This window comes from Pseudomonas sp. GW821-FHT02H09 (assembly GCF_059421425.1).
In genome coordinates this window covers 164,858-222,528 of record NZ_JBWKVA010000009.1, presented here as the reverse complement: position 1 = coordinate 222,528, position 57,671 = coordinate 164,858, and the positions used below count along the sequence as shown (strand labels likewise).

The window sequence follows — 57,671 nt, the reverse complement described above, 5'->3', positions numbered from 1 at the left end:
GATTCAAAACTCGTTCCAGTCCATCCATTTTTACTAGAAACCCATGCAGAATTGGATGGAGCACACCCTGCGAGAAAAAAAATCACTACGATAATTACACTACTTTTTCTCACGATTTTTCTCCGCGTCAATTAACGATCTATATTTGTCATGCAAGGCACCGTAATTAGTTATTAGCGCAGGCACCATACTTCCAATATTTTCAAAAATAGACATTGAACCACCTTTGTAGGTCTCCAGATCCACCATCCAGCCGTCGTGCAAAGTAGCAAAAGCATTAAATCCTGGAACTTTATTTAGCATATTACTTATAGGCGTACCATGACAAACCGAATAAAAGCTATCACACCCTATCACCTTGTTAAGCCCAATATTTTTACCTTCTCGCATCAGGGCATCTTTTAGCTCTAGCGGAACAAAGTCATTTTCTGCAGTATCAAACTGAGGCCCTGCTTGTCTATCCACCCCAGGCCGAACATCCGGCCCACGCCCAGCCGAATACTGATACAACTCCATCAATGCGCCCGTTGCCGCGATACTCATCCAAGCATCCTTATCTTTTCCACTCAACACCCCGTTCAGCGCAGTATTGGCGGCATAAGCTTTAAGTCGCTCGCCATAATCCACCACTTGATAATTCCCTTCCGGCGTTAAGGTTCGACCCCAACTATCGGTATAGGCCGCACCAAACCCGGCGATCACCGCGCCTGTGGCATATCCCTTCAAACTGTCTTCGCTGGTCACGTCTTTCACGACGTTGCCCAGGTTGCCTTTGTTGTTGATGGTACTGACTGCTGCCGTTCCCGCCATGGACGAGAGTGCTGTGGTGACCATGACATTCCCCCACCCAGCCGCCGCAGTCCCGACCGCCGTACCCGCCTGTACCATTGCAGTAGAGCCAGCAGCGGCCATTGCTGAGCCAGACCCGGCACTGGCCCCAGCCATAGTGCCCAAGGCTCCACTGGCGGCCCCTGCCGTCAGTGCGGTGACCACGATGATAATCGCCAACATTGCCCCCTGGCCGAGCCCGGAGTTGCTGTATTTGAAAGAATCATGCACCTCCTGCACTTGCCGCCAATCCACATCCCCACGCTTCTCGGCGTCTTTCAACCAGGCCAACTGCGGGTCGGCCTTGACCATCACATCAATGGTCTGGCTGATGGTGTGCTGGTCGAGATGCTTGATATCGACCTTCAGCCCATTGGCCGCCTGGATTGCCAATTTTCCCTGAGCTACCATTTCGGTCTGGCGCAACGTCTCATCGGTATTGCCTTTGCCCTTGGCGCTAGTCCATGCCAGGTCGCTTTTGCTCTTCTCGTGACTCTCCTGATGCAGGTCTTTAACCGCCTCAAACGTCACTGTCCCGCCGCTTTGTAGCCTCAGGTCGTTGCCGCTTTCCAGCTTGGCCACCTGGTAACGCTGATCCCCGCCACTTTTGAGTGACAGATCACTGCCCGCATTGATTTCACTGCCAACATGGGTGACCTGGGTCACCTCATCGCGCTGGGTCTTCTTGCTGCCCCAACTGCCTTTTTTCTTCATGTCGTACAGCGAGTAGTCGCTGTCTTGCGCGGCCAGCAGTTGGAGTGTGTCGCCTGCCACCAGGTACGCTTCGTTTCCAGCATTGACCCGGCTGGAGATCAGAGTCATGTCCTTGCCGGCACTCAGCGCAACGCTACCGCCCGCCGTCAGGTTGGTAGATACCTGGCTGACGTGGTCTTCCTGACTGGTGACCTTCTTGCTCTTGCTGTACGAGTGCTGTTCATCAGCGGCCAAGGCCAGGGTCAGGTTTTCGGTGGCGGCCATGGCGATGTCGCGTTTGGCGTCGATCTGGCTGGCGATGGCGATGAGGTCACGGCCGGCGTTGATCGTCAGGTCGCGGCCGGCTTCAACGCTGGAGCCGTTTTGGGTGATGGTTTGATCGCGGTGGTTGCTGCCGCGCGCGTTGCTAACGATCTGCTCGGCGGAGGTGATGTTGACGTCTCGACCGGCGTTGATCGTGGTGTCGGCGCCGCTTTTCAGGACACCGCCGCTGTTGTTGACGTCGCGGCCGGCGTTGAGGGTCAGGTTGTTGGCCGCTTCAATACGAGCGGCGTTGTCGACGAAGTCACGTTGCTCGCTTTTGTAGCCGGTGCTGCTTTGATGGGTGGTGACGGTACGCTCGTTGATCACATCGCCATTGATGGCGGTCAAGCTGACATCGCGACTGGCAATGATGCCCCCCGCCTTGTTGGTGAGGTTGTTACCCGCCAACAGATCCAGACGATTACCGGCCTCTACCGGGCCGCTGTTGACCAGGTCGTTACCGGCTGCAGCGGACAGGTTGTTGCTGGCGCGCAAGGTACCGACGTTGTTCAGGTCCTTGCCTGCGATCAGGGTGACATCGCTGCCCTGGATCAGGGCACCGTTGGCGGCCAGGCGGTTGTTGGCGTTGGCCAGGTACAGCACCGGCACCAGCACTTGCTCGCCATTGACCTCGGCATTTTCCATCCAGACGATGTCATGGGTCAGGGCCGCGACTTGTTCGGAGGTGAGAGTCACGCCGAGCGCCAGGTTAAGTTTGTCCTTGCTGGCGATGGCATTGTTCATCAGGGACTTGAACAGTGCTTCGTCCGAGGTCTGACCATCGATGAAGCGTTGGCCGGTGCGGGCGACCACCGCCTGCTGAATCAGTTTCTGTTCGTAGAAACCGTCACCCAGGCGTTTGGCGCTTTGATCCGGGTCGTAGCCGAGGTTCGCCAGCAGGTAATCCGAACTCATGAATTGCTTAAGGTCGGTGAGTACCGGGTTGGTTTCGATCAGGTATTTGTGTGGGTTGGACACAACAGTGCTGGCCGGTAAACCCTGGACACGATTGACCGTAAAGGCCATGGAGCGGCCGGGCAATACAGCACCCGATAGGTCTGCATCTGGCGCGCTGGCAATGATTGCGCGGGCATCAACACCAACGTTGACGACCTGACGATCAGTTGGACTCAGATCAACGGCGCTGGCAGAAACCTGAGCGATGCTGCCCAGCTGGATTTCCCGCGCCTGACTGGTAGGCAGTGGTTGCTGGCGCTGCGCCGGTGTGAGGCTCGCGCCGCCCATGGTCCAGCTTTGCGGGCCGCTGGCGACGGGTGTGCTGCTGTCTTGTCCGCTCAGGCGGAACAAACCATTCTGGCCGGTCGGTAGGCTGAAACCCGGCAGAGCCAGCGGATTGACTTGCTGCTGGGCAAGGTCTGGCGGCAATTGCTGGTTAAGCGTGATGCGGGTCGAGTACTGGCTCCCCGAGGAACCGGTGCCGGTTCTTGGACCACTGCCGACGTAGTTGTAGCCGGGCCGTACCACGCTGTTGTCGATGTTGTTCTGGGCACTGATGTTGACCGCATCGGCCGCCTGAATCACGGCGGCGTAGCTTTGGTCGCTGGAAGCGATTTTTTCGGTCTTGCGAAACTGGGTCAGTTCAGTTTCGGTCATGCCGATAAAGCGGCTCATCCCCGCCTCAAGCCCACTCAGGTCATTGACGTTGTAGCCACTGCTTTGATACCAGTACTTGTTGTTGAAGGCACCAGCCGCGCTATACCAGGGCCGTGCATTCCTAGTGCGCTCAGAGACAAATACCCGTGTGGCTTCGGTTTCACCCGTCTCGATACCGCTGTTTGTCAGGTTGGCGAGCATTGCCGTCAGACTGCCGCCGGTGGCGATGGTGCTGCTTTGGTTGAGCAAATCCCCGCCGTTGATGCTCAGGTTTCCGCCCGCCGTGATGCTGGAAGCGGCGCTGGCAGCGGTGACCTCAAATTTATCGCGCTGCACGATCTCCCAGACATGGTTTTGCTTGCCGCGGCAATCGCCGGCATTGACCCCTTCGATACACCCGACTTCGCCAATCCTGGCGGTGTAGATGCCCTGATTGTTGGTGGTCAGCACCGCACGGATATTCTGAATCGTGTTCGCCGCCAGGCTCATGCTGCCGTCGCTCTGAATCGATGCAGAACTGTTGACGATGCTGCCGGCCAGGCCGCCGCTCCCATCACGATCAATGTTGAGATTACCGAGGCTGTAGATGTTGGCGTAGCTGTTGTTCAGGGCATTGACCCGAAGGCTCATGTCGCCGCCGCTGAAGATCAGTCCGTGATCGTTGACCAGTGAGCCGGTGGTGACGGTCAGTTGCTGTCCGCTGCCCAGCGTCCCGAGGTTATTGATCGCGCCTGCGGTCAGATTCAGGTTAGCGGCCGAGGTCAGGCGACCAGCGTTGGTGAGCTGGCCACCGACGTTGATCGTGGTGTCACCACCACCGGCGATGCTGGAGGCCGCGTTAAGGCTCAGTTGCGCGGCACTCAGGCCGAGCGTACCCAGGCTGCTGACCCGACTATTGCCCCAGTAAGTGCCTCCCAGATTCAGACTCAAGCTGCCATCACTGGCGATCAAGCCGTCGTTGTACCAATTGCCGCCACTGCCGACGAAGCTGTTGGAGGCCAGTAGTTGGCCATCGGCGGTCTGGCTGAAGTTGTTGACGTTGACGTTCAGGCGCCCGGCCTGGATCACGCTGCTGTTGGCCCAGCTGTCGGCGTTGAGGGTCAGGCCGCCGCGGGTGACGATGCTGCCACCGGCGCCGGTGACGTTGGCCGTGGAGATGTCGAAGGTGCCGTTGCCGACGTGCAACAGACTGCCGCCGCCATTGAGAAATCCGCCGACACCCAGGCTCAGGTCGGTGTTGGCGCTTTCCAGGGTGCCGTTACGGTTGTCGAACAGGCCGCCGATCTGGAAACTGGTGTTGCCACTGGTGCCCAGGGCACGCAGTTGACCGTTCTGATTGTCGAGGCTGGCGGCCTTGATCGCGAGGGTGGTGTCGCTCTCGATGATGCCCAGGTGATTGTTCAGAGCCCCGGTGAGATTGAGGTCGATTTGGTTGCCGGCGATCTGGCCGTCGTTGTCGACGTTGTTGCCGGTGACGCTGACCCGACCTTTGGCGTAGAGGCTGCCGTTGCGGTTGTCGAAGTTCGTGGTAGTGACGATCGCATCGCCCGTTTGCGCCGAGATGCGCCCGCCATCGTTATCGATACCGCCTAGCGCGGTCAGGTTCAGACGATGGGCCTGAGTGATGCCACCCTGGCGGTTGTTGTTCAGGTCGTAACCGTTTTTCAGCACTCCGGTCAGGTGAGCTGTGAATGCACCTTGCAGGCTAGAGAGCACGCCCCCTCGATTGTCGAAGTTGCCGGCGCTGATGGCCAGGACACCCGCCTTGGCCAGGATCCTACCGCTCTGGTTGTCGATATCGTCGCCTACGGTGAGTCTCAGATTGCCCTGACTTTGTAGTGTGCCCTTGGCATTGGCGAAGCTGGCGGCGTGTACTTGCAGGCCACCGTTTTGACTGTAAATCAGACCGTCGCTGCTGTTCTGCACCGCGCCGCCGGTGGTGAGAGTCAGTTGATCGTTGGCCGCGACCGTGCCGCGATTGCGGTTATCCAGGCCGCCGGTGAGTAACGTCATCACTCCTTGGCTGCCGAGTTGGCCACCCTGGTTGTTGATCTGTGTCGAGCGCTGAACAACCAGAGGGCCCGCGCTGGAAAGCTTGCCGTTGGTGTTGTTCAAAGCACCGAGCAAGTCGAGGGTGACTGCGCCGTTGCCCACCAGAGTACCGTTGCTGTTGTCCAGCGTGGTGCCGGTGAAACTGAGCGTTTGTTGCGCGTTGACGGTGCCGCTGGCATTGCCCAGGGTCATTGCCTGCATGGCCAGGGTTGCACCGCTATCGATCAAACCGCCCTGGGTGTTGTTCAGCTGACCGTTGACCGTCAGGATCTGGTCGCCGCCGCTGGAAAGAATGCCGCCGTTGCTGTTATCAAGGCTCACCGCAGTGACAGTCAGGGCTTTCTGGCTGACCAGCGCGCCTGCGCCGCTGTTGAAAATGGCGCCGCTGACATTCACGTCCGCATCGCCGTCGCGACTGGACAGCGTGCCTTTGTTACGGTTGTCGAGGCTCGCGGCATTCACGCTCAGCCCCTGCCAGCCGGAGATCAGGCCGCCCTGGTTGAGCACATTGTCGGCATTCACTGTCAGCAGGTTATTGCTGATCAGTTTACCGGCGCTATTGTCCAGCGTGCGGGCGCTCAGGTTGACGCTCTGGCTGCTGGAGATTTCACCGCTGTGGTTATTCAGGTCACGCAGGTGGTTGATGCTTAGCCCGCCGGCGGTGGTGATCAGGCCGGCGCTGTTGTTCAGGTCGCCGGTGGCCACACCGAAGTCGATGGCAATGGCGCTGCCCAGCAGGGAACCATTCTGGTTGTTCAGACCGGCGCTGTTGATGTTCAGCGCGGTCGTGGCGTTGATCAGGCCCTGATTCTGGTTATTCAACTGACCGTCGATATTCAGGTCGAGGTTAGCGCGGCTGGTCAAGGTGCCGCCGCTGTTGTCCAGGCTGGAGGCCTGAGCGTCGAGGGCCGCAGCGGCGATCAGGCCTTTGACGTTGGTCAGTGCCTGATTGATGCGCAGGGTCAGACTTTGGTTGTTTAACAGCTTGCCGTTGCTGTTATCCAGGCTCTGGGCCGCCAGTGTGAAGGCTTGGGCACTGGAGATTTCACCGCTCTGGTTGTTGATGCCATTGAGGTTATTGAGCATCAACAACGGCGCGTTGATCAAACCGTTCTGGTTGTTCAATTGACCGTGGTTCAGGTTCAGGTTCAGCGAGGTCTTGCTGAACAACTTGCCGCCTTGCTGGTCAAGACCGGTAATGCTGGCGGTCAGGGCTTTGGCACTGCCGATGCTACCGGTTTCCTGGTTGGTCACTTGTGTGGCCGTGAGATCAAGGCTGTCGCCGCTGTTCAGACGTCCGCCGTGACTGTTGTCAAAAGCACCGGTGTTGACGACTACCGCACCTTTGCCGCTGATGCTGCCCTTGTTGCGGTTGTCGAGGCTGGCGCTCTTCAACTCGAGACTGGCCTCAGTGACTATCTCGCCCCCTTGGTTGGCGACCGAACCTGCGCTGGTGAGCGTCAGCGCACCCGCACTGGAAACGCGGCCCAAGGTGTTGGTCAGGCTGGCGGTCTTGATGCCGAGGATGCCTTCAGCACTGAGCAGGCCCTGGCTGTTATCCAGATCGCCCGTGAGATCGACATTGAGGTTTTTCTGGGTAATCAGCGAGCCGCCACTATTGTCCAGACTATTGCCCGTCAAACTCAGCCCGGCCTTGCCCGAGAGCAGGCCTTTGGTGCGGTTGATCACCTGGTCAACCGTCAACGCCAGCACGCCATCGGCAAACACCTGGCCGCCGTCGCTGTTGTCCAGCGTGTTGCCGATCAGGGCCAGGTCAGCCTTGCTCGATAGCTCGCCGCCACGGTTGTCGATAGAACCCACCTTCAGTTGCAGCGCGCGGGTCGCGCCGACCAGACCGCCCTTGCGGTTGTCGAGGCTGACGCCCGCCAGCTGGAGCCCGCCGGTTGCAATCAGTTGACCGCCCTGATTGCTCAGGGTGGTGACGTTGGCCGTGACCTGCGTTTTACCGGCGACTTGGCCGTTGCTGTTGTTGAGGTTAGCCGCGCTCAGTTGCACGTCGCCGTCGGCAATCAGCGTCCCGCCCTGATTGACCAGCTGGTTTTGTACCCTCATCCCCAGCGTGCCGTGGCTGCTGATCAGACCCTCGGTGTTATTCAGGCTGGCGCTGTGAATGTCGAGGGTCTGCGCTGAGATTCGGCCTTTGACGTTGGTCAGTGCCCGATCGATGTGCAGGGTCAGCCCTTGGATGCCGATCAGTTTGCCGTTGCTGTTGTCCAGGCTCTGGGCCGCCAGGGTGAAGACCTGCTCGCTGGAAATCTCACCGTACTGGTTGTTGACGTCCTTGAGGTTTTTCAACATCAACAGCGGCGCGTTGATCAGGCCTTTCTGGTTACTCAATTGGCCCTGATTCAGATCCAGGCTCAGCGAGGTCTTGCTGAATAGCTCACCGCCTTGCTGATCGAAACCGGTGACGCTGGCGGTCAGTGCCTTGTCGCTGGCAATCCGGCTGGTAACACCGTTACTGACCTGGGTCGCGGTCAGATCGAGGATGTCGCTGCTGATCAAGCGACCACCCTGGGTGTTGTCGAACGTGCCAGTGGTGACGCGAGTCGCACCCTTGCCGCTGAGCAAGCCGTTCTGGCTGTTGTTCAGGCTTTGACTGCTGAGGGTCAGGTTACTATCGGTGCTGATCGAACCGCTCTGGTTGATGAGCGCGGCGCGGGTGATCAGCGACAGCGCGTTGGCACTTGTCACACTACCCGCCGAGTTATCCAGGCTGGCGGCGCTGAGATTCAATGTGCCTTCACTGCTGATCAGGCCTTTGATATTGCTCAGAGCCTGGTCCAGACGAATGTCCAGACCTTGCTGGGTGACAAGGCTGCCACCGCTGTTGTCCAGGCTCGCGGCCTTCAAGGTCGTGTTCCCAGCGCTGGAGACTTCACCAGTGTGGTTATTCAAGTGGCCGAGGTCGGCGGTGAGATTGCCATTGCTGCCGATCAAGCCTTGGCTGTTGAGCACCTGATCAGCTTTCAAGTCCAGCGTGGCGTTGCTCAGCACCCGACCCTTGTTCTGATTGTTCAGCGTCGCGGCGGTAATTCTAGTGTTTTGCTGGGCACTCAAGGTCCCTGCCTGGTTGTTCAGGGTCTGCGCAGTGTTAACCGTCAGGTTGCGGCTGGCCACCACGCTTTTGCCGGCGTTGTTGAGGTTTTGTGCGCTAAGGCTGACGTCGCCGCTGGCGTTGCGACTGGTGTCGGCGTTGACCCCGGCTTCGATGAAGCCGTTGTTGGTCAACTGGCCGCCGCTGCTCAGCGTGATGCTGTCGCGAGCAGCGAGGGTTTGCTGGTTGGTCAATGCGCCTTGGGTTTGCACATTCAACGCGGTGCCGGCGTAAACCGGGCCTTGGGCATCGAGGCTGGCGGCTTTGACATTGACCGCGCCAGCGGCGGAAGTCTGGGCGATGCTCAGATGACCGTTGGCATCGATCTGAATATCACCACCACTGGCGGCCACACTGCCGGCGAGCCTGACGCCGACGCCCGCCTCGGTGCCGACCAGTTTGATCACCCCGGCGTACATGCCACCCAAGGCCGAAGAGTCGATGGCCAGTGCCGGCGCATCAGCGGGGCTGGCGGCGCGCAGTGTGGGGTTGAGGCTTTGCGCGTCGACGTCGTTACGACCGGCGACAATGGTCAGGTTTTTCGCCTGGATCTCGGCGTTGATTTTCGCCGAGCGAGTGATGATTTCGAAGCGGTCGACATTGTCCGCATTGAGCCCTGCGCCGTCGATGGAGACGCTGCCCTGGTCAACCTGGAAGCGGTCCAGACGACCGTTATCCAGCACCGGTTTGCCGGTACTCAAGGTCACCCGCGGCGTATTGATAAAGCCGCAACCGTTGCAGCTGATGCCGTAGGGGTTGGCGACGATCACCCGCGCCGACTGCCCCGCCACTTCAGTGTAACCGCGCAACTGGCTAGGGCTGCCACCATTGACTTCGTTGAGGATAGTGTTGGCGGCGGTGCCCTTGAGGTTCGGGTTGCCGAGGATGATCCCACCCAGTTGGGTGGTTTGCGTGCGGTTAGTGGCGTTGTTGAGAATCACCCCGTTGGCACCAACGTTGTAGTCATGGAACTGGTTGTGCGACAGACCGCTGGCATTCGGCGCGGCGATGTTGACGATCGGTACGCCATTGCCTGCTTGTCCAAGGTTGGTGCCCGGTGCGCTGACGACGATACCGTTAGCCTGAGCCAGCAGCGGTTGCCAGAACATGGCGTTGGCCAGGATGAATGCCAGACCGCGTTTGGGTATCCCGCAGAAACGCTCGCGGGAAATCAGGGCCGCAGAAGGCTGGCGGGCCAGGAAGGCCAGTTGACGAACATCCATATTCGAAGTCTCGGAAAAGCGAAAATTAAATGAACAGGTCCAGGCGGAAATAGATCGGCGCTTCGCGCTCGGTCAGGGTATCCGGGCGTTCCAGGGAGTGGGCGAAGGTCACGCTGGCGGCCAGGTGCTGACCGCGAGCGAACAGCTCGACGGCGTTACTGGACATCCGCCCGTGTTGCTCGCCGTTATAGCGATCGTGCTGGATCACGCCCTGGTCGTAACCCAGGCTGGTGCCGTACTCAGCGAACACCGGGCGCATCCACGCCCACTTCACCGGCCGGCTCCAGCGCAGGTCGTTGCGCCAGTAGCCGCCGCTGTCACCGGACAGCGACTGGTCCTTGTAACCGCGGATCGACGACAACCCGCCAAGGCTGGTGCGCTGCGGGCTGAATAGCACGTCCTCGCTGCGCTGGCCGGTCATCAAACTGCTGAAGCTCAATGACTCGCCCCAGAGTTTGAATGGCTGCAAGTAGCTCAGGGTGCCGGTGTATTTGCGGTACCGCGCATCCGGCTCGCCCGGGCCCGGGTGACCATTGCTCTGGGCATCGAAGGCACCGATCCCTTTCTGCATGCCGAGGTCGAGGTTGACGAACCCACTGCCGATCCGCCGCCCGTGGTTGATGCCGAACTGCGCTTCGCTGAGACGGTTACTGCTCAGCGCCAGCTTGCTGTCTTCGATGAAGTTGTTGGTGCGCAGGTAGGCCAGGCCAGCGCTGAGCGAAGTCTTGCTCAGGGCGTCGCGGTGGATCACCCGCTCAGCGCGCAACTGATGGTTTTCGCTGTCGCCGGTCTGCTTGAAGTTGAAACCGTTGGCCTGCGCTTGTGAGCGGTATTCACTCTGGCTGTAGGTGTAACTGAAATTCCACCACCCCCATGGCAGGTTGTAATAAAGCATGGCGTTGTTCGAGGTATGTTGATGATCGCTCACCGCATCGTGGCCACCGCGTAGCATCAACTGATCGGCCAGACCCAGCGGGCTGTCCCAATCCAATGTGGTGCCCCACTGCTGTTCGCCGGTGCTTTTCTGGCCATCGTTACTGCGCGACAAGCCTGCGCGCCAGGGCTTTTGCGGCGTGCTCTTGACTAGCACCTCGCTGCCGCCGACTGCTTTGCCGGGAGCCAACTCCATCTGTGCCTGATTGGAGGGCAGTCGATTCAATTGGTCGACCAATTGCTCGATCTCCCGAAGGTTGAGCAACGTCCCGGTTTTGCCTGGAAAGGCCATGGCCAATTCACGGTCCGACAGCTTGCTGTCCTGCGCACCCTTGAGACCTTCGAGCTTGCCCTCGACCACCGACACGCTCAGGTGACCGCTGGAAAGATCCTGTTGCGGCAGATAGGCACGGCTGGTGACCAGACCTTTCTCAATGTAGTGATCAGTGATGACCTTGAGCAGTTCGTTGAGCTGAGTGACGCCCAGGCACTGGCCGATATAGGGTTTGAGCAAATGATCGCGCTCAGCGGCAGACAGGCTGTCCGCGCCCTTGAGTTCGATGTCTTTGATGGGGAAGCAGCGGGTATCGACGGGTATGGTGGGGGTGGCGGTGGGTACGACCTCTTTGCCCGGCAGCTCTTTGAGTTCTTCGAGACGTCGGCGCTGCTCTTCGAGCAGTCGATCCTGGCGGTCGCGGATCAGCTCTTGCTCACCCGGGGTGGGTGCGGCGCTTGATGGATTTATCGTACTTAGGCAGAGTAAAACCAGGCACAACCTCGCCCTGAGCGCAGGTCTTAACATGTTCAATCCCTCGATACGATAAATTCAATCGAGAGACTAAACGGCCAAAGATTCACACTTCTATCAGGTGCTTCTGAAAGGACGCGAGGAAATTTCCTATCAAGTAAGCGCTGGCACTAGCAGGATAGTGTCAAATATTGATATCGGATCACGACCGACTTTAGCGCTGAAGGGCTTTCACCTATTGCGGCAAGCTTCGGCTGTAGGATTGGTCCATCGAGCGGCAGATGAGGGCGCAATGCTAAATTGTGTTCCACCTAAGACCCCATAGGACGCGTTCCTACAGACCAAGGAAAATTCTGCGTTCGCGATACGACAAACCGGGTCAGAACACCTTTTTCGTTCTGAGCAACCTGCCCGTCTGGACTTGTCCCCTGGAAGAAGCCACGGCCAAACGCGAACAACAGGCCAAGGAGCTGGCGCAGCTTGCGATCTTTTGATCAAAAAAAACCGGACAATGTCCGGTTTTTTTAATGAATCACCGCAGCTTTATTCAGCGGCCGGTGCTTCTGGCTTGCGGCGCTTGAGCGGCGCCATGCCGTCCTTGCTGACCAGCGACAGGGCGTCGGTTTTCGGTCGGTTGGCGATCTTGCGCTTGGTGGGTGCCTTGGCGCCGGTTTTCTTCTTCTCGCCTTTGGCGTCGGTCTTTTTCTTCTTCACGCCAACGGCTTTACCCGAAGCCTTGACCTTTTTCGGTCCGCCGTAGGTGCCTTTGACTTCCTTGATGGTACGGCGCTCGAAACTCTGCTTCAGGTAGCGCTCGATACTCGACATCAGGTTCCAGTCGCCGTGGCAGATCAGCGAAATGGCCAGGCCATCATTGCCGGCGCGACCGGTACGACCGATACGGTGAACGTATTCGTCGCCGCTGCGCGGCATGTCGAAGTTGATCACCATGTCCAGACCGTCGACGTCCAGGCCGCGAGCGGCGACGTCGGTGGCCACAAGAATTTTCACGCCGCCCTGCTTCAGACGGTCGATCGCCAGTTTGCGGTCTTTCTGGTCCTTTTCGCCGTGTAACACGAAGGCTTTGTATTCCTGTGCCACCAGTCGGCCATAGATACGGTCGGCCATGGCGCGGGTGTTGGTGAAGATGATCGCCTTCTGATACGTCTCGTTGGCCAGCAGCCAATTGACGATCTGTTCTTTGTGCTGGTTGTGGTCAGCGGTGATGATTTGTTGACGGGTGGTGTCGTTCAACTGGCTGACGGCATTGAGCTGCAAGTGCTCAGGGTTGTTCAGCACCTTGGCGATCATCTCGCGCAGGCCCGAACCGCCGGTGGTGGCGGAGAACAGCATGGTCTGCTGACGGTTGGTGCATTCGTCGACCAGACGCTGTACGTCTTCGGCAAAGCCCATGTCGAGCATGCGGTCGGCTTCGTCGAGCACCAGCACTTCGACTTCTTTCAAGTCGAGGTTGCCGGCGTTCAGCTGCTCGATCATCCGGCCCGGGGTGCCGATCAGGATGTCCGGCACCTTGCGCAACATGGCAGCCTGGACCTTGAAGTCTTCGCCGCCAGTGATCAGGCCGGATTTGATGAACGTGAACTGCGAAAAGCGTTCAACTTCCTTGATGGTCTGCTGGGCCAGCTCGCGGGTCGGCAGCAGGATCAGGGTTTTGATGCTGACGCGGACTTTGGCCGGGCCGATCAAACGGTTGAGGATTGGCAAAACGAATGCAGCGGTTTTGCCGCTACCGGTTTGAGCCGTCACCCGCAGGTCACGCCCTTGGAGCGCGAGCGGGATAGCCGCTGCCTGCACAGGCGTTGGCTCGACAAATTTAAGCTCGGCCACGGCTTTGAGCAGGCGTTCGTGCAGGGCGAATTCGGAAAACACGGGTGCTACCTCGAAGAAATACAAAAAAACAGCTGCATAGGGTAACGGTTTCGAGCGCCAAGGCCGAGTTTCTTTGTTCAAACGGCAGCAAACAGATGCTTTTTTGTTAGCGACTTTGTCCCGGAACGTAACTTTGGTGGTCTTAAATGCTCTAATCGACCCCTCTGGTCCTACACAAGAATCGTTTTGGCATATGGATATCAAACAGCTCTGGCTCAACGCCCAAGACCTTTGGGGGGCTCTCGATCAGCATCCACTCCTGCACTCCGGCCTGGCGCTGGCGTTGCTGTTAGTGATCGCGTTAGGCCTCGGACGAGTGGCACGCTATCTCATTTTGCATGCAGTCAAATTGCTCGGTCGACAACCGGCGTTGCATTGGCTCAACGATTTGCGGCACAAAAAAGTCTTTCATCGCCTGGCGCAGATGACGCCGTCGCTGGTGATCCAGTTCGGCCTGAACCTGGTGCCGGAGTTGAGCAAGGCCAGCCAGCATTTCCTCGGCAACGTGGCGCTGGCCTTCACCATACTGTTCCAGTTGTTGGTCTTGAGCGCCCTGCTCAACGCCTTGCTGGATATCTACGCACGCACCGATCACGCCAAGACCCGCTCGATAAAGGGTTACGTGCAATTGGCAAAGATGGTGCTGTTTGTCTGTGGCGCGATCATCATTATCGCGACGCTGATCGACCGCTCGCCGCTGCTCCTGTTATCCGGTCTGGGTGCAATGTCGGCGGTGATTTTGTTGGTCTACAAGGACACCTTGTTGTCGTTCGTCGCAGGCGTACAGCTGACCAGCAACGACATGCTGCGGGTCGGCGACTGGATCGAAATGCCGCAAGTCGGCGCCGACGGCGATGTAGTGGACATCACCCTGCATACCGTCAAAGTGCAGAACTTCGATAAGACCATCGTCTCGATTCCGACCTGGCGTTTGATGTCCGGGTCGTTCAAGAACTGGCGCGGCATGCAGCAGTCCGGCGGTCGGCGGATCAAGCGCAGCCTGTTCATCGACGCCAGTGGCGTGCGCTTTCTGCATGATGAGGAAGAACAGAAACTGACCCGGATCCGTTTGCTGACCGACTACATCGGCCGTAAACAGGCGGAGCTCAAAAGCTGGAACGAAGCCCAGGGCAATGTCGCGGCGATGTCGGCCAACCGTCGGCGCATGACCAACATTGGGACGTTCCGCGCTTATGCATTGGCTTATCTGAAGAGTCATCCGCAGATTCAACCCGGCATGACCTGCATGGTCCGGCAGATGCAAACCACCGCCCAAGGCGTTCCGCTGGAGATTTACTGCTTCACCCGCACCACCGTCTGGGCCGATTACGAGCGAATCCAGGGTGATATCTTCGATTACCTGTTGGCGGTTTTGCCGGAATTTGGTTTGAGCGTGTATCAGCAACCGAGCGGCAATGATTTGCGCGCCGGGTTGTTACCGGCGGTGTTGGGGGCGGGCTACATCCCCGAATCTGAAAAGCGTTCGATGTAATAACGCTGCCCTTGCAGGAGCAAGGCTTGCCCGCGATGAACGATGACGTGGTGTATCTGACAGTCCCACCTTCGAGCAATGACGATAAAGGTCGCGATGACCACGCAACCGCCCGGAGTGATCGACTTGGGAAAGCTAAAGTCGTACAGAGGAGACGCGTTATAGATTCGCCAACCACTGGTCACCATCAACAGCACGGCCAAAGCATTCAACCAATGAGTCAACCTTAGCCACCGGGGATGGCTGATCACCGGATGCGCAGAGGTAGCGCTGGTCGATGTAGGCAGCGCTGACATGATCGGCTCCAAGCGTTAGATTTGTAAGAATTATGTAGACCTACACATCCCTAAATCCTCACGTAAAGTTAAATTAAACGTGATAATGCAAAATTGCACTCCCTTGACCACCTGATTGCATCGGTACTGACCGCTCGTTTGCATTGCACTTGACCAGGCGTTTGCATTCGATCTGCCCACCGATTGCATCGGATTTGACCAGCACACTTCTTAACCATGATCGGCAAAGAGTTGTCCATTGCTGCCGATGGCGATAGGCGACAAACGGCCAGAACCAATCTTTGACGACATCCTCATCGCGTACTGCCCGCGCTAAAACCAGGGCCACCTGCGAACCATCCCGTTCTGCTTTATTCCTCAGCGGCATGAATCATATGCCCACCCCCCACGTTCCGCAGGCCCGCCTGGACCAGCAAGATAGCCCCAGCACTCTTGCTAACCCATTCAAGGAAACTGCGATGACCACTTTCACTCGTCACACCATCGACACCGCCCCTGCTGCCTCCAAGCCCGTTCTGGAAGCTGTGCAGAAAGCCTTCAGCTTCGTACCCAACCTGCAAGGTCATATGGCGGAGTCGCCTGAACTGCTGGCAGGCTATAGCCAACTCTGGGACCTGTTCGGTAAGAGCACACTGACGCCCCACGAACAGCAAGTGGTCTACCTGACCTCCAACTTTGAAAACAACTGCCACTACTGCATGGCAGGCCATACCACCCTGGCCAAGATGATCGAGATGTCCCCCGACGTCATTGCCGCCCTACGCGCTGGCAGCGTGATCCCCGATGCTCGGCTGGAAGCCCTGCATGTTTTCACCACCGCCGTTGTACGCAATCGCGGCTTCGTCGACGACGCAGGCATCGAAGCGTTCCTGGCGGCAGGATTTACCCGCCGTAACGTGCTGGAAGTGGTACTGGGTGTGGCCACCAAGGTGATGAGCAACTACACCAACCACCTGGTGCACACGCAACTGGACCCGTTCATGAAAGGCAACGAGTGGACCAAGCCAGTTTGAACCCTGCCCATTAGCAGCCATTCCACCAGCCCGCACGCGGGCTGGTCTCAAGGAGGCCTCATGAACGAGCGTACTTTTCTGATCACCGGCGCCAGCAAGGGTATTGGTCGTGCGTTAGCGCAAGCTTTGGCTGACGCAGGTCATCTGGTCGTGGGCATTGCCCGGCAGGCCGAGGGTGTCGATTTTCCAGGTGTATTGGTACCGGTAGACCTTGGCAATCGCAATGAAACCGAGCAGGCACTTGCCGCTCTGACTCGTCAATATGCGTTCGATGGCCTGGTGAACAACGTCGGCCTGGTCCGCCCGCAATTGCTGGGGGAGGTCGACCTCGACGATTTCGATGCCGTCATGCGGGTGAATCTGCATTCAGCTATCCAGGCCACTCAAGCGCTGCTGCCAGGCATGCGCGAGCGCGGCTGGGGACGAATCGTCAATATTTCGAGCCTGACCGTACTGGGCATCACCCACCGTACTGCGTATGCCGCCGCTAAGGCTGCGCTTATCAGCTTTACCCGATCGTGGGCACTTGAACTGGCCACGACTGGCATCACCGTCAACGCCGTTGCACCCGGCCCGACCGAAACAGAACTGTTTCGCGCCAACAATCCTCCCGGCAGTGAGGGCGAAACCCGATACCTTTCAGGGGTGCCAATGGGACGTTTCGGCCAGCCCGAAGAGATCGCGGCGGCCATCGGTTTCTTGCTATCCGAGAGCAGCGGATTCATCACGGGGCAAACGTTGTTCGTTGATGGCGGCGCTTCCATCGGCAAAGCTGCTTTCTAGACGGGGTTGATTTGTATAGACCTTGTTGAGATAAACCACTGCGCTGCGAGCGAAGCTATCTGCTTCGCTCGCGTTTTGTCGTGGCCTTTTTTATTTTCCTGTTCGCTTGGAGTACCGATGGATCGATTGGCAGCAATGGAAACGTTCGTGAGCGTACTTGAAGCAGGTTCTTTTTCAGCGGCGGCGCGGCGACTCAACCTGGGCCAACCTGCGGTATCGAAAACCATTGCACAACTCGAAGACCGCCTCGGCGTACGCCTGTTGCTGCGTTCTACCCGTGGTTTGACGCCGACCGAAGCGGGTACTGCTTTTTATGAGCGTGCCAAGCGTGCCATCGAGGAAGCCCACGAAGCCGACCTCGCGGCGCGTGGTGCGGGCAGCGACCTGCATGGCACGTTGCGAGTCTGTGCAGCGGTGACTTTTGCTCGGCTGCATGTGTTGCCTTATCTGGGCCAGTTCCTTACAGCTCATCCCGGCCTGAACATCGACATCGTGCTGGACGACCGCACCGTCAATCTGGTCGAAGAAGGGATCGATGTCGCGCTGCGTATGGGAGCGTTGGCCGACTCCAACTTGATAGCGCGCAAGATAGGCGAATGCCAGCGCCTGGTATTGGCCACCCCCGCCTATGTCCAAACCCATGGCATGCCCGCCAACCCTACCGAGCTGGCTCAGCATCAAGCGGTCATTTTCGCGCAGGCAGGCGGCGGCGAGCACTGGTCTTTCAAGCAAGGCAGTACCGTGCAATCGGTCACCGTCAGTGGGCGTGTGCGCGTCAGCGCAGCGGAGGGAATTCGCGCAGCCGTACTGGCGCATCTGGGTGTCGCCATGACGTCCCAGTGGATGTTTGCCGCCGAGTTGGCCAGCGGAGAAGTGCAGCCGTTATTGGAGCAATGGCAGCTGCCGCCGCTGGACCTGTGGGCGGTATTTCCCACGGGTCGCCTGGCCAGTGCCAAGGCGCGGGCTTTCGTCGATTTTGTCGAAGGGCTGATGGGTCGTCAGAATGCACCATGAGAAAGGCCGCCCGAAGGCGGCCTTGAAGGGATATCAACCGCGTAACGCGGGCAACAGCTCGGAAGGCTCAGGGCGCAGGGTGTAGTCGGGGTTGACCTCGGCATAACGAATGATCCCGTCCTGGCCGATGACGAAGCGGCCTGGCATCGGCAACGTCCAGCTTTGGTCGCCGTTGATGACCGGCAGATTGTTGCCCAGGCTCAGATAGAGTTCGGCCAGGTAGTCCGGCAGCTTGAAGCGCAAGCCGAATGCGGCCGCGACTTCATTGCCGCTGTCGCTGAGGATGGGAAAACCCAGTGCATTCTGGCGTTGCGATTTGCGGCTGTTGGCCTGGCTCTGCGGCGAGATCGCGACCAGGCTGGCACCCTGCTCCTTGAAGGCAGGCAGTGCCGCCTCCAAGGCTTGAAGTTCCATGTTGCAATACGGGCACCACACACCGCGATAGAAGCTGATCACCAGCGGGCCTTGGGCGAGCAGCTCCGTCGACGAGACCAGATTGCCCTCGGCGTCCGGCAGGCTGAACACCGGCGCGGTATCCCCGGCCTTCAGCGCTCGTTCGGCCTGGCCGCTGGCAATCAGCTCGGCCGTGGCCCGGTGCATCACGGCGTGCACTGGAGCGGGAGCATTGTAGGGAGGCTTGCCGGCAACGAAGTCGGCCTTGAACGCATCCAGTTTGGCTTGAAGGGTCATGAGTGTTTCCTCGGTAGGTTGATGTGTCGAGGCTCATGATCGCTAGAGGACGGTTGCGCCAGTAGAGAGCTGCCCGGCATAGCAAATATGCCCGGCCGGAATGCCCTCCCCCTATTCCCTCCCGGAATGATTCATATCGCCACTGGCTGTCTGCCCGACCTTCCACGACCTCAGCACAATGGCCTCCATCGTAGCCACTGGCACGAGGCCTGTGACGCTCAAGTCACAGCGCCTGTATTCACTTTCCAGCGAGGAATCCATCATGTTGATCGTTCATGCGTTCGCCACCCCCAACAGCGTCAAGGTGCCTATCGCCCTCGAAGAATTAGGGCTCGACTATCAACTGCTGCCGGTGAACATCCGCCAGGGCGAGCAAAAGCACGAGGCCTTCGTTGCGCTGAATGCCAACACCAAAGTGCCGGTGTTGGTCGACACCGACGCTAGCAATGGCCAAGGCCTGGTGCTGACTGAATCCGCCGCCATCCTGCTCTACCTGGCCGAGCACTACGGCAAGCTCTTGCCCACCGACGGCGTGAAGCGCGCCAAGGTCTTTGAACAAATGTTCTTCCATGCCAGCGCCCTGAGCCCGGCTTTCGGTCAGTCCGGCTACTTCCAGAAACTGGCCAGCGAGCCGAATCCGGCCGCTGTTGCCCGGTTTCACGGCGAGGCCAAGCGTACGTTGGCGGTACTGGATGGGGTACTGGCGGACAACACATTCGTCGCAGGCAACGAGTTTTCCATCGCCGACATCGCGCACTTCGGCTGGCTATGGCGCAAGGATTTTGCCGGCGTGGACTTCTCGGCAAGCCCCCACGTCGAGCGCTGGTACAACGCCGTGAGCCAACGACCGGCCGTACTGCGCGGCATCCAACGTACCAACGCCCTCATTCCCCAGGCTTGATCGACACAGGACTGCACACCATGAGCAATCAACCGCTGTTCACTGCTACTACCGTTGGCCCTTTCACACTGGAACATCGCGTCGTCATGGCCCCATTGACGAGAATGCGCTCCAGCGCCGGCAATGTGCCCAATGATTTGATGGCCGAGTACTATGCCCAGCGCTCGACGCGGGGCGGCCTGATCATCGCGGAAGCCACGCCCGTCTCGCCCTACGGTTTTGGCTATGCCGGTTCACCCGGCATTTTCACCCAGGCGCAGGTCGATGGCTGGCGCAAGGTGGTCAACGCCGTGCACGTCAAGGGCGGGGTGATATTCCTCCAACTGTGGCACGTGGGGCGCCAATCGCACTCGCTGCTGCAACCGGGCGGCGTCGATCCGGTGGCGCCCTCGGCGATTCAGGCAGAAGGCGATGCCTACACGCCAACAGGTCCCGTGCCGTTCGGCATGCCCCGAGCGCTCGAACTTGACGAGATACCGGCGATCATCGAGTCGTTCCGACTTGGCGCAGAGCTTGCCAAGGAAGCAGGATTTGATGGTGTTGAAATCCATGGAGCCAACGGTTATCTGCCTGACCAGTTTTTGCAAGATGGCACCAACAAACGAACCGATGCCTATGGCGGTCCGATTGCGAACCGCGCTCGCCTGATGCTGGAAATTACGCGGGCAGCGATCTCAGTCTGGGGTCATGGTCGAGTCGGGGTGCGACTGAGCCCGTCAAGCAGCTACGGCTCGATGCATGACAGCAACCCCAAGGCCACATTTGGCTACCTGGCCGAACAGCTCGATAGCCTGGCACTGGCGTATCTTCATGTCGTCGAGCCACGCATCAAAGGCAATGAAACGATCGATGAGCATGCAGAACCTATCGCGGTTCAATACCTGCGTACTTTATTCAACGGTCCGATCATCGCAGCAGGAGGATTTCACCTGCAAAGCGCCGAGACGCTCCTGTCCCAAGGCGATGCCGACCTCGTCGCCTTTGGTCGCGCATTCATCTCCAACCCTGACTTGCCTAAGCGACTGCGTGACGGTATCCCGCTGAACACCTATGACCGGGACACGTTTTACGGTGGCGATGCGGGTGGCTATACAGACTATCCATTCATTGATGAGCGGATCGTCAGGGCATAGAGACAACGTCGGCGGATTATGCGGTAATCCTGTACTGATAATTTCTACGCAGCTAAGCGTTGGGTCGCCATCAGTTTCAGCTTTGGGCAGTTCTCTGCAGGTCCTCATTACGGCGTGCGCTGGTCAAGTCGAATGCAAGTGGTTGGTCAGCACGGATGCAATTGACTGGTCAGTGGCAATGCAAATGAGTGGTCAAGTCCATGCAATTACGCATGATAACTCCCAAGCCAATTGCAGACGTCATAAGTCAGCCGAATCAGAGGGTGCAGAGGCGTACTCGCCACGCGCATGGGGTTGAACGCGAAAGTCGGCGAACAGACTGTGATGCCAGATTACCAGGCCAAAGCTGACGCCTTGACTGGATTGCACAACCGGTGCTGCATGTACGGGGAATTTGAAAGCGCGATCAACAAGGCACAACGTGAGCAGTACCAACCGTGGAGAGCAGGCGCGTGCCCCTCTCTATTTCGCAAAAACAGCCCAGAGAAACAACTATGCAATCCAAGGATCACTGGGAAAACGTCTACATGACCAAAGCCGCCGATGAGGTTAGTTGGTTTCAAGAGCATGCCGCACTCTCACTCAAGTTGATTCGAGAGGCAGGCGTACCGCTTACGGCTTCGATCATTGATGTTGGCGGCGGCGCATCAACGCTGGTTGATGATCTCTTGGCTAACGGCTATGAAAACGTCACGGTGCTTGACCTCTCCGGGGCAGCGCTTGCCACGGCAAAAACCAGGCTCGGCGTCCAGGCTTCGAAGGTACAGTGGCTAGAAGCCAATATCATCGAAACCAGGCTTGATTCGAACGCCTACGATGTGTGGCATGACCGGGCCGTATTTCATTTTTTAACCACGGCACAAGAGCGACATGCATATGTCCAGGTGGTGCTAAGGGCGGTTAAACCTGGCGGTCTGGTCATCGTGGCAACCTTCGCAGAAGATGGGCCAAGCAAATGCAGCGGCTTGCCGGTAATGCGTTACGATGCCGATGAGCTTCATGCCGAATTTGGTGAGCCGTTTGTCATGCTTGGGCATGAAAAAGAGTCTCACCATACACCAGGGGGCAATGAGCAGAAGTTCGTTTACTGTTTTTGCCGCAAGGTAATCTGAGAGGCCTTGCTGAGTACGATGTGCCAGCCTGCGAACTTCATCAGCAACCACTGCAAAGCAGCGTCCCGCCTCCCCTGCCCTTGCTGCCTCAATGGCGGCATTCAATGCCAAGAGATTCGTTTGCTCGGAAATACTGCAAATGACTGCCAGAATCTGTCCGATATCCGCTTCGCGTAACGCCTCGGTAGTCAGTTCGAGCATCCGCTTGTCTTGCCGCAGGCAAGAGCCTGATCCCTGTTGGCATGAGTGTCGAAGTCTTGACTCTGCACCTATCCCGTCAATGCCATAAGAGCACCTGAACCACACGCAGGTCTCGACACCATCACGACTGACACAATCCAATCGCCGTGATAACGAGCATTAAGGGCTTTTCAATCGTGCGGCACAAGAATAATGTAGAGAAACAAACTATTTTTGAATGTATCTCTACATGAAAAATTGGCTCACTTTGATCCTTGGCCTACCGACCGCAAACGCCACCGAGCGTATGCGCGCCTGGCGTGCCCTGAAAGCTTTCGGAGCTGCGGTGTTACGCGATGGTGCCTATCTGTTGCCGGACACCAGCGCCTGTCGTGAAGCGCTGGCCTCTGTCGAGCGCGATATCCTGGCCATCAATGGCACCGCTTACGTCCTGCCTGTCGTCGACCCCAATGGCGAACGCTTCGTAGAGTTGTTCGACCGCAGTGATGAGTACAGCAAGCTAGGCGCTGAGATCGAAGCCTGCCGGGCACAGCTCAATACCGAGAATGCACTGGCGTCCACCAGGCAGATTCGCAAGCTACGCAAAGCCTACGAACAACTGACCACTATTGATTACTTTCCTGGCAAGCCGAAGCAGCAGACCGACTCGGCGTTGCAGGAGCTTGAGAGCGCTGTCAGCAGAGCGTTGTCTGCAGACGAACCCCACAGCCGCGACCAGCCAATAGTGCCGCTGAGTCCAGGTGACTTTCAGGGACGCGTATGGGCAACTCGTCAGCGGCCCTGGGTCGACCGACTGGCTTGCGCCTGGCTGATTCGACGCTTCATTGACCCACACGCTCGGATCCTCTGGCTGAATAGCCCACAAGACTGCCCAGCCGATGCGCTGGGTTTCGACTTCGATGGCGCAACTTTCAGTCATGTCGGCAACCGAGTGACCTTCGAAACCCTGCAAGCCAGTTTTGAAATCCAGGAGCCCGGTCTGAGGCGCATTGCTGCCCTGGTGCACTACCTCGATGTCGGGGGGATCCAGCCAGTGGAGGCTGCCGGCATCGAACGGGTGCTGGCAGGGCTACGCGAAACCATTCCCCATGACGACCATCTGCTGGCGGCTGCCAGCGCCATCTTCGACGGCCTGCTCGCAGCGTTTGTGAATGAGGAACAACCCAATGAATAAGGTTTCCCCATCAGTCGTTGAAGAGGATCTGCCAAGACCTGAGGCGGTCAGTTTGCGTGAGGCATTCTGGTTCTGGCTCAAGCTCGGTTTCATCAGTTTCGGCGGGCCCGCGGGACAGATTTCGATCATGCACCAGGAATTGGTCGAGCGGCGGCGCTGGATATCGGAACGGCGATTTCTGCATGCCCTCAACTACTGCATGTTGCTTCCTGGGCCGGAGGCTCAACAGCTGGCAACCTACATCGGTTGGCTGATGCATCGAAGCTGGGGTGGAGTGATCGCCGGGGGGCTGTTTGTACTGCCCTCGCTGTTCATCCTGATCGCGTTATCCTGGATGTACATCGCCTTCGGCGAAGTCCCGGTGGTGGCCGGACTCTTCTATGGCATCAAGCCCGCTGTAACGGCCATCGTGGTGCAGGCGGCGCATCGAATCGGCTCGCGCGCACTGAAGAACAATTGGCTGTGGGCCATAGCGGCGGCGTCGTTCGCGGCGATATTTGCATTTGATGTGCCCTTTCCGCTGATCGTGCTGAGTGCGGCATTGCTCGGCTACCTGGGTGGCCGTTTTGCTCCCGAGAAATTCAGGATCGGAGGCCATGGCACAGCCAAAAAATCCTATGGCCCGGCCTTGATCGATGACGACACTCCATCCCCCGACCATGCCCGATTCAGCTGGTCAAAACTGGCGCTGCTGGCACTCGTCGGCGCAGCGCTGTGGGCGCTGCCGATGGGGATCCTGACCACGCTGTTTGGCTGGGAGGGTACCTTGACCCAGATGGGTTGGTTCTTTACCAAGGCCGCGTTGCTGACCTTTGGTGGCGCCTATGCAGTGCTTCCTTATGTTTACCAGGGCGCAGTCGGGCACTATGGCTGGCTGACCCCGACACAGATGATCGATGGCCTGGCGCTGGGGGAAACCACGCCTGGGCCGCTGATCATGGTGGTGGCTTTCGTCGGTTTTGTCGGCGCCTATGTCTCGCAGGTGTTCGGTGCCGATCAGGTATTTCTGGCCGGTGCCCTCGCGGCCTCGCTGGTGACCTGGTTCACCTTCCTGCCTTCGTTCCTGTTCATTCTCGCCGGTGGCCCGCTGGTGGAGGCGACTCACAACGAACTCAAGTTCACCGCGCCGCTTACCGGGATTACTGCGGCGGTAGTGGGGGTAATTCTCAATCTGGCGGTGTTCTTCGGCTATCACGTGCTGTGGCCCAAAGGGTTCAGCGGCCCCCTCGACTGGCCCTCTGCGCTGATCGCCATTGCCGCCGCGATTGCCTTGTTTCGCTTCAAGCGTGGCGTGATTCAGGTACTGATGGCCTGTGCGCTCATTGGTTTGGCAGTGCATCTGCTGCGTTAGCGAGCGTGGGGTGATCAACAGTTCTCTGGCGGGCATCGGGCCCGCCAGATCACCCAGCCTACAGCGTTAGGCAGGAGGTGTTCCATGAGGTGGATTACTCGCGAACGACCCAAGATCGACCGTATTGCCTGTCCCTGGCTGATCACCCGTTTCATCGACCCCGAGGCCGAGTTTTTGTACGTGCCCAGCAGAGAGGTTCTGCAGATTGCCGCTGAGAAAGACGCAACGCCTTACGATATTCCGGGTGTTGAGCTTTCCCACGAAGGAGAGCTATGCAGCTTCGATGCGTTCCTGAAGAAGTATCAGCTCAGTGATCCCGCCTTGCAGCATTTGGCCAGAATCGTGCGCGGCGCAGATACCTCCCGCCTCGACCTGACGCCGCAATCGGCCGGGCTGTACGCGATTTCACTGGGGCTATCGCAGCGCTATGCCGATGACCACGAAATGCTGGCACAGGGTTTGATCATGTATGACGCGCTGTATGCCTGGTGCAAGGAGTGTCAGGGCGAGTCGCATAACTGGCCTGCGCAGATGTGAAGAGGCTTGTTCACACTGCAGCCCAGAGCTGGGCCAGGCTCATGATCAGCGGAACACTGAACGTTCTAATCCTGCATGACTGGGACAAAGGCAGGGCGATTGAACCCGCCCTGCCCGAGCAGAAGAGGGTCTCATGAACATACGGCACAATCGACGTTTCGCTCTGCCAGTCCTCGCCGCCCTGTTGACTGCGCTACCCGTTATGGATTTCGCAAGCCTTCGTTACTGTCAGGCGGCAAACGAGCCGCCGACTAGCGACTTGCCACTGAGGCACGTCACCGACATTCCATTGCCCGGTGGCGCCACTCGGCTCGACTACGAGAGCTACGATCCAGAGCGCAAGCTGTTGTTCATCGCACATCTTGGTGACGGCGAAGTTATCGCCTTTGACATACGTGAGTCCCGCGTCGTTGGGCGCATTGCGAACGTCTCGTCGGTACACGGTGTGCTCGCTATTGCTGAGTTGTCGCGCGTCTATGCGTCGGCGACAGGCACCAACGAAATCGTTGCGATTGACGAAGCGACCCTGGCTGTTGTCAGTCGCATACCGGGCGGCATCTATCCCGACGGCATGGCTTATGCGCCCGATGTTCACAAGCTTTACGTATCGAACGAAAACGGCGAGACCGAAACGGTGATCGACGTACGCACCAACATGCGTATTGCGACGATTCCGTTGGGAGGTGAAGTCGGCAACACACAATATGACCCGGTATCACGACACATCTTCGTCAATATCCAGACACGTCGGCAACTTATCGAGATAGATCCCGCGACCGACCAAATCGTGGCGCGCATTGATCTGCCGGGCGCGCGTGGCAACCATGGCTTGTTGATCGATCCGCGTGACCGGCTTGCCTTTATCGCGTGCGAAGGTAACGACAAGCTTCTCGTACTGGACATGCACACGATGCGGATTATCCAGGAGTTCGATACGGGGGGAACCCCTGATGTGCTTGCGTTCGATCCTGTGCTGAGCACACTTTATGTGGCCGCAGAGGCCGGCATTGTGTCGATGTTCCACGTCAAGGACACAGTCGTCACGAAAGTCGGCCATGGCAGCGTGGGCCCGCATGCGCACGTCGTTGCCGTCGATGCCGCGACGCACCGTTCGTATTTTCCGCTCAAGGATATCGACGGGCACCCGGTACTACGGATTATGGAGCCCCGGTAGCACATTCATGCAGCTGTCGACTCGTGAACCTGGCGAATCCATCCGGCTCGCCACCGAACCTATGGACATGCGTTCCGGCACCGACACCGCGCTGGCGCGGGTATCTCACTTTACTGGTTGTATACCGATTTTCGAGTAACCGTCCAAGGGCCTTGAGCTACAGTTGTACTGTCTCCTCTCCAGGGGTTTCAAGTCGTTCGCTTTGGCCAACGGCTTTGGGCCAGGCCTTGTCGAGGCCATGGCTGCTCACTCCGATAGTCGAGCACGACTGACTCTTGAGACATCCTTGAGGACAACCCGTGCGATGCATCAAGACGATTCACATCTGGCGTCGTTGATGGCTGCGGCCCAGCTTGGCGATCAGGCAAAATACACGCGACTACTGCGCGAGGTTACCCCGATCCTGCGTCGGCTGGCCCGCCAGGGATGGCCGATGGGCAGACCCGCCGATATTGAGGACGTAGTCCAGGACACGCTGCTGACGCTTCATTTGATCCGCCATACCTATGATCCGACTCGCCCTTTCATGCCGTGGCTGACGGCGATCCTGCGGCGGCGCCTCGTGGACGGCGTGAGGCGCCGCTCGCGGACAGACCGAAAAGAACTCGTGGTTGACGCGCTCGACGTAACCTTTGCGATCGAGCCGACGAATGATACTTACGAACCCCCGGTGGACACGGAAACGCTGGGAAAGGCTATCGCCTCGCTTCCTCAAGGCCAGCGGCAGGCGATCGAACTGCTCAAGCAGCGGGAAATGTCGCTCAAGGAGGCGTCGGCAGCGACCGGGATGAGCATTGCAGCGCTCAAGGTGGCCACTCATCGGGCGTTGAAAAGACTTCACGACCTGCTGCTGATTAAGTGACATGAAAACCGATGAACTCATTGATGTGCTCGCGGCGGATCTGAAACCGGTTCGACGCCTGCTGCCCCCCGCCTGGCGTTTGATCGGGTGGCTTGCCGTGTCGGTGCCAGTCATGGCGCTTATGGTCGCCGCAATGGGGATGCGTCCGGATATCGGGGTGAAGTTCGCCGAGCCGGTTTTCCTGACGCAGGAACTGGCGTCGCTGACCACGGCGTTAATAGCTGGCTGGGCCGCGCTCGTCACCTGTGTGCCGGGTGAGCCGGGCTGGAAGCTGTGGACTCCCATGGCTCCGCTGACCCTATGGATCGCGACCCTGGGCCATCAGTGCTGGGAGGAGTGGATGCGCGTGGGGTTGAGCGGGATGGCGTTTCATTCCGACCTCATGTGCCTGCCGGCCATCGCGATGACCGGCGCTGTCCCGGCACTGGCGATCGTGCTTGCGATCCGGCGTGGGGCACGCCTGCCCGCCCCCTGTGCGGTGTGGTGGGGCAGCCTGGCGTCTGCGGCGCTCGCCAACGTGGCATTGCGGCTTTTCCATCCGGAAGACGCCGCGTTGATGGTGATCGTCTGGCAATTTGGCAGCGTACTGCTATTCATGACCTTGCTTTCACTGTGCCGGCGCTATCTGGTGCCAGAACGGACGGTGTGCGCCCTTCGCTGATCGGGCTGTCTCGCGGCAGGCGATGCGTCCTTCGTGGTCGACCTGTAACCTTTTGCCGCCGCTGACGAAGTATTCGATACCGGTCTCGCATCGAGGCCGCTCACGTCAGGATCCTGAGCTATGAACCGTCGACTTTACGCCGCCACCACGTTGTCTGCCGCGATGGGGCTGGCGCTCGCCATGCAGGGTTTACCGGCCGGCGCGCAGGAGATGAAAGACATGTCGAATGCGCCACCGATGGTGAAAGAAAACATGATGAAAATGCAGAAAAATCACCTCGAAAAATGCTACGGGATCAATGCCGTCGCAAAAAACGACTGTGCCGAAGGCACCCATTCCTGCGCCGGCCAGGCCAGCCAGGCGCGCGACACGAAATCGTTCGTGCTATTGCCCGCCGGGGTGTGCGGCAAGATCGCGGGCGGGGCAATGAAATCCACCTGATCGACGGAGAGCGCGGCCATGAGTCTGTCTCAATCCGGCCGGTGCGCGACGTCCGGCCCGATCCCGCCTTCAGCGGGGGTCGGGCTGCGCTTCCCGCATCATCAGATCTTCGTCGATACGCATCCACCGGTCGGCTGGCTGGAAGTGCACGCAGAAAACTACATGGGGGGCGGCACGCCGCTACACTATCTGGAAACGCTGCGGCGCGACTATCCGGTCTCGTTTCACGGGATCGGCCTGTCACTGGGTAGCGCGGACGGACTCGACCCCATCCATCTCGAGCGCCTGCGCCGTGCAAGCGAGCGCATCGAACCCGGCCTGATCTCGGAACACCTGTCGTGGAGCGTAGTCGGACAGACGTATCTCGCCGATCTCCTGCCACTACCGATGACGGAAGAGGCGCTCGACGTCGTCTGTCAGCACGTCGAGCAGGCGCAGACGCGGCTGGGTCGGCAAATTCTGGTCGAGAACCCTTCAACCTACCTGCAGTTCAGTCATTCGACGATTCCGGAATGGGAGTTTCTGTCGACCGTCGCCGCACGTACGGGCTGCGGGATTCTGTGCGACGTCAACAACATCTATGTGAGCGCGCAGAACCATGGCTGGGATGCGTCGGCCTACCTGCGGGCACTACCACCGGCCGCGATCGGCGAGATACATCTGGCGGGCCACTCAGTCGTGGCGCTCGATTCCGGCGCCATGCTGCGCATCGACGACCATGGCTCGCGTGTCGCACCTGCCGTCTGGGCGCTCTATGAAGAAGCGCTGGCCCGCTTCGGCCCGGTTCCGACTTTAATCGAGTGGGACACCCATATCCCTTCGCTGGACGTGTTGATCGAAGAGGCCACACACGCCGAGTGCTACCTCGCGCATTCAGCGCCAAGGAACGATCATGCCGTCCTTGCGTGAGTTGCAGGATGCGGTGCGGCGCAGCATCGTCGATTGTGACAACGTCGATGCCGTGGCACACGTCGTTGCCAACGGGATCGCTGCGCAGGAGCGTCTGTCGGTCTACCGGAACACCTTCGCGCAAACCCTGATACGCGCGCTTCGCCTGTCTTACCCGGCTGTCGACCGGCTGGTGGGCACTGAATTTTTCGACGCGGCGGCACGCGAGTACATCACGCAGCGGCCGCCCCGCAGCAGCTACCTCAATGAGTTCGGCGGTGATTTTTCGGCCTTTCTCGGACGGTTTGCGCCGTGCGCTTCGGTGCCTTACCTGTCCGATGTGGCACAACTCGAATGGGCCGTCAGTTGCGCCCTTCACGCAGCCGATGCACCGGCGCTGACAATTGCGTCGCTGCGTGCAGTCGAGGCTACGCAATACGCTTGGCTCAGCTTTGTGCCTCACCCATCCGTCAGCATGATTCGAACCGGCTACCCTGCTGACACCATCTGGCATGCGGTACTCATGGATGATGACGCGGCGTTGACGGCGATCGACCTGTCGGGCTGTCCGACCTACCTGATGGTTCAGAGGGGGGGCTCTGGTGTTCGGGTTGACCGCGTCGACGGGATGGTCTGGCGCTTTAGCCGTGCGCTGTGTTCGGGATGCATGCTGGGCCTTGCCCTCGATGATCATCCCGGCATCGATGCCACTGCTGCACTGGCCAGTCTCCTGGCACAAGGCTGCTTTGCCGGGTTCAGCCAGGCTTCGCAGTCTGGGCCAACTCAATCGCTAACGGAGTTGCCATGAACCACCCGGCTGCGCCGCGCGGGCTAGCCCTCACGTTTTACGTGCGGGCCTTGCACTGGCTTGAGCGCATTCCCTATTGGTTCCTTGCCATTGCGTTGCGACTAGCGGTGGCTACGGTGTTCTGGAACTCGGGCATGACCAAGCTCGCCAGCTGGGACACGGCCGTTGCGTTGTTCACCGACGAGTACCAGTTGCCGCTTCTACCGCCGGAAGTGGCGGCGTATATCACGGTATCGATCGAACTCACGTCACCGGTGCTGTTGATCCTCGGTCTGCTCACCCGGCCCACAGCCGCCGTTCTGCTTGGCATGACCACGGTCATCGAGGTATTCGTCTTTCCACTGGCGTGGCCAACCCATATCCAGTGGGTCGCCATGCTGCTGGTACTGCTGGCGCGCGGCCCCGGCCGACTCTCGCTGGACGGGTTAATTCGCAAGCACCTGCTAGGCGACGCCTGATTGCCGCATTGTCACTAGGTGGAGAACTGCGCGTACCCGGTGATAGTTATGGATTGCTCTGTTTGATTGATCAGGTGACGGAGGTTGCGTGCGAAGCAATCAAGCCTCCACACGACCAGAGTGTCGCCTTCGCATAAAGCCTTTAAGCCGGACGATCCCCCTTCCGTGCCGAGGTCAGATCTTCATAAAAAGGTGTCGGAGCGACCCCGGCCGCAACGAAAGCATCATGTTGGTAAGCGTCTAACATCCCTCGTCACGTTGACGTCGACACAACCTGATGTGAATGCACCACGGAACACGCTAGCTTGCCGCCTTTGACGATGGGCGGCTTCTACCTCGAACCGACGGAACGGCAGATACAAATTGGGATGGCAAAGTCCTGTTGGCTCGCCACGGTAAGACACAGAAAACAATGTCCAATTGATCGCGGTTAGTGCTTGGCTATCAGGTATACCGCCAAGACGGGCGCCGCTTTTTATGCATCTACGCCGGTGTTCAGGGAAAACTTCGGCATGAGGGCTATGTGGTCAGTGCACTGGCGTGCAGCATTCACGCTGCTGCTGGATCGGCGGACACTTCACCGAGCCGAACGAACAGAACACACAGCAGTCGCCCGCATTAGGGCGCAACAGCGCCTTACAATTGCCGCATTCGTAGAAAAACTGGCAAGCGTTGGTAGGCATGGTTTCCAGCTTGGCAAAACCGCATTGCGGGCAGGTCAGCACGGACTCAAGAACGACGGTGTTCATTGAAACCTCACTTACGGACGGTCGAAGGATAACCAGCGTTTGTGGTTGCCCCGGTCAGTGCTTCGGGCTGGGACTGGTCAGCGTCGTAGGTGACGATGGCTGTCTTCTTGTCGAAATCGACCTTGACCGAGCTCACTCCGGGAACTTTTTCCAGCGACTTTTTGACCGTGATCGGGCACAGCTCACACGTCATGTTCTGTACATCGAGCGTGACCGTCTGGGGAGTTGCAGCCAGCACCGCGAAGGGGATGGCGGTCAGCATGGCCATGAGTAGTTTGCGCATGAGGGACTCCTAGTAGAACAGTGGGGCCAGTGACGGTACGGCGAGTAGACCGAGCAGCAATATGGCGACGATCCAGAACGTGAGCCGCTGCCGCTTGATGGTTCGAGTGTCGGCGCAGGGCGTACCCGGTGCGCAGACTTGTGGCACCACATAGAGCTTGCGCAAGGCCAGGCCAAGGAACAGCAGCGTCAACCCGATAAACAGGGGCCGGTATGGCTCCATGGCTGTCAGGTTTCCTACCCATGCTCCGCCGATGCCGAGTGCTAGCAATATGAGGGGGCCGACACAGCACACCGACGCGCCAATAGCAGCCAGTACGCCCGCAATCAACGAGCCTTTCCCAGTGAGTTGCATCCTGTTCACGCCTTAAATCCGATTGCCCATGTATCATTCTAGATCCCGTACTCAGGTACGGAGTCAAGGAGAATGCAATGGTGACCGAACTGACCATCGGCAAGCTGGCGGAGGCTGCCGACGTGAACATCGAGACGATCCGCTATTACCAGCGGCGCGGTCTGCTGGAAGAGCCCCCAAAGCCGCTTCGCGGTCATCGGCGTTACCCACCCGACACGGTAAAGCGCGTGCGCTTCATCAAGCGGGCGCAAGCCCTCGGTTTCACGCTGGCAGAAGTCAGCGGATTGCTTCGACTCGATGCTGTGCATGCATGTGCCGAGACACGAGCCTTGGCTGTCCGCAAGCTGACCTTGATCAATCAGAAGATGTCCGACCTCGCCGCCATGCGGCAGGCGTTGGGAGGACTGGTTCAGCAGTGTGATGTTGGCAACGACGGGGTGGCCTGCCCAATCATCGACATGTTGGAACGGGAGTAAGAAGTTCAACAAACCGCAGCAAGTGGGCTTACCTGCTTGATGCGCAAAGCACACAGTTATCAACAAGCGCCCTCCTCCCAGAGAAGAGTGAAGGATGCGCCTGTCTCGTTCTACCAAAAACACCCGAAAAGCAATGAAAAACTCTGCTACTTAATAGTGTTTGTAGGCTAACCAAACGCCCGCCAGGGCTACCAGCCAAACTAAAACGATGAGCACCGCCGCCACTTTACTCACCGGGCGCTTCACGTGACGTTCCTCCCACTCGCTAGCCTTTAGCTGACACGCCTCAAGCACAAGCGGCGGCATCAATCGGATAGCGAGCAGAATGCCGAGCGGCAGAATGATTACGTCGTCCAGATAGCCGAGTACAGGAATGAAATCGGGAATGAGATCGATTGGACTCAGTGCGTAAGCCACCACAAAAACTGAAATCCACTTGGGCAGCCATGGGGTTTGTGGATGCTGATAACAAAACCAGAGAACCATGGTTTGACGCTTGAGGTTTTTAGCCCAACGGCGTAGGTGTTCAAGGATGCCTTTCATTCAGTGCTCTTGCTTATGGTGGGGAGTGCAGGTCTTTTTCTGACGGATCAATCTGTATGCGTGCGGTGTGTCAATTTTGCGGTTGCCGGAAAACTACACAACATCGGGAAGCTGCAAGGTGAAACGGCTGCCGCCATTCGGGTCGGGTTCATGTCGAACTCCCCATCCAAGGTGATCTGCAACACGTTTGACGATAGGCCCAAGCCCGAACCGCCCGTGAAATCATCGTCACCGCGAACAAACCGATCAAAGAGGCGGGCTTGTACTGCATCGGGTAACCCCGTACCGCTGTCCTCCACAACAATTTGAGATGAGTTCAAGTAAATGGTGATGATGCCTTGCTCTGTGTGCTGACAAGCATTACGTAGCAAATTGCTGACCGCAATAGTGACCAGCACAGGTATCGCCGTGACCATCACGTCATCAGGGTGATATCTTCGATTACCTGTTGGCGGTTTTGCCGGAATTTGGTTTGAGCGTGTATCAGCAACCGAGCGGCAATGATTTGCGCGCCGGGTTGTTACCGGCGGTGTTGGGGGCGGGCTACATCCCCGAATCTGAAAAGCGTTCGATGTAATAACACTGCCCTTGCAGGAGCACGGCTTGCCCGCTTCTACGAAGGGCAACCTGCGGCACGCCTCGCACCGAATCGGCTAATCCACACCGCCCCCAGAATCACCAGCCCACCAAAGAATAACCGCCCCAACGTTTCGTGCTGATTCCATATCAGCAGGTTGATCAACAGCCCCACCGGCACATGCAGGTTGTTCATCACCGCCAGCGTCCCGCCATTGACCAGGCACGCGCCCTTGTTCCACCAGTACAGGCCCAATGCCGTACTCACCAGGCCAAGGAACACCAGCACGCCCCATTGCAACGGCGCCTCGGGCAGGAAATTCGCCTTGCCGAACAGCACAAACGCCGGCAACGCCACTGCCAGTGCTCCCAGATAGAAATAGCCAAAGCGCCGGTAATGCGGCAGATCGCTCGGGTAACGTGCTACCAGATGCTTATAAAGCACCTGCCCTGCGGCGTAGGTGAAATTAGCCAGTTGCAGCAACAAGAAGCCCATAAAGAAGTCCGGATTGATCCGGTCATAGCGGATCACCGCCGCGCCGAGCACCGCGACCAATGCCGCCACCAGTGCCCAGAGATTGAAGCGGCGATTCAGCGCATCTTCGATCAGCGTCACGTGCAGCGGTGTAAGAATGGTGAACAGCAACACCTCCGGCACCGTCAACACGCGAAAGCTCAGGTACAGGCAGACATAGGTCACCCCAAACTGCAACGCGCCGATCAACAGCATCCCGCGCATGAAGGCCGGTTCAACCTGCCGCCAGCGGGTCAAGGGAATGAACACCAGCCCGGCCAGCAGCACGCGCACCAGCACCGCAAAGTAACTGTCGACATGGCCGGCCAGGTATTCGCCGATCAAACTGAAGGAAAACGCCTGAATCAGCGTGACAAAAAGTAGATAGCCCATACGCGCCTCGTCTCGAATGGCGGCGACGATAGCGGTTTTGCGACTGGCAGTGAAATCACAGACAAAAAAAAACCCGATCTCGCATTGGCGTCGATCGGGCAGGAGCACTCAGGGGCAACAAGTGCAAAGGGAGGTTCGATGCGCGAACCGGCTTGAAGGGAGTGCACAATGGCGCTACTAAACCATCAGGCGATTATCCGGTGATTAACACCTCAGGCGACCTGGGCGAGCCTGGCGTTAGCCTGGTTCAGACCTTTTTCGTGGAAGTCTCCCCCCAGGTTCATGCCTTCGGCGTGAATGAACTCGACGTCGTGGATCCCGATGAATGCCATGACCTGACGCAGGTAGGGTTCCTGGTGATCGGCGGCGCTCCCGGCATAGATGCCGCCACGAGCGGTCAGCACATAGGCACGCTTGCCAGTGAGCAGGCCTTGCGGGCCGGTTTCGGTGTATTTGAAGGTCACGCCGGCACGCAGCACATGGTCCAGCCAGGCTTTCAGCGTGCTCGGGATGGCGAAGTTGTACATAGGCGCGGCCATCACCAACACGTCGGCGGCCAGCAGCTCATCGGTCAATTGGTTGGAGCGCTCAAGGGAGGCGTGTTCGATCTCGTTGCGCTGTTCGGCAGGTTTCATCCAGCCGCCCAACAGGTTGGCATCCAGGTGCGGAACCGGGTTGATCGCCAGATCACGGATGGTGATCTGGTCAGCTGGGTGAGCGGTTTTCCACTGGCTGATGAAGGTTTGGGTCAGTTGGCGTGAAACCGAATCTTGCTGGCGAGCGCTGCTTTCGATGATCAGTACGCGGGACATGGGTTGTAGCCTCCATCGGTGAATGCTGTAAGTCGATGGAGTGGAGATTAAACAGAGTCGTATCGATGAAAAAGCGCAAATAACTGCTATAACCCATCTATAAATTCGTTTATAAGCGGAGCATGCCCGGCAGACCTGCTCCGTGCTGCCTCACTTGGGCGGCGTACAGCTGAGTGCAATCCGCAGCTTGATGATCTTGCGGTTGAACCTGGCCGAGACATCACTGCGTTTACCGGCCTCCACAATGACCCGTCGTGTGCGCGGTGACTCCGGACCATTGCGAAACACCACCGAGCATTCCACCGGCACTGTGCCGTAGTTGTTCAGGGTGATGGCGCCCATGTCGTAGTCGGTTGCGTAAGTGGTGTAGTCAACGCTCAAACCATTGAGCTGCTTCTCGACATCGATGGGGTAGGCAAACGCACTGAGCGGCAGCATCGCCAGCAACACGCAACAGATTTTTCTCATTCGGCAGTCTCCAATATGGACAGCCAGCTTAGGACAAGAGGAGCTCATCTTGAAAGCGCCCCGCGTTACCCTTGATCAATGGCGGACACTGCAGGCCGTGGTCGACCACGGTGGCTTTGCCCAGGCAGCCGAAGCGCTGCACCGATCACAATCCTCCGTCAGCTATACCGTGGCGCGCATGCAGGACCAGCTCGGCGTACCCCTCTTGCGTATCGACGGCCGCAAAGCCGTGCTGACCGAAGCCGGTGGCGTGTTGTTGCGCCGTTCCCGGCAACTGGTCAAACAAGCCAGCCAGCTTGAGGACCTGGCGCACCATATGGAGCAAGGCTGGGAAGCTGAAGTGCGGCTGGTGGTCGATGCCGCTTACCCGAATGCCCGTTTGGTGCGCGCTCTGACGGCGTTCATGCCGCAAAGCCGTGGCTGTCGCGTGCGCTTGCGCGAAGAAGTGCTGTCCGGGGTCGAAGAGGTGCTGCTCGAAGGCGTCGCCGACCTGGCCATCAGTGGCTTCAGCATTCCCGGTTACCTGGGCACAGAAATGAGTGCAGTGGAATTCGTCGCCGTGGCTCACCCGGAACACCCACTGCATCGGCTGAACCGCGAGTTGAATTTCCAGGACCTGGAAAGCCAGTTGCAAGTGGTGATCCGCGACTCTGGCCGCCAGCAACCGCGGGACGTCGGCTGGCTCGGCGCCGAACAGCGCTGGACCGTCGGCAGCCTGGCCACCGCCGCGACCTTCGTCGGCAGCGGCCTGGGGTTCGCCTGGTTGCCACGGCACCTGATTGAACGCGAACTCAAGGAAGGCCTGCTCAAGCTGCTACCGTTGGACCAGGGCGGCAGTCGTCACCCCACGTTCTATCTGTATTCCAACAAGGACAAACCACTGGGCCCGGCCACGCAGATTCTCATCGAACTGCTGCGCACCTTTGACACGGCGCCGCTGGATGCGCCCTTCGCCGCCCCACAGCAAGCCTGAAACCCGGTAAGCACGAACAGGAGTTCTGCCATGGCCTATTTCGAACATGAAGGTTGCACCCTGCACTACGAAGAATATGGTCACGGCGAACCCGTGCTACTGCTACACGGGCTGGGCTCAAGCGCCTTGGATTGGGAGGATCAGATCCCCGCGCTGGCGGCTCGCTACCGGGTGATCGTCCCGGATGCTCGTGGCCATGGTCGCTCCGACAAGCCCCTCGAGCGCTACAGCATTGCCGGCTTCAGCGCTGACCTGATCGCCCTGATCGAGCACTTGAACCTGGGCCCCGCCCATGTGGTCGGGCTGTCCATGGGCGGCATGATTGGCTTTCAGCTGGCGGTGGACCAGCCGCAGTTGCTCAAGAGCCTGTGCATCGTCAACAGCGCACCCCAGGTAAAACTGCAGACGCCGGATGAGTATTGGCAGTGGCTCAAGCGCTGGAGCCTGATGCGACTCGTGAGCATGAGCGCCATCGGCACGGCGCTGGGCGCGAAGCTTTTCCCCAAACCGGAACAAGCCGGGCTGCGTAGAAAAATAGCCCAGCGCTGGGCAAAAAACGACAAACGTGCTTATCTCGCCAGCTTCGATGCAATCATCGGCTGGGGCGTGCAGGAACGACTTTCCCGTATCATCTGTCCAACCCTGATCGTCAGCGCCGACCGTGACTACACGCCGGTCGCGCTGAAAGAGGCCTATGTAAAACTGTTGCCCAATGCGCGGCTGGTGGTGATCGCCGATTCCCGCCACGCGACCCCACTGGATCAACCAGAACGCTTCAACCAAACCCTGCTCGAGTTTCTAATCGCAGTTGACACCACCACCCAGGATCACTGACCCATGCTAAAGAAAATCGCCCTCCTCGCCGGCTCCGCTCTGTTTGCCGCTAACCTGATGGCCGCCACACCAGCCACGGCGCCGCACGTTTTGCTGGAGACCACCAATGGCCAGATCGAAATCGAATTGGACCCGGTCAAGGCTCCGATCAGTACCAAAAATTTCCTTGAGTACGTCGATAGCGGCTTCTACAACAACACCATTTTCCACCGCGTGATTCCGGGCTTCATGGCCCAGGGCGGCGGTTTCACCGCGCAGATGCAGCAAAAAGACACCAAGGCGCCGATCAAGAACGAAGCCAGCAACGGCTTGCATAACGTACGCGGCACCCTGTCGATGGCTCGCACCTCGAACCCGGATTCGGCCACCAGCCAATTCTTCATCAACGTGGCCGACAACGCCTTCCTCGACCCGGGCCGTGATGCCGGTTACGCGGTATTCGCCAAAGTGGTCAAAGGCATGGACGTGGTGGACATCATCGTCAACTCCCAGACCACCACCAAAAACGGCATGCAGAATGTGCCAGCCGACCCCGTGTTGATAAAGTCGGCCAAGCGCATCGACTAAGCTACACAGGAGTCTTGAGCGGCAGTTCTTTTGAAGTGCCGTTCACATTTTAGAAAGGAGAGCCCGCCTCGCGGGCGTTAGAACCAATGCTCTATCGTCGTTTTGAACAACTGATCGATATTTTCCGCGACGCTCCGACAGCGGCTCCGCCGAACACGGTTCTACCCTTTTACGTTTATTACCTGCGTCAGGTCTGGCCAAGTTTTGCCGCCCTGCTCATCGTCGGCCTGTTCGGTGCGCTGATCGAAGTCGCGCTGTTCAGTTACCTGAGCCGGATCATCGATCTGGCCCAAGGCACGCCGAATGTCGACTTCTTCAAGATTCACGGCATCGAGCTGATCTGGATGGCGGTGGTCGCCCTCATCCTGCGTCCGTTCTTCGTCGGTCTGCACGACCTGCTGGTGCACCAGACCCTCAGCCCCGGCATGACCAGCATGATTCGCTGGCAGAACCACAGTTACGTGCTCAAACAAAGCCTCAACTTCTTTCAGAACGATTTCGCCGGGCGCATCGCCCAGCGGATCATGCAGACCGGCAACTCCCTGCGCGACTCAGCCGTGCAAGCGGTGGACGCATTGTGGCACGTGCTGATCTACGCCATCAGTTCGCTGGTGCTGTTCGCCGAGGCCGACTGGCGCCTGATGATCCCGTTGCTGAGCTGGATCGCCTGCTACATCGGCGCGCTGTGCTATTTCGTGCCGCGGGTCAAACAGCGCTCGGTGGTGTCCTCCGACGCTCGCTCGAAGCTGATGGGACGGATCGTCGACGGTTACACCAATATCACCACGCTCAAATTGTTCGCCCACACCCACTATGAACAACAGTACGCCCGCGAAGCCATCGAAGAGCAAACGGAAAAGTCCCAGCTGGCCGGTCGCGTCGTCACCAGCATGGACGTGGTCATCACCGGCATGAACGGCCTGTTGATCGTCTGCACCACGGGCCTGGCCTTGTGGTTGTGGACCCAGTCGCTGATCTCGGTCGGCGCCATCGCGCTGGCCACCGGCCTGGTGATCCGCATCGTCAACATGTCCGGATGGATCATGTGGGTGGTCAATGGCATCTTCGAAAACATCGGCATGGTCCAGGACGGTCTGCAAACCATCGCCCAACCCGTCAGCGTGACCGACCGCGAACAGGCCCCGCGCCTGGAAGTGGCACGCGGCGAAGTCCGTTTCGATCACGTCGATTTCCACTACGGCAAGAAAAGCGGAATCATCAGCGACCTCAACCTGACGATCAAACCCGGCGAAAAAATCGGCTTGATCGGCCCCTCTGGCGCGGGCAAATCGACCCTGGTCAACCTGCTGCTGCGTCTTTACGACCTGCAAGGCGGACGAATTCTGATCGATGGCCAGAACATCGCCGACGTGGCCCAGGAAAGCCTGCGCGAGCGAATCGGCATGATCACCCAGGACACCTCGCTGCTGCACCGCTCGATCCGCGACAACCTGCTCTATGGCAAGCCCGACGCCACCGATGAAGAACTCTGGGAAGCGGTGCGCAAGGCCCGTGCCGACGAGTTCATCCCGCATCTTTCCGATGCCCAGGGCCGTACCGGTTTCGACGCCCACGTCGGTGAGCGCGGCGTGAAACTCTCCGGTGGTCAACGCCAACGGATCGCCATTGCCCGGGTGCTGCTCAAGGACGCGCCGATACTGATCATGGACGAAGCCACCTCGGCGCTGGACTCTGAAGTCGAAGCGGCCATTCAGGAAAGCCTGGAAACCCTGATGGAAGGTAAAACCGTGATCGCCATCGCCCACCGGCTCTCCACCATTGCCCGAATGGACCGTTTGGTGGTGCTGGAAAAAGGCCGGATCGCCGAAACCGGCAGCCACAGCGAACTGCTCGCCCACGGCGGTTTGTATGCGCGGTTGTGGCAGCACCAGACCGGTGGGTTTGTCGGTATCGATTGAGCTGCGTGATTGACGCTGACCCTGTGGGAGCGGGCTTGCTCGCGATGAACGATTCAGCAACTGTGGATGTTCTGGCTGGCGCCGATCCTCGGTGCGGTCATTGACGGCGTGACCTGGCGCTGGTTGGGCAAGGAAGACCGCTGATCCAGGGATCAGCGAGGATCAGTCTTGCCTATACGGCAAGGCGGTTCTCGCTTCCTCGGCATACGCCAGCACGCCGAGTCGCTCCTGTTGCAGGAAATCCTTCACCGCCGCCTTCAAACCCGGATGCCTCAGGTAGTGCCAGGAATGGGTGATCACCGGTTCGAAACCACGAATCAACTTGTGCTCCCCCTGAGCTCCGGCATCGAACCGTTGAAAACCGTTGGCAATCGCGTAATCCATGCCTTGATAAAAGCACGTCTCGAAATGCAGGCGGTCGAACTCCGCCAGGCAGCCCCAATAGCGACCGTAAAAACTGTCGCCACCCACCAGACTGAACGCCATAGCCACTGGCCGTGAACCTTGTTTGGCCAGCACCACGCGAATAGCTTCGGGTATGCGTTCGGCCAGCAGACTGAAAAATTCCCGAGTCAGGTACGGCGCCTGCCGGCGTATTGCGTAGGTATTGGCATAGCAGGCATAAACGAAGTCCCACTGCGCTTGATCAAGTTGCCGTCCTTCGAGCCATTCAAACTCAATGCCCTGCCCTGCGACCTGCTCGCGCTCCTTGCGCATCTGCTTGCGTTTGCGCGAACTCAAGGCGTCGAGAAAGTCCTGGAAATCCCGGTAACCACGGTTTTGCCAGTGGTACTGACAGCCGACACGTTGCAGCCAACCCGGCTGCTCGGCCAGCGCGGCATCGGTGAACGGGTCGGTGAAATTTATATGAGCACTGGAGAGCCCTTCGATTTCCAGATACCCCGGCAGGCTTTTCAGCAGCTCGAAGCCATCCTGTGCATTGGCGGCCAACAGACGCGGCCCGCTCACCGGACTGAACGGCACGGCAGTCAAAAGCTTTGGGTAATACTCGATCCCGGCGCGCTCACAGGCATCGGCCCACCCATGGTCGAACACGTATTCGCCGTAGGAGTGCCATTTTCGGTAACTGGGCAATGCAGCAAGTAATCGACCGCCCTCAACATGCAGTAAATGCTCGGGTTGCCAACCGGAGTGCGGACCAAGGCTGCCACTGTCTTCCAGTGCACTGAGGAAGGCATGTCGCAAGAACGGCTGACCGTCGGGCACCAGCGCATCCCATTCTTGAGAGGCGATTGCGGACAGACTCTCCAAACGTTGTAACGGCATCACATTCCCCGACGATCATGACTCACAGACGCGCCGAGTATCGCCCATCTCCGCTGCGGCCGAAATAAAAATACCCTGTCGAGGAGAGGTCAAAACGAAAGGAGCTTTAACGGATGAGAAAGAGCCGGTTTCGGTTTTAAGCCTTGCTTGGAACACGTACTGCACACGAGCTACAAGTGAATCGCCGCTGTCATCACCGTCGTTGTTGGTGACTTTGTCAGTTTCCAGACCGAAGTCTTCGTCGAAACGGCCGGCGCGGAAGGTGACCGGCTTGAAGCCGACGCAGGAAATCGACGCTTCGTCGAAGTAACCGTCGTTCGCAGTTCCCGAGTTATGGGAGAAGTCGTAGTTGATCTGGTATTTCCAATCCTTGTAGGCGGTGCCGCCCAATTCCAGAAAAGCACGACGCAAGAAAGCGGCGTCGGCTGTATCGCCATCCTCGTAGCCGACTGCGGCAGTGGCTATTGGTTGCTTTTGCGTTCTTCGGCCAGGCGTTTGGCCAAGTCGTCAACATCGGGGACGGGAGGTTCAGGCATCACGCGCAAGGTGGCCTGCATCAAGCGCATCTGACGAATAAAGCGCCGGCAGTTGGGGCAAAACATCAAATGATGGCGCACCATCAAACGCTCACGAAAGCTCAACTGGCCATCAAGGTAATCACTGGAACGCGCCACTTGTTCCTTACAGGTCAACATTCGCCGGTTTCCTCAAAATGCTCCACCGTAGCGAAGACTTTCAGCCGTGCCCGATGCAGCAGCACACGAACATTGGAGAGCGAAATCTCCAGAAGATTACAGATCTCCTCCAACTCCAGGCCTTGGCGCTCGCGCAGCAGCAACACACTGCTTTGCAGTTCAGAGAGGCTCAGCAAGGTATGTTCCAGGCACTCGCGCAGCTCATTTTCGGTGAGCAGGGCATCGGGCGTGTCCTCGTGCCAAGCGAACGGAGCCACTAGCCAGTGACCGTCACCTGGGGAAAACCGCTCATCCCCAATCGTGCCGTGGGGCGACGGTAAATCATCCAGCAGGACTTCCCGACGGTTTTGTTTGTAACGGCTTTTTGCAGAGTTGGCGGTGATGGTCAGCAGCCAGGTCTTGAGGCTCGAACGCCCCTGAAACCCGGCCAGGTTACGCACGACCGACAGCCAGGCGTCCTGCACCACTTCGTCGGCATGGCGGTTGCCGACAATGGCATAGGCCACAGCGCGCATGGCGCTCTGGTAAGTGTTGACCAATTCCTTGTAAGCCCGCTGCTCACCCACCAGCAAGCGTTCGAGCAGTTGCGTGTCGTCAGCTGCGGCCATTCATGCCTCGTGCCATAAACCATGACTCCCGTAGGAAGCGAGCTTTTGTGGCGAGGGGGGCTTGCCCCCGCCTCACACAAATCAACGCTTACGCAGAATCACGCTACCAATCGAGTAACCCGCGCCAAACGAGCTGAGCACCGCCAGCGAGCCGCTCGGCAAATCGTCCTGATTCTTGTGGAATGCAATCACCGACCCTGCCGAGCTGGTATTGGCGTAGGTGTCGAGAATTACCGGGGCTTCTTCGACCGAGGCTTCACGGCCCAGCAGTTTCTTGACGATCAGGTGGTTCATGCTGAGGTTGGCCTGGTGCAACCAGAAACGCTTCACGTCGCTGACGCTGAGCGTGTTCTCTTCCAGGTGGGTGGCGATCAGCTCTGCCACCATCGGGCAGACGTCACGGAAAACCTTGCGACCTTCCTGCACGAACAGCTTGTCTGGAGCACCGACGCCCTCTTCGGCTGCGCGGTTGAGGAAGCCGAAGTTATTGCGGATGTTGTTGGAAAACCTGGTCAGCAGTTTGGTGCCGACAACGTCGAACTGGTACGGTGACGTTGCCAGATCGGCACGCTCGATGATCACTGCCGTCGCGGCGTCGCCAAAAATGAAGTGGCTGTCGCGGTCGCGGAAGTTCAAGTGGCCGGTGCAGACTTCCGGGTTGACCATCAGAATCGCCCGGGCCTGGCCGAGCTGGACGCTGTTAGCGGCGGCCTGGATGCCAAAGGTCGCCGAGGAGCAGGCCACGTTCATGTCAAAGCCGAACCCCTGAATACCCAGCGCCTCCTGGACTTCGATGGCGATGGCCGGGTAGGCCCGTTGCAGGTTCGAGCAAGCAACGATAACGCCGTCGATATCGGCGGCGGTCTTGCCGGCGCGCTGCAAGGCTTGCTCGGCGGCACCGACGGCCATTTGGCATAGCACCGACCATTCGTCGTTGGAACGCTCAGGCAGACGCGGCGTCATGCGCTGCGGGTCAAGGATGCCTTCCTTATCCATGACGAAGCGGCTTTTGATCCCCGAAGCCTTTTCAATGAAGGCAGCACTGGATTCGGTCAGCGCCTGAACTTCGCCGCGCTCGATGGCAGCGGCGTTATCGACATTGAACTGCTGTACATAGGCATTGAAAGACTGCACCAGCTCTTCGTTGGAGATGCTGTTGGCCGGGGTGTACAGGCCGGTGCCGCTGATGACGACGTTATGCATGCTCATATCTCTAATCTGTTCAGGCAGAAAGCATTGGTACTGACGTACCAACACGTAAAGGGTCTGATCCCGTCAGAGGGGATGAAACCTTGCGTCGCTTTATTCCAATCAGCCCAGGCTGCGAAGGCTCAAATCTGCGGGGCCGGCGTTTATGACTGCGAAGTTTGCCATAACCGCAGGCATTTGGCCCCTTTTTGCAGGATGAAACGCCTGCCACAAACTCAGCGGCATGCCTGTAGGAGCACGGCTTGCCGGCGATGGCGCCCTTGAGACCGCCATCGTCGGCAAGCCGTGCTCCTACAGTTCGACCTGGCTCCACTGCTTGCTTAAACGCTTGTCGGAGATTGGTACCCTGGTCCCCAATTGTTGGGCAAACAACGAAACCCGGTACTCCTCCAACCACCAGCGATACAGCTCCAGCTGCGGATCGCGTTTACCTTCCTGGGCGTGTTTGTTGGCCCGCGCCTGGTATTGCGTCCACAACCCGGCCAGTTCGGTACTCCAGACCCGATCCTTTTGCACCTGGCTTGGCAGTTTCTCAAGGCGCAACTCGATGGCCTTGAGGAAACGTGGCAGTTCCTTAAGCCAAACAGCCGGCGTTTCGCGGACAAAGCCCGGATACACCAGCTGACTCAATTGTTGCTTGATGTCATTGAGGGCCACCGCCTGCGCCAGGTCGATCTTGCCTTTGAAGCGCTTTTGCAGACCGTGCCAGAGCTTGAGCGTCTCCAGCGTCAGTTTCGCCAACCGCTCGGCGTGCTCGGTCCAGGCGCCACGCTTGCGTTCCGCCAACGCAGCCAGCCCGGCGCCATCGCGCGGCAGGTTGGCTTCGCCGTCGAGAATACAGCTATCGAGGCTGGCCAACAGGATGTCTTCCACCAGGCTTTCGATACGCCCCAGCTCGCGGTACAGCAAACCCAACTCGGTCATTCCCGGTAATTTTCCGCGCAGGAATTTCGCCGGCTCGGCCAGTTGCTGCATCAACAAGCGCTGTAAAGCCCGGCGATGCTGGAACTCGGCCTCGGCGGCGGTGGAGAATCGTCCCTCTTTGACCGTACCGCCCTCTTCCACCAGCGCCGGATAAACTGTCATCGACAACCCGGCGATCTTCTGTTGGGTTTTTTCGGCCACCGCGGCGAAGACCCTGGCCTCCACCGGCTGCTGGCTTTTCGCTGTTTGCGGCACAGCCAGTGCGGCCTGGCTGGCCTCGGCGAAACGCGCGGTCAACTCGGCCAGGTCACGACCTTCGCCAAGGAACTTGCCCTGACCATCGACAATCTCCAGGTTCATCCGCAGATGGCCTTCAACCTGCTGAGCCGATTCGGCCCAGGCTTCGTCGCTGACCCGCGCACCGGTCATGCGCAGCAATTCACGTCCCAACGCGTGAGGCAGTGAGCCGTCGGCAAAGGTGATGCGCTGCAACGCGGCTTTGACGAAGTCCGGTACTGGCACAAAATTCTTGCGCAGCGCCTTGGGCAAGTTGCGCACCAGTGCGATGCACTTGGCTTCGATCACTCCCGGCACCAGCCATTCCAGGCGCTCGGAGGGCAGTGCCGGCAGCAATGGCGCCGGCACTCGCAAGGTCACGCCGTCACGTGGATGGTTGGGCTCGAAGTGGTAGCTCAAGGCCAACGCCAGATCACCCAAATGCAAGGTGTCCGGATAATGCGCAGCGGTCACTTCACTGGCCTCGCGGGCCAACACGTCTTCTTCGCGCATGACCAGCAACTGCGGGTCTTTCTGGCTGTGGATGCGATACCAGCTGTCGAACGTCGCAGTCTGGTGGATATCGGCTGGCAGCCGCGCATCGTAGAACGCGAACAGGGTTTCTTCGTCAGCCAGGATGTCGCGGCGGCGCGCCTTGGCCTCCAGTTCGTCGAGTTGCTCGAGCAGTTGCGTGTTGGCGGTCAGGCACCTGGCTCGGGACTGGATTTCCCCGCGCACCAGGCCTTCACGAATAAACAGCTCACGGGACAGTACTGGCTCGATCGGCCCGTAATGCACCGGCCGCCGGCCAACCACAATCAGCCCGAACAAGGTGATTTGTTCGAAGGCGACAACCTGCCCGCGCTTCTTCTCCCAATGGGGTTCGAAGTGGTTCTTCTTGATCAAGTGCCCGGCCAGAGGCTCGATCCAGTCAGGTTCGATCTTCGCTACCATCCGCGCGTAAAGCTTGGTGGTTTCCACCAGTTCGGCGGTCATCAGCCATTGCGGGCGCTTTTTCCCAAGCCCCGATGAAGGGTGAATCCAGAAGCGTCGTTGGCGGGCGCCGAGGTAATCGCCGTCTTCGGTCTTCTGACCGATCTGGCTGAGCAAACCGGACAGCACGGCTTTGTGCAGTTTCGGGTAATCCGCCGGTTCTTTATTCAGGCTCAGCTGCATGTCGCGGCAGATCAGACTCAGCTGCCGATGGGAATCGCGCCATTCGCGCAGACGCAGGTAATTGAGGAAGTTCTTGCGGCACCAATTGCGCAGCGGACTGGCAGTCAGGGCCAGGCGCTGCTCTTCAAAGCCACGCCACAGATTGACCAGACCGGCGAAGTCCGAGTCCACGTCTTTCCACTGCGCGTGGGCCTGATCGGCGGCTTGTTGACGCTCCGGTGGGCGCTCGCGCGGGTCCTGGATCGACATGGCACTGGCGACGATCAAGACTTCCTGCAAACTGCCCAACTTGGCGGCTTCCAGCAGCATACGGCCCATGCGCGGGTCCACCGGCAGGCGCGCCAGTTGCCGACCCAGCGGTGTCAACTGGCTTTCGCGATCGACCGCCGACAGCTCTTGCAGCAGGTTGAAACCGTCGCTGATGGCCTTGCCATCCGGCGGTTCGATAAACGGGAAGTCGGTGATCTCGCCCAAGCGCAGATGCAGCATCTGCAGGATCACGGCCGCCAGGTTGGTGCGCAGGATTTCCGGATCGGTAAATTCCGGCCGTCCGATAAAGTCTTCTTCAGCGTACAAACGAATGCAAATGCCCGGCTCGACCCGTCCGCAACGACCTTTACGCTGGTTGGCGCTGGCCTGGGAGATGGCTTCGATCGGCAGACGTTGCACCTTGGCGCGGTAGCTGTAGCGGCTGATTCGCGCGGTGCCACTGTCGATCACGTAGCGGATGCCCGGCACCGTCAGCGAAGTCTCCGCAACGTTGGTCGCCAGCACCACACGACGCCCCGGGTGAGACTGGAAAATTCGCTGCTGCTCGGCTGGTGACAGCCGTGCGTACAACGGCAGGATTTCAGTGTGTTTGAGCTGGGCCTTGCGCAGCATGTCCGCGGCGTCGCGAATTTCCCGCTCACCGGGCAAGAACACCAACACATCGCCAGGGCTGCGGCGTTCGCTGCGTTCATACGCGGCGATTTCGTCGAGGCTCGCGAGGATCGCCTGATCCACCGTCAAGTCGTCTTCTACGCGGTTACCCTCTTCGTCCTGCTCCAGCGTTAGCGGGCGATACCAGGTGTCCACCGGGAAGGTTCGGCCGGAGACTTCGACAATCGGCGCGTCATTGAAGTGTTTGGAGAAACGCTCCAGGTCGATGGTCGCCGAGGTGATGATGACTTTCAGGTCCGGGCGACGCGGCAGCAGGGTTTTCAGGTAACCGAGCAGGAAGTCGATGTTCAGGCTGCGTTCGTGGGCTTCGTCGACGATGATCGTGTCGTAGCGCTCGAGGTAACGGTCGTTCTGGGTTTCGGCCAACAGAATGCCGTCGGTCATCAGTTTGATCAGGGTGTTCGAATCGCTCTGATCTTCGAATCGCACCTGATAACCGACCAGCGCACCCAGCGGTGTCGCCAGCTCTTCAGCAACCCGGCTGGCGACGCTACGAGCGGCGATACGGCGTGGCTGGGTATGGCCGATCAGGCCGTACTGACCGCGCCCGATTTCCAGGCAGATTTTCGGCAACTGGGTGGTTTTACCCGAGCCGGTTTCGCCGGCGATGATCAGCACCTGGTGCTTGAGCAGCGCCTCTTTGATTTCGTCACGCTTGGCGGCAATCGGCAGGCTGTCGTCATAACGAATCAGCGGCAGGCTGGCACGCCGCGCCACGACCCGTTCACAGGACCCCTGCATACGCGCGACCCACTGGGCCAGCTTGTCCTCGTCAGGTTTTTTGCGCAGCTCAAGCAACTGCCGCCGCAGCCGGTGACGGTCGGCAAGCATGGCGTGATCGAGGTTTTTCAGCAGTTGGTCGATAGCGGGCAATTCGTCAGTCATCAGGTACGCAAAAGTCGTCTAGTGGTGCAGGGGGCCGATTGTCGCAGATTTGTTGTGGATTGCGGGTGCCTGATCGTTCCCACGCTCCGCGTGAGAATGCAGCCCGGGACGCTCCGCGTCCCAAGAGCGGACGCAGAGCGTCCATTGAGGCATTCCCACGCGGAGCATGGGAACGATCTGATGGGGCTATTCGTTATCCAGCGCCTTGCGCCGATAGGGGAACACGTCGATCACCTTGCCGGCGCGAATGTCCGCTTGCAGGCCTTTCCAGTAATCGGCGTTGTACAGCTCGCCATGCAGTTGATCAAACAACCGTCGCTGCCCGGAATCGGCGAACAGGAACGGTGGGAACTCTTCCGGAAACACATCCAGCGGCCCGATCGAGTACCACGGTTCCGAGGCCATTTCATCTTCCGGCGTGCGTGGGGCCGGAATGTGGCGGAAGTTGGCTTCAGTCAGAAAACAGATTTCGTCGTAGTCATAGAACACCACGCGGCCGTGACGGGTAACGCCGAAGTTCTTCAGCAGCATGTCGCCGGGGAAGATATTAGCCGCCGCCAATTGTTTGATCGCCAGGCCGTAATCTTCCAGCGCCTCGCGAACCTGCGCTTCGTTGGCATTTTCCAGATAGAGGTTCAACGGCGTCATGCGTCGCTCGGTCCAGCAGTGACGGATAAGCACCGTGTCGCCATGGACCTCCACCGTTTTGGCCGCCACTTCCAGCAATTCTGCCAGGCAGGCCGGGTCGAACTTGCTCAGCGGAAAACGGAAATCGGCAAACTCCTGGGTATCGGCCATGCGCCCTACCCGGTCGACGCTTTTCACCAGACGATACTTCTCGATCACCGTCGCGCGGTCGACGTTCTTCGATGGCGAGAATCGGTCCTTGATGATTTTGAATACGGTGTTGAACCCCGGCAGGGTAAACACGCTCATGACCATGCCGCGCACACCCGGGGCCATGATGAACTGATCGTCGGTGTTGGCCAGGTGATTGATCAGTGAGCGATAGAATTCGGACTTGCCGTGCTTGTAGAAACCGATCGAGGTGTAGAGCTCGGCGATGTTCTTGCCCGGCAGAATGCGCTTGAGGAAGCCAATGAACTCGGCTGGCACCGGCACATCGACCATGAAATACGAACGGGTAAAGGAAAAGATGATCGACACATCGGCTTCATCGGTGATCAGCGCATCGATCTGAATCCCGTGGCCTTCACGGTGCAGCAGCGCAATCACCAACGGCCATTGGTCATCCTGGGTGTAGATGCGCCCCACCAGATACGCGCCCTTGTTGCGGTACAGCACCGAGGAAAACAGCTCGACGCTCAGCTGCGGGTCCTTGCAGACCCAGTCCGGCAGGTTCTCGCGCAACTGGGCTTCGTGCCGACGCAGGTCGCCAGGCAAATCGGCATAGGCCTCGCTGAAGCTGAAGTCGACGAAGATCTGCTCGAGCATGCTCGACAGTTCGCCCTCAGGCTTATAAGTACGGGTTTGCGCAGCACGGGCCCGGCGCAGGCTTGGCCGCGTGGTATGGATGAACATGCAGCCGTCGCTGATCAGGTCATGGCTGAACAGTCCGCAGAAGGTCGAGTTGTACCAGGTCTCGGACAGCTCATCGTCAAAGCGCAGGTCGATCAGGCTGATGTAAGCGCTTTTCACCAGCGGCCAGAACGTGACATCCAGCAGCGCCTCGGCATCGAAGGCCTCATGCAGCCGACCGACTACTTCACTGACTTTCGCTTCATAGAGGTTGATCCGCGCCGCTGAGGCGATCTGCGCCTCCTGCCATTGCGCCTGCTCGAAACGCGCCCGGGCACCGTCGGTGATCTGGCGGAAATGCTCGCGGTAATCGTCGAAGCCATCGAGGATCATTCGGGCGATGTCGCCGGCTGGCCATTGCTGCGGCATAGAGAGACCTCTGGGAATGTTTCTTATCGCTGGAAGCTGAGCTTAGAGGCCAATTGTTACGCAAAGCAACCATTGCCATGCATCGCACCTGCGGCGACACTTGCGCGCCAATTCAGTAAGGAACAAGCCGTGAACCCCGTCGATATACTGCGCTTGCTGCTGCTTGCCGCCATCTGGGGCGCAAGTTTTCTGTTCATGCGCATCATCGCCCCAGTGATTGGCACAATCCCCACTGCCTTTTTCCGCGTATCGATTGCCGCCACCGGGTTGCTGGTGATCCTGGCGCTGATGCGCGTCAGCTGGGATTTTCGCGGCAAGTTCAAGACGGTGCTGCTGCTCGGGGTGATTAACTCGGGGATTCCGGCAACGATGTATTCGGTAGCCGCCCAAGTGCTGCCGGCCGGTTACTCGGCGATTTTCAATGCAACGACGCCGCTGATGGGCGTGTTGATTGGCGGTGTGTTCTTCAGCGAAAAGCTCACCCCGGCGAAGATTGCCGGTGTCTGCCTTGGGCTGTTCGGGGTTGGTATTCTGACCCGCGCAGGTCCTGTGGCCTTCGACATGGAACTGCTGATGGGCGCCCTTGCCTGCCTCCTCGCGACCACCTGTTACGGCTTCGCCGGTTTCCTCGCCCGTCGCTGGCTCGATCAGCAAGGCGGGCTCGACAGTCGCCTCTCGGCGTTGGGCAGCATGCTTGGCGCGACGCTGTTTCTGTTGCCGCTGTTCGGTTACAGCGCCATCAGCCAGCCACCGGCAAGCTGGGGGGGCTGGAGTGTCTGGTTGTCGCTGCTGGGGTTGGGGCTGGTCTGCACAGCCTTTGCCTACATCCTGTACTTCCGCTTGCTCAGCTCGATTGGCCCGGTCAAATCAATGACCGTGACCTTCATGATCCCGCCCTTCGGCGTGTTGTGGGGCGCGCTGTTCCTCGATGAACCATTGTCCATGGCCCATCTGTATGGCGGGGTGTTGATCGCCGCGGCATTGTGGCTGGTGCTCAAGCCGACGGTGGTGAAGGTATCGAAGGTGGCTGTACGGTAGAGAGCAGCCTTGCCACAGGAAATGCGCTGAATCAATCACCCCGCCGCCATCCGCACCCGCCGGGCCTTTAGCCCGGCCATCAACGATGGCCCGAGGGCTACCAGTGCCGAGCCAAACACCACCAGCACTGCACCACCATAACCCAGACCATTGATTTGCTCGGCATACACATATTCAGGCCACAGCCTGGCAGCCAGTGCCACCGCAGCGAAGGTCACCAGCGGCGTGATCGCCAGCGTCGCACTGACCCGCGAGGCTTCCCAATGCGCCAAAGCTTCGGCAAATGCGCCATAGGCGATCAGCGTATTCAAACAGCAACCGAGCAGCAGCCAGCCTTGCAGCGGGCTCAGTTGCAGCGCCTCCAGCGGATGCACCCACGGCATCAGCAATAACGCGCAAAACAGGTAGATCACCATCATGATCTGGAACGAATTCCACACCGTGAGCAATTGCTTCTGACCCAGGGCATAAAAGGTCCAGACCGCCGACGCCGCCAGAACCAGCAAGACGCCAGCGGTGTATTCACTCAAAGACGTCAGCAGTTCACTCAAACGCTGATTGAAAAACAGTCCGAAGCCGATCAATAGCACCAGCAGTCCAATGCCTTGCCCAAGGCTGAAGCGCTCCTTGAAAACAAACAGGCTGGCGATCAGCAGCAGGATCGGCCCCATCTGCACCACCAACTGCGCGGTACCAGAACTGAGCAGATTCAGGCCCATCAGGTACAGCACGTAGTTGCCCACAAGCCCCAGGACCGCCATCAACAACAGCCAGCCGCCCCGTGGGCCGAGCACTCGCAAGCTTGGCAAACGCTTGACTGCAGCCAGATAAATGAACAGAAAACCACCGGACACCATCAGTCGATACCAGGTCACTGTGACCGGGTCCATCACCAGCAGCACTTGCTTGAGTTTGATCGGCAAGATCCCCCACAGCAGCGCGGTCAGCAAGGCGAGGAACAATCCATAAACCCAGCGACCGGACGAAATGTGCATGGAGCCCCCAAAACCAGACCGCGAGAAAATCATTCTAGGCCTGGATCGTCCCGCCACACAGTTACAGTTTGGAACCGGCCGCTAATGAGACTGTACAGGTCGCAACCTGAAGTTGGCGATATGCCACCAATGTCCCCGCGAAGGCGATCTGCAGAGCGACAGAGAAGTTGAAGCGGACGCAGAGCGTCCAGCGCGGCATTCCTTTGCTTCGCGTGGGAACGATCATCTGGCCCGCATTTCTGGTTTAACGCACCGCTTCAAACAACCCTGTCGCGCCCATCCCGCCACCGACGCACATGGTCACGATGCCGTAACGCAGGTTGCGCCGTTGCAGCTCGCGCACCAGGTGCCCGACCTGGCGCGAACCGGTCATGCCGAACGGGTGGCCGATGGAGATCGAGCCGCCGTTGACGTTGTATTTATCGTTATCGATTTCCAGCCGATTGCGGCTGTACAGGCACTGCGAGGCAAAGGCTTCGTTGAGTTCCCAGAGGTCGATATCGGCCACCTGCAAACCCTTGAGCTTGAGCAATTTTGGCACCGAAAACACCGGGCCGATGCCCATCTCGTCCGGCTCACAACCGGCGACGGCGAAACCACGAAAGAACGCACGGGGTTTGAGGCCCAGCTCCAGGGCTTTTTCCAGGCTCATCACCAGGGTCATCGACGCGCCATCGGACAGCTGCGAGGAGTTGCCCGCAGTCACCGAGCCGTCTTCGGCAAACACCGGCTTCAACCCGGCCAGACTTTGCAAGGTAGTATCAGGGCGATTGCAGTCATCACGGTCGACAATACCTTCCAGGATCTGCACCTGGCCGGTGGTTTTGTCTTCGACTGCGTATTTCACCGCCATTGGCACGATTTCATCGCAGAACAGCCCGGCGGCCTGGGCCTGAGCGGTGCGTTGCTGACTTTGCAGGGCGTAGAGGTCCTGCTCTTCACGGCTGACGTCATAGCGGCGGGCGACGATTTCGGCGGTCTGGCCCATGGGAAAATAAATACCCGGCACCTGCTCCTTGAGTAACGGGTTGATCAGATTGTCGGTGTTGACGCGGTTCATGGTCAGGCTGATGGACTCCACGCCACCGGCGATGATGATGTCGCTGCAACCGGAGGCAATCTGGTTGGCGGCAATGGCAATCGCCTGCAAACCCGAAGAGCAAAAACGGTTGAGGGTCATGCCTGCCGTGCCGGTGCCCAGTTTCGATAACACCGCGACATTGCGGCCGATGTTGTAACCCTGGGCCGCTTCGTTGGAACCGGCGCCAACGATGCAATCCTCGACACTGGCCGGGTCGATGCCATTGCGGGTCAGCAGCGCATTGACGCAATGGGCAGCCATGTCATCAGGACGAGTCTGGTTGAACTTGCCACGAAAGGATTTGGCCAGGCCAGTCCGCACGCTATCGACGATCACCACTTCACGCATGGCATACCTCATTGTTGTCGGTCAGGGATGGAATCAGCATAAATCCACCCTATTGCCGACCGCGACAATCATTCATCTCGCGTATGCGCAACCATCGGCTTACTTGTTGTCCTTTTTCGCCTTCCTGTCGTGTTTGTCGGACTTCTCGAAGGCCTCCTCCAGCGCCCGATTGATGGTGCGCAACACCTTGACCCGGGCCCAGCGTTTGTCGTTGGCCTCCACCAGCGTCCAGGGTGAAATCTCGGTGCTGGTACGGTCGACCATGTCACAGACGGCGACGCGGTAGTCATCCCATTTTTCGCGGTTGCGCCAGTCGTCCTCGGTGATCTTGAAGCGTTTGAAGGGGATTTCTTCGCGGTCCTGGAAACGCTCCAGCTGGGTTTGTTTGTCGATGGCCAGCCAGAACTTCACCACGATCACGCCGGAATCACTGATCTGCTCTTCGAAGTCATTGATCTCGGCATAAGCGCGCATCCAGTCGGCACGGCTGCAATAGCCTTCGATCCGCTCCACCAGCACCCGGCCATACCAGGAGCGGTCGAACACGGTGAATTTTCCCCGCGCCGGAATATGCCGCCAGAACCGCCAGAGATACGGTTGAGCGCGTTCTTCTTCTGTCGGTGCGGCGATCGGCACGATGCTGTATTGACGCGGATCGAGGGCCGCCGCCACTCGCCGGATCGCGCCGCCCTTGCCCGCCGCATCATTGCCCTCGAACACCGCCACCAGCGCGTGTCTGCGCATGCGTTTGTCACGCATCAAACCAGAGAACCGCGCCTGCTCGGTGATCAGTTGCTCTTCGTAGTCGTCCTTATCCAGACTCAGGGTCATGTCCAGGCTGCCGAGCAGACTCAGCTGATCGACGCTACCCATCAGTGGCGCGGCGTTCACCGTGTCCGGTTTGACCTTGGGTCGGCGCAGGGCGCTTTGCAGACCTTCGAGCAGGATCTTGCCTACCGTCAGGCTACGATAATGCGCGTCGACACCTTCGATCACATGCCAGGGCGCGTAATCACGGCTGGTGCGACGCAGCACCCGTTCGCCGAAGCGCACAAACTTGTCGTAGGTTTGCGATTGCTGCCAGTCCAGCGGGCTGATACGCCAGCTGTGCAGCGGATCATCCTGCAAGACCTTGAGGCGGGTTTTCATCTGTTTCCTGGACAGGTGAAACCAGAACTTGAAGATCAGCGCGCCTTCATCGCAGAGCATTTTTTCAAACCGCTCGGCCTGGTTGATCGCCTGGTCCAGCACCGCGTCCTTGAACAGGCCATGAACCCGGCCCTGCAACATCTGGCTGTACCAGTTGCCAAAGAAAATCCCCATCCGCCCCTTGGCCGGCAGCATCCGCCAGTAGCGCCAGGCCGGTGGGCGGACCAGCTCTTCATCGGTCTGCTGATCGAACGTGCGAACCTCGATAAACCGCGGGTCCATCCATTCGTTGAGCAATTTGACCGTCTCGCCCTTGCCAGCGCCTTCGATGCCGTTGATCAACACGATGACCGGGAAGCGCCCTTGCTGTCGCAGTTCAAACTGGGCTTCGATCAAGGCTTCACGCAGGGCCGGCACTTCGGCCTCAAAGGTTTCTTTGTCGATGGCGTGACCGATTTCAGCGGATTCGAACATGGGGCGGCTCCCTTCCAGGTTTGAGCAAGACTAGCGGATTGGGCAGCGCTTTGTCCGAGCAATGCAGCAGGCGCTGCCATGGACCGATTCCGGGTGCAGCGATCAGCTAGAATGGCCACCTTGCCGTTGCCGAGCCAAACATGACCACTGAAATGTCCCACGCCCAGATTGACTGGGACGACCAAGGCCGTCCGCGCTCGCGCGTGTTTGACGACGTGTATTTCTCCGATCAGTCGGGCCTTGAGGAAACCCGCTATGTGTTCATCGAACAGAATCGCTTGAGCGAGCGCTTTGCCGCATTACCGGCCGATGGGCGACTGGTGATCGGGGAAACCGGTTTCGGCACCGGGCTGAATTTTCTCTGCGCCTGGCAGTTGTTCGAGCAACAGGCTATGGCCGGTGCGCGACTGCATTTCGTCAGCGTGGAGAAATACCCGCTCAGCCACCCCGACCTGCAACGCGCCCTTGCCCTTTGGCCTGGACTCAAGCTTTTTGCCGATCAGCTCCTGGAGCAATATGTCGCTATCCATCAGGGCTTCCAGCGCCTGGTGCTCGGTGGCGGGCGCGTGACCCTGACCTTGCTGATCGGTGATGCGCTGGAGCAACTGCCACAACTTGACGCACAGATCGATGCCTGGTTTCTCGACGGCTTCGCCCCGGCGAAGAACCCGGACATGTGGACCCCCGAGCTGTTTGCCGAACTCGCCCGGCTGGCCGCGCCCGGCTCGACCATCAGTACCTTTACCAGCACCGGCTGGGTACGACGCCTGCTCAATGCGGCCGGTTTCAAAATGCGCCGCACGCCGGGCATCGGTCACAAATGGGAAATCCTGCGGGGCGAATTCCTCGGCTGGCCGCAAGACGTGCCTCTGCCTGCCGCTGGCAAGCCGTGGTTCGCCCGTCCTGCCCCGCTCGTTAGCGAACGTCGAGCCTTGGTCATCGGTGGCGGACTGGCCGGTTGCGCCAGCGCCGCGAGCCTTGCTGCACGCGGCTGGCACGTCAGCCTGCTGGAGCGCCACGGCGAGCTGGCCCAGGAAGCCTCGGGCAATCCGCAAGGGGTGCTGTACCTGAAACTGTCGGCGCACGGCACGGCATTGTCACAGTTGATCGTCAGTGGTTTCGGCTACACCCGACGCCTGCTCGAACACCTGCATCGCGGTATCGATTGGGACGGCTGCGGTGTGCTGCAACTGGCCTTCAACGTCAAGGAAGCAGAGCGCCAGGCGCAGCTTGCGGCCGCTTTTTCTCCGGACCTGTTACACCTGCTGGATCAGCCGCAAGCGCAAGCTCAGGCGGGTATTGGTCTTGAGCATGGTGGCCTGTTTTTCCCCGAAGGCGGGTGGGTTCACCCACCCGCTTTGTGTCAGTGGCAAGCGACGCACCCGACGATTGAATTGCTGACGCATCACGATGCGTTGGAACTGCGCAAGATCGATGATCAATGGCAAGCCTGGAGCGGTTCAACATTGTTGGCTTCAGCCCCGGTGGTGATTTTGGCCGGTGCTGCCGAGATCAAGCGCTTCCCGGCAAGCAGCCAACTGCCGCTCAAACGTATTCGCGGACAGATCACCCGCCTGGCACAGACGTCTGAAAGCACGAGCCTGGCAACCGTGGTCTGCGCCGAAGGTTATGTCGCCCCTGCCCGGCTGGGCGAGCACACCCTGGGCGCCAGCTTCGATTTCAAGAGCGATGACCTGACCCCGACCACAGCCGAGCATGCGGGTAATCTGGAACTACTCAAAGAGATTTCGAGCGATCTGGTTGAGCGCTTGCACGCTGCGCAACTGGACCCCGGGCAGCTTCAGGGCCGCGCGGCCTTTCGCTGCACCAGCCCCGATTATTTGCCCATCGTCGGTCCATTGGCCGATCACCAGGCCTTTGCTCAAACCTACGCCGCGTTGAGCAAGGACGCCCGGCAAGTGCCCGACATCCGTTGCCCCTGGCTGGACGGTTTGTACGTTAACAGCGGCCATGGCTCTCGCGGATTGATCACCGCCCCATTGTCGGGGGAGTTACTGGCGGCCTGGCTGACCAACGAACCGCTGCCGCTGCCCAGAAGCGTGGCCGAGGCCTGTCACCCGAATCGCTTTGCCTTGCGCACACTGATTCGCGGCAAGGCCTGATGCGCGACGGTACGCAATGGAAAGCGCAATGAGCCGATCAACACAGTTGCGCCTACTGGCCGCGCGGCCCCAAGCCCAGTAGCATCTCCAGGATTGTTTACCTGAGGTACCTATGCTGATTCCCTACGACCAACTTGAAGTCGACACCCTGACCCGCCTGATCGAAGACTTCGTCACCCGTGACGGCACCGACAATGGCGATGAAACTCCGCTGGAAACCCGCGTGCTACGGGTTCGCCAGGCGTTGACCAAAGGTCAGGCGCTGATTGTCTTTGATCCGGACAGCCAGCAATGCCAATTGATGCTCAAGCACGACGTACCCAAAGAACTGTTTGATTGAGGCTGTCTGCTGTGATTGATCCGCCTCGTTCGCGGGAAGGTTTCAGACGCTGGAAAAGCGGGGGCCAAACAGAATAATGCTCGCACCGATCACGCAAAGGGCAACGCCCAGCCAGTCTGAACTCAAGGGACGAACCCGCTCGACCACGCCAAGCCAGCCGATGGACGCAATGATGTAGATACCGCCGTAAGCCGCGTAGGCGCGGCCGGCGTAGTTCGCTTCAACCTTGGTCAACAGCACCGCAAAGAGCATCAGGCTGAGTAACGCAGGCACAATCCACCAGGCACTTTTACCCTGGCGTAACCACATCCAGAACGCGAAACAGCCGGCGATTTCAAAC

The 57,671-nt window shown here is 59.0% G+C and carries 48 protein-coding genes and 5 pseudogenes (1 of these 53 cut by a window edge); 27 read left to right on the top strand and 26 right to left on the bottom strand.

Annotated features, from left to right (window positions below):
* Positions 1-99: 99 nt before the first annotated feature.
* From AC07VR_RS14970 to AC07VR_RS14960, 3 genes are all read right to left on the bottom strand, one after another.
* On the bottom strand, positions 100-9,852 hold the full coding sequence (locus AC07VR_RS14970; RefSeq protein WP_495011651.1) for a two-partner secretion domain-containing protein: 9,753 nt from the start codon (positions 9,850-9,852) through the stop codon (positions 100-102).
* 25 nt (positions 9,853-9,877) lie between these two features.
* Entirely contained in the window at positions 9,878-11,587 is a 1,710-nt protein-coding gene (locus tag AC07VR_RS14965; protein WP_495011650.1) for a ShlB/FhaC/HecB family hemolysin secretion/activation protein, read from the bottom strand.
* Between the two features lie 489 nt (positions 11,588-12,076).
* On the bottom strand, positions 12,077-13,423 hold the full coding sequence (locus AC07VR_RS14960; protein ID WP_495011649.1) for a DEAD/DEAH box helicase: 1,347 nt from the start codon (positions 13,421-13,423) through the stop codon (positions 12,077-12,079).
* Positions 13,424-13,616: 193 nt separating this feature from the next.
* Between AC07VR_RS14960 and AC07VR_RS14955 the strand changes: the two genes are divergently transcribed.
* On the top strand, positions 13,617-14,915 hold the full coding sequence (locus tag AC07VR_RS14955; protein WP_495011648.1) for a mechanosensitive ion channel family protein: 1,299 nt from the start codon (positions 13,617-13,619) through the stop codon (positions 14,913-14,915).
* 106 nt (positions 14,916-15,021) lie between these two features.
* On the opposite strand, the pseudogene AC07VR_RS14950 reads toward AC07VR_RS14955, so the two are convergent.
* Together AC07VR_RS14950 and AC07VR_RS14945 are read right to left on the bottom strand one after the other, a co-directional pair.
* Positions 15,022-15,211: pseudogene (locus AC07VR_RS14950) on the bottom strand (cytochrome b/b6 domain-containing protein); the annotation flags it as partial.
* A 73-nt stretch (positions 15,212-15,284) separates the two neighbouring features.
* Positions 15,285-15,578, bottom strand: a complete 294-nt coding sequence (locus AC07VR_RS14945) for a hypothetical protein (RefSeq protein WP_495011647.1) — start codon at positions 15,576-15,578, stop codon at positions 15,285-15,287.
* A 91-nt stretch (positions 15,579-15,669) separates the two neighbouring features.
* Between AC07VR_RS14945 and AC07VR_RS14940 the strand changes: the two genes are divergently transcribed.
* The 3 genes from AC07VR_RS14940 (at position 15,670) to AC07VR_RS14930 (ending at position 18,021) form a co-directional block, all read left to right on the top strand.
* Positions 15,670-16,224 (top strand): carboxymuconolactone decarboxylase family protein, encoded by a 555-nt coding sequence (locus AC07VR_RS14940; protein ID WP_495011646.1) that lies wholly within the window; start codon positions 15,670-15,672, stop codon positions 16,222-16,224.
* A 60-nt stretch (positions 16,225-16,284) separates the two neighbouring features.
* A complete protein-coding gene (locus AC07VR_RS14935) occupies positions 16,285-17,007 on the top strand; it encodes an SDR family oxidoreductase (protein ID WP_495011645.1) in 723 nt (240 codons plus the stop codon).
* A gap of 117 nt (positions 17,008-17,124) precedes the next feature.
* A complete protein-coding gene (locus AC07VR_RS14930; RefSeq protein ID WP_495011644.1) occupies positions 17,125-18,021 on the top strand; it encodes a LysR family transcriptional regulator in 897 nt (298 codons plus the stop codon).
* 33 nt (positions 18,022-18,054) lie between these two features.
* Here AC07VR_RS14930 and AC07VR_RS14925 read toward each other — a convergent pair whose 3' ends face one another.
* Complete coding sequence (locus tag AC07VR_RS14925) at positions 18,055-18,711, bottom strand: peroxiredoxin-like family protein (RefSeq protein WP_495011643.1); 657 nt, start codon at positions 18,709-18,711, stop codon at positions 18,055-18,057.
* Between the two features lie 262 nt (positions 18,712-18,973).
* On the opposite strand from AC07VR_RS14925, the gene AC07VR_RS14920 reads away from it, so the two are divergent.
* The 3 genes from AC07VR_RS14920 to AC07VR_RS14910 all read left to right on the top strand — a co-directional run bounded on the left by AC07VR_RS14920 (position 18,974) and on the right by AC07VR_RS14910 (position 21,857).
* A complete protein-coding gene (locus AC07VR_RS14920; RefSeq protein WP_495011642.1) occupies positions 18,974-19,612 on the top strand; it encodes a glutathione S-transferase family protein in 639 nt (212 codons plus the stop codon).
* A 20-nt stretch (positions 19,613-19,632) separates the two neighbouring features.
* A complete protein-coding gene (locus AC07VR_RS14915; protein ID WP_495011641.1) occupies positions 19,633-20,745 on the top strand; it encodes an alkene reductase in 1,113 nt (370 codons plus the stop codon).
* A gap of 494 nt (positions 20,746-21,239) precedes the next feature.
* Positions 21,240-21,857: a class I SAM-dependent methyltransferase gene (locus AC07VR_RS14910; RefSeq protein WP_495011678.1), complete on the top strand. Its 618-nt coding sequence runs from the start codon at positions 21,240-21,242 to the stop codon at positions 21,855-21,857.
* Positions 21,858-21,863: 6 nt separating this feature from the next.
* On the opposite strand, the pseudogene AC07VR_RS14905 reads toward AC07VR_RS14910, so the two are convergent.
* A pseudogene (locus tag AC07VR_RS14905) lies at positions 21,864-22,031 on the bottom strand (methyl-accepting chemotaxis protein); the annotation flags it as partial.
* 256 nt (positions 22,032-22,287) lie between these two features.
* On the opposite strand from AC07VR_RS14905, the gene AC07VR_RS14900 reads away from it, so the two are divergent.
* The 10 genes from AC07VR_RS14900 to AC07VR_RS14855 all read left to right on the top strand — a co-directional run bounded on the left by AC07VR_RS14900 (position 22,288) and on the right by AC07VR_RS14855 (position 30,412).
* Positions 22,288-23,232 (top strand): chromate resistance protein ChrB domain-containing protein, encoded by a 945-nt coding sequence (locus AC07VR_RS14900; protein WP_495011640.1) that lies wholly within the window; start codon positions 22,288-22,290, stop codon positions 23,230-23,232.
* Complete coding sequence (chrA, locus tag AC07VR_RS14895) at positions 23,225-24,583, top strand: chromate efflux transporter (RefSeq protein WP_495011639.1); 1,359 nt, start codon at positions 23,225-23,227, stop codon at positions 24,581-24,583. Before AC07VR_RS14900 ends, chrA begins: the two co-directional genes overlap by 8 nt.
* 84 nt (positions 24,584-24,667) lie before the next feature.
* Positions 24,668-25,120 (top strand): chromate resistance protein ChrB domain-containing protein, encoded by a 453-nt coding sequence (locus tag AC07VR_RS14890; protein WP_495011638.1) that lies wholly within the window; start codon positions 24,668-24,670, stop codon positions 25,118-25,120.
* Between the two features lie 133 nt (positions 25,121-25,253).
* Positions 25,254-26,294: a YncE family protein gene (locus AC07VR_RS14885; RefSeq protein ID WP_495011637.1), complete on the top strand. Its 1,041-nt coding sequence runs from the start codon at positions 25,254-25,256 to the stop codon at positions 26,292-26,294.
* Between the two features lie 304 nt (positions 26,295-26,598).
* Positions 26,599-27,156 (top strand): sigma-70 family RNA polymerase sigma factor, encoded by a 558-nt coding sequence (locus AC07VR_RS14880; protein ID WP_495011636.1) that lies wholly within the window; start codon positions 26,599-26,601, stop codon positions 27,154-27,156.
* 1 nt (position 27,157) lies between these two features.
* A complete protein-coding gene (locus AC07VR_RS14875) occupies positions 27,158-27,817 on the top strand; it encodes an NrsF family protein (RefSeq protein WP_495011635.1) in 660 nt (219 codons plus the stop codon).
* A gap of 120 nt (positions 27,818-27,937) precedes the next feature.
* Positions 27,938-28,258, top strand: a complete 321-nt coding sequence (gene bufA1 / locus AC07VR_RS14870; protein ID WP_494994637.1) for a BufA1 family periplasmic bufferin-type metallophore — start codon at positions 27,938-27,940, stop codon at positions 28,256-28,258.
* Positions 28,259-28,276: 18 nt separating this feature from the next.
* On the top strand, positions 28,277-29,167 hold the full coding sequence (bufB, locus tag AC07VR_RS14865; RefSeq protein ID WP_495011634.1) for an MNIO family bufferin maturase: 891 nt from the start codon (positions 28,277-28,279) through the stop codon (positions 29,165-29,167).
* Complete coding sequence (locus AC07VR_RS14860; RefSeq protein ID WP_495011633.1) at positions 29,151-29,954, top strand: HvfC/BufC family peptide modification chaperone; 804 nt, start codon at positions 29,151-29,153, stop codon at positions 29,952-29,954. The genes bufB and AC07VR_RS14860 overlap by 17 nt, the downstream gene beginning before the upstream one ends.
* Positions 29,951-30,412, top strand: a complete 462-nt coding sequence (locus AC07VR_RS14855) for a DoxX family protein (protein WP_494994634.1) — start codon at positions 29,951-29,953, stop codon at positions 30,410-30,412. Before AC07VR_RS14860 ends, AC07VR_RS14855 begins: the two co-directional genes overlap by 4 nt.
* Positions 30,413-30,939: 527 nt before the next feature.
* On the opposite strand, the gene AC07VR_RS14850 is transcribed toward AC07VR_RS14855, so the two are convergent.
* From AC07VR_RS14850 to AC07VR_RS14840, 3 genes are read right to left on the bottom strand one after another with little or no spacing between them, the layout of a single operon-like run.
* A complete protein-coding gene (locus AC07VR_RS14850) occupies positions 30,940-31,161 on the bottom strand; it encodes a GDCCVxC domain-containing (seleno)protein (protein WP_495011632.1) in 222 nt (73 codons plus the stop codon).
* 7 nt (positions 31,162-31,168) lie between these two features.
* Positions 31,169-31,444: a mercury resistance system periplasmic binding protein MerP gene (merP, locus tag AC07VR_RS14845; RefSeq protein ID WP_495011631.1), complete on the bottom strand. Its 276-nt coding sequence runs from the start codon at positions 31,442-31,444 to the stop codon at positions 31,169-31,171.
* Between the two features lie 9 nt (positions 31,445-31,453).
* Positions 31,454-31,798 (bottom strand): mercuric transporter MerT family protein, encoded by a 345-nt coding sequence (locus AC07VR_RS14840; protein ID WP_494994631.1) that lies wholly within the window; start codon positions 31,796-31,798, stop codon positions 31,454-31,456.
* Between the two features lie 77 nt (positions 31,799-31,875).
* Here AC07VR_RS14840 and merR point away from each other — a divergent pair, with 77 nt between their 5' ends.
* The gene (gene merR / locus AC07VR_RS14835) at positions 31,876-32,274 is read left to right on the top strand and encodes a mercury resistance transcriptional regulator MerR (RefSeq protein ID WP_494994630.1); all 399 of its coding nucleotides are present in this window, start codon (positions 31,876-31,878) and stop codon (positions 32,272-32,274) included.
* Positions 32,275-32,424: 150 nt separating this feature from the next.
* Here the strand turns inward: merR and AC07VR_RS14830 are convergent, their stop codons facing one another.
* Together AC07VR_RS14830 and AC07VR_RS14825 are read right to left on the bottom strand one after the other, a co-directional pair.
* Positions 32,425-32,817, bottom strand: coding sequence for a YkvA family protein (locus AC07VR_RS14830; RefSeq protein WP_495011630.1), 393 nt, complete (start codon positions 32,815-32,817; stop codon positions 32,425-32,427).
* Positions 32,818-32,864: 47 nt separating this feature from the next.
* Positions 32,865-33,215: a sensor histidine kinase gene (locus AC07VR_RS14825; protein WP_495011629.1), complete on the bottom strand. Its 351-nt coding sequence runs from the start codon at positions 33,213-33,215 to the stop codon at positions 32,865-32,867.
* A gap of 20 nt (positions 33,216-33,235) precedes the next feature.
* On the opposite strand from AC07VR_RS14825, the pseudogene AC07VR_RS14820 reads away from it, so the two are divergent.
* Positions 33,236-33,394, top strand: a pseudogene (locus tag AC07VR_RS14820) (mechanosensitive ion channel family protein); the annotation flags it as partial.
* 36 nt (positions 33,395-33,430) lie between these two features.
* Here AC07VR_RS14820 and AC07VR_RS14815 read toward each other — a convergent pair.
* The 3 genes from AC07VR_RS14815 to AC07VR_RS14805 form a co-directional block, all read right to left on the bottom strand.
* A complete protein-coding gene (locus AC07VR_RS14815) occupies positions 33,431-34,300 on the bottom strand; it encodes a carboxylate/amino acid/amine transporter (RefSeq protein WP_495011628.1) in 870 nt (289 codons plus the stop codon).
* 212 nt (positions 34,301-34,512) lie between these two features.
* Positions 34,513-35,112: an FMN-dependent NADH-azoreductase gene (locus AC07VR_RS14810; RefSeq protein ID WP_494994628.1), complete on the bottom strand. Its 600-nt coding sequence runs from the start codon at positions 35,110-35,112 to the stop codon at positions 34,513-34,515.
* A gap of 150 nt (positions 35,113-35,262) precedes the next feature.
* A complete protein-coding gene (locus tag AC07VR_RS14805) occupies positions 35,263-35,580 on the bottom strand; it encodes a 3-phosphoglycerate kinase (RefSeq protein ID WP_495011627.1) in 318 nt (105 codons plus the stop codon).
* A gap of 49 nt (positions 35,581-35,629) precedes the next feature.
* On the opposite strand from AC07VR_RS14805, the gene AC07VR_RS14800 reads away from it, so the two are divergent.
* The 5 genes and pseudogenes from AC07VR_RS14800 to AC07VR_RS14780 all read left to right on the top strand — a co-directional run.
* On the top strand, positions 35,630-36,553 hold the full coding sequence (locus tag AC07VR_RS14800; protein WP_494994626.1) for a PA3225 family LysR-type transcriptional regulator: 924 nt from the start codon (positions 35,630-35,632) through the stop codon (positions 36,551-36,553).
* A 30-nt stretch (positions 36,554-36,583) separates the two neighbouring features.
* Positions 36,584-37,387, top strand: coding sequence for an alpha/beta fold hydrolase (locus AC07VR_RS14795; RefSeq protein WP_495011626.1), 804 nt, complete (start codon positions 36,584-36,586; stop codon positions 37,385-37,387).
* A 3-nt stretch (positions 37,388-37,390) separates the two neighbouring features.
* A complete protein-coding gene (locus AC07VR_RS14790; RefSeq protein WP_494994624.1) occupies positions 37,391-37,954 on the top strand; it encodes a peptidylprolyl isomerase in 564 nt (187 codons plus the stop codon).
* 86 nt (positions 37,955-38,040) lie between these two features.
* Positions 38,041-39,873, top strand: a complete 1,833-nt coding sequence (locus AC07VR_RS14785; RefSeq protein ID WP_494994623.1) for an ABC transporter ATP-binding protein — start codon at positions 38,041-38,043, stop codon at positions 39,871-39,873.
* Between the two features lie 51 nt (positions 39,874-39,924).
* A pseudogene (locus AC07VR_RS14780) lies at positions 39,925-40,017 on the top strand (aquaporin); the annotation flags it as partial.
* An 18-nt stretch (positions 40,018-40,035) separates the two neighbouring features.
* On the opposite strand, the gene AC07VR_RS14775 reads toward AC07VR_RS14780, so the two are convergent.
* From AC07VR_RS14775 to aceK, 7 genes and pseudogenes are all read right to left on the bottom strand, one after another.
* A complete protein-coding gene (locus AC07VR_RS14775; protein WP_495011625.1) occupies positions 40,036-41,160 on the bottom strand; it encodes a GNAT family N-acetyltransferase in 1,125 nt (374 codons plus the stop codon).
* A gap of 222 nt (positions 41,161-41,382) precedes the next feature.
* A pseudogene (locus AC07VR_RS14770) lies at positions 41,383-41,601 on the bottom strand (porin); the annotation flags it as partial.
* Between the two features lie 20 nt (positions 41,602-41,621).
* A complete protein-coding gene (locus AC07VR_RS14765; RefSeq protein WP_494994621.1) occupies positions 41,622-41,855 on the bottom strand; it encodes an anti-sigma factor family protein in 234 nt (77 codons plus the stop codon).
* Positions 41,849-42,463 (bottom strand): RNA polymerase sigma factor, encoded by a 615-nt coding sequence (locus tag AC07VR_RS14760; protein ID WP_495011624.1) that lies wholly within the window; start codon positions 42,461-42,463, stop codon positions 41,849-41,851. Before AC07VR_RS14760 ends, AC07VR_RS14765 begins: the two co-directional genes overlap by 7 nt.
* Positions 42,464-42,544: 81 nt before the next feature.
* On the bottom strand, positions 42,545-43,666 hold the full coding sequence (locus AC07VR_RS14755) for a beta-ketoacyl-ACP synthase III (protein ID WP_494994619.1): 1,122 nt from the start codon (positions 43,664-43,666) through the stop codon (positions 42,545-42,547).
* A gap of 297 nt (positions 43,667-43,963) precedes the next feature.
* Positions 43,964-47,875 carry an ATP-dependent RNA helicase HrpA gene (hrpA, locus tag AC07VR_RS14750; protein WP_495011623.1) on the bottom strand — a complete coding sequence of 1,304 codons (3,912 nt, stop codon included), beginning with the start codon at positions 47,873-47,875 and terminating at the stop codon, positions 43,964-43,966.
* 186 nt (positions 47,876-48,061) lie between these two features.
* Positions 48,062-49,783 carry a bifunctional isocitrate dehydrogenase kinase/phosphatase gene (aceK, locus tag AC07VR_RS14745; protein ID WP_494994617.1) on the bottom strand — a complete coding sequence of 574 codons (1,722 nt, stop codon included), beginning with the start codon at positions 49,781-49,783 and terminating at the stop codon, positions 48,062-48,064.
* A 129-nt stretch (positions 49,784-49,912) separates the two neighbouring features.
* Here aceK and AC07VR_RS14740 point away from each other — a divergent pair, with 129 nt between their 5' ends.
* A complete protein-coding gene (locus AC07VR_RS14740; RefSeq protein WP_494994616.1) occupies positions 49,913-50,821 on the top strand; it encodes a DMT family transporter in 909 nt (302 codons plus the stop codon).
* Positions 50,822-50,856: 35 nt separating this feature from the next.
* Here the strand turns inward: AC07VR_RS14740 and AC07VR_RS14735 are convergent, their stop codons facing one another.
* The 3 genes from AC07VR_RS14735 to pap form a co-directional block, all read right to left on the bottom strand.
* A complete protein-coding gene (locus AC07VR_RS14735; RefSeq protein WP_494994615.1) occupies positions 50,857-51,816 on the bottom strand; it encodes a DMT family transporter in 960 nt (319 codons plus the stop codon).
* Positions 51,817-52,060: 244 nt separating this feature from the next.
* Positions 52,061-53,245 (bottom strand): thiolase family protein, encoded by a 1,185-nt coding sequence (locus AC07VR_RS14730; RefSeq protein ID WP_494994614.1) that lies wholly within the window; start codon positions 53,243-53,245, stop codon positions 52,061-52,063.
* Positions 53,246-53,344: 99 nt separating this feature from the next.
* A complete protein-coding gene (gene pap, locus AC07VR_RS14725) occupies positions 53,345-54,868 on the bottom strand; it encodes a polyphosphate:AMP phosphotransferase (protein WP_495011622.1) in 1,524 nt (507 codons plus the stop codon).
* 140 nt (positions 54,869-55,008) lie between these two features.
* On the opposite strand from pap, the gene mnmC reads away from it, so the two are divergent.
* Together mnmC and AC07VR_RS14715 are read left to right on the top strand one after the other, a co-directional pair.
* Positions 55,009-56,991, top strand: a complete 1,983-nt coding sequence (gene mnmC, locus AC07VR_RS14720) for a bifunctional tRNA (5-methylaminomethyl-2-thiouridine)(34)-methyltransferase MnmC2/FAD-dependent 5-carboxymethylaminomethyl-2-thiouridine(34) oxidoreductase MnmC1 (protein ID WP_495011621.1) — start codon at positions 55,009-55,011, stop codon at positions 56,989-56,991.
* Positions 56,992-57,103: 112 nt separating this feature from the next.
* The gene (locus AC07VR_RS14715) at positions 57,104-57,331 is read left to right on the top strand and encodes a YheU family protein (protein WP_419114996.1); all 228 of its coding nucleotides are present in this window, start codon (positions 57,104-57,106) and stop codon (positions 57,329-57,331) included.
* Positions 57,332-57,373: 42 nt separating this feature from the next.
* Here the strand turns inward: AC07VR_RS14715 and AC07VR_RS14710 are convergent, their stop codons facing one another.
* Positions 57,374-57,671, bottom strand: the 3' portion of a protein-coding gene (locus tag AC07VR_RS14710; RefSeq protein ID WP_494994611.1) for a YnfA family protein. Its footprint extends 35 nt past the window's final position; the window shows 298 of its 333 coding nt (coding positions 36-333); its start codon lies off the right edge, out of view; the stop codon is at positions 57,374-57,376.

Bases quoted from the DNA above. Each gene is read 5' to 3' on its own strand.
- AC07VR_RS14885 (WP_495011637.1), top strand. From the start codon at position 25,254: ATGAACATACGGCACAATCGACGTTTCGCTCTGCCAGTCCTCGCCGCC.
- AC07VR_RS14765 (WP_494994621.1), bottom strand. From the start codon at position 41,855: ATGTTGACCTGTAAGGAACAAGTGGCGCGTTCCAGTGATTACCTTGAT.
- AC07VR_RS14860 (WP_495011633.1), top strand. From the start codon at position 29,151: ATGCCGTCCTTGCGTGAGTTGCAGGATGCGGTGCGGCGCAGCATCGTC.
- AC07VR_RS14775 (WP_495011625.1), bottom strand. From the start codon at position 41,160: ATGCCGTTACAACGTTTGGAGAGTCTGTCCGCAATCGCCTCTCAAGAA.
- AC07VR_RS14730 (WP_494994614.1), bottom strand. From the start codon at position 53,245: ATGCGTGAAGTGGTGATCGTCGATAGCGTGCGGACTGGCCTGGCCAAA.
- merR (WP_494994630.1), top strand. From the start codon at position 31,876: ATGGTGACCGAACTGACCATCGGCAAGCTGGCGGAGGCTGCCGACGTG.
- AC07VR_RS14830 (WP_495011630.1), bottom strand. From the start codon at position 32,817: ATGAAAGGCATCCTTGAACACCTACGCCGTTGGGCTAAAAACCTCAAG.
- AC07VR_RS14915 (WP_495011641.1), top strand. From the start codon at position 19,633: ATGAGCAATCAACCGCTGTTCACTGCTACTACCGTTGGCCCTTTCACA.
- pap (WP_495011622.1), bottom strand. From the start codon at position 54,868: ATGTTCGAATCCGCTGAAATCGGTCACGCCATCGACAAAGAAACCTTT.
- AC07VR_RS14760 (WP_495011624.1), bottom strand. From the start codon at position 42,463: ATGGCCGCAGCTGACGACACGCAACTGCTCGAACGCTTGCTGGTGGGT.
- AC07VR_RS14850 (WP_495011632.1), bottom strand. From the start codon at position 31,161: ATGAACACCGTCGTTCTTGAGTCCGTGCTGACCTGCCCGCAATGCGGT.
- aceK (WP_494994617.1), bottom strand. From the start codon at position 49,783: ATGCCGCAGCAATGGCCAGCCGGCGACATCGCCCGAATGATCCTCGAT.
- AC07VR_RS14805 (WP_495011627.1), bottom strand. From the start codon at position 35,580: ATGAGAAAAATCTGTTGCGTGTTGCTGGCGATGCTGCCGCTCAGTGCG.
- AC07VR_RS14855 (WP_494994634.1), top strand. From the start codon at position 29,951: ATGAACCACCCGGCTGCGCCGCGCGGGCTAGCCCTCACGTTTTACGTG.
- bufA1 (WP_494994637.1), top strand. From the start codon at position 27,938: ATGAACCGTCGACTTTACGCCGCCACCACGTTGTCTGCCGCGATGGGG.
- AC07VR_RS14810 (WP_494994628.1), bottom strand. From the start codon at position 35,112: ATGTCCCGCGTACTGATCATCGAAAGCAGCGCTCGCCAGCAAGATTCG.
- AC07VR_RS14920 (WP_495011642.1), top strand. From the start codon at position 18,974: ATGTTGATCGTTCATGCGTTCGCCACCCCCAACAGCGTCAAGGTGCCT.
- AC07VR_RS14715 (WP_419114996.1), top strand. From the start codon at position 57,104: ATGCTGATTCCCTACGACCAACTTGAAGTCGACACCCTGACCCGCCTG.
- mnmC (WP_495011621.1), top strand. From the start codon at position 55,009: ATGACCACTGAAATGTCCCACGCCCAGATTGACTGGGACGACCAAGGC.
- merP (WP_495011631.1), bottom strand. From the start codon at position 31,444: ATGCGCAAACTACTCATGGCCATGCTGACCGCCATCCCCTTCGCGGTG.
- AC07VR_RS14880 (WP_495011636.1), top strand. From the start codon at position 26,599: ATGCATCAAGACGATTCACATCTGGCGTCGTTGATGGCTGCGGCCCAG.
- AC07VR_RS14910 (WP_495011678.1), top strand. From the start codon at position 21,240: ATGCAATCCAAGGATCACTGGGAAAACGTCTACATGACCAAAGCCGCC.
- AC07VR_RS14940 (WP_495011646.1), top strand. From the start codon at position 15,670: ATGACCACTTTCACTCGTCACACCATCGACACCGCCCCTGCTGCCTCC.
- AC07VR_RS14785 (WP_494994623.1), top strand. From the start codon at position 38,041: ATGCTCTATCGTCGTTTTGAACAACTGATCGATATTTTCCGCGACGCT.
- AC07VR_RS14890 (WP_495011638.1), top strand. From the start codon at position 24,668: ATGAGGTGGATTACTCGCGAACGACCCAAGATCGACCGTATTGCCTGT.
- AC07VR_RS14965 (WP_495011650.1), bottom strand. From the start codon at position 11,587: ATGTTAAGACCTGCGCTCAGGGCGAGGTTGTGCCTGGTTTTACTCTGC.
- AC07VR_RS14875 (WP_495011635.1), top strand. From the start codon at position 27,158: ATGAAAACCGATGAACTCATTGATGTGCTCGCGGCGGATCTGAAACCG.
- bufB (WP_495011634.1), top strand. From the start codon at position 28,277: ATGAGTCTGTCTCAATCCGGCCGGTGCGCGACGTCCGGCCCGATCCCG.
- AC07VR_RS14900 (WP_495011640.1), top strand. From the start codon at position 22,288: ATGAAAAATTGGCTCACTTTGATCCTTGGCCTACCGACCGCAAACGCC.
- AC07VR_RS14955 (WP_495011648.1), top strand. From the start codon at position 13,617: ATGGATATCAAACAGCTCTGGCTCAACGCCCAAGACCTTTGGGGGGCT.
- AC07VR_RS14930 (WP_495011644.1), top strand. From the start codon at position 17,125: ATGGATCGATTGGCAGCAATGGAAACGTTCGTGAGCGTACTTGAAGCA.
- AC07VR_RS14925 (WP_495011643.1), bottom strand. From the start codon at position 18,711: ATGACCCTTCAAGCCAAACTGGATGCGTTCAAGGCCGACTTCGTTGCC.
- chrA (WP_495011639.1), top strand. From the start codon at position 23,225: ATGAATAAGGTTTCCCCATCAGTCGTTGAAGAGGATCTGCCAAGACCT.
- AC07VR_RS14815 (WP_495011628.1), bottom strand. From the start codon at position 34,300: ATGGGCTATCTACTTTTTGTCACGCTGATTCAGGCGTTTTCCTTCAGT.
- AC07VR_RS14790 (WP_494994624.1), top strand. From the start codon at position 37,391: ATGCTAAAGAAAATCGCCCTCCTCGCCGGCTCCGCTCTGTTTGCCGCT.
- AC07VR_RS14970 (WP_495011651.1), bottom strand. From the start codon at position 9,852: ATGGATGTTCGTCAACTGGCCTTCCTGGCCCGCCAGCCTTCTGCGGCC.
- AC07VR_RS14795 (WP_495011626.1), top strand. From the start codon at position 36,584: ATGGCCTATTTCGAACATGAAGGTTGCACCCTGCACTACGAAGAATAT.
- AC07VR_RS14945 (WP_495011647.1), bottom strand. From the start codon at position 15,578: ATGCCGCTGAGGAATAAAGCAGAACGGGATGGTTCGCAGGTGGCCCTG.
- AC07VR_RS14755 (WP_494994619.1), bottom strand. From the start codon at position 43,666: ATGCATAACGTCGTCATCAGCGGCACCGGCCTGTACACCCCGGCCAAC.
- AC07VR_RS14735 (WP_494994615.1), bottom strand. From the start codon at position 51,816: ATGCACATTTCGTCCGGTCGCTGGGTTTATGGATTGTTCCTCGCCTTG.
- hrpA (WP_495011623.1), bottom strand. From the start codon at position 47,875: ATGACTGACGAATTGCCCGCTATCGACCAACTGCTGAAAAACCTCGAT.
- AC07VR_RS14935 (WP_495011645.1), top strand. From the start codon at position 16,285: ATGAACGAGCGTACTTTTCTGATCACCGGCGCCAGCAAGGGTATTGGT.
- AC07VR_RS14840 (WP_494994631.1), bottom strand. From the start codon at position 31,798: ATGCAACTCACTGGGAAAGGCTCGTTGATTGCGGGCGTACTGGCTGCT.